Raw genomic sequence first — 57,671 nt, 5'->3', positions numbered from 1 at the left:
CCCGTACCCGAGCGCCGACGACCCGCATGGATTCTCCTTCGACTGGGACGGTGAACTTGCGTGGCACAACAACCCGGACTTCTACACACCGGCCTCGGCGGGCAGCTACACGTGGCGCATCGACGTCAAGCCGCGCAACGGCATCGGCCCCGACCTGTCCGCCTCCGGATCGTTCACGGTCAAACGCAAGTCCGGCGCGCACGACTACGACAGTGACGGCCAGCCCGACATCCTCGAGCGGGACACGGCCGGACGGCTGTGGCTCTCCGACACCACCTACGAGTCCTACGACGAGCTTTACCAGAACCCCCAGACGCTCGTCGGAGGGGGCTGGAACGTCTACGACCGCATCGAGGCATCCGGCAACCTCGGCGGCGCTCCCGTGGACGATGTGGTGGCCCGCGACCGCAACGGCGTGCTGTACCTCTACCTGGGCACGGGCGACAGCAAGGCCCCCTTCGCCTCCCGCGTCAGGATCGGAGGCGGCTGGAACACCTACGTCCAGCTGACCGGCGGCAGCGATCTGAACGGCGACGGCCGGGCCGACCTCGTCGCCGCCGACAAGTCCGGTGCTCTGTGGCTGTACCGCGGCACCGGAAACTACAAAGCTCCCTTCGCGAAGCGGGTGAAGATCGGCACCGGCGGATGGGGTACGTACAACCAGATCCTGGCAGTCGGCGACATCGCCGGCGCCCCCGCAGGAGACCTCGTCGCCCGCGACCGCTCCGGCGTCCTCTGGCTCTACCTCGGTTACGGCAACGGCCGCTTCGCCCCGCGAACCCGTATCGGCGGCGGCTGGAACACCTACAGCCACCTGGTCAACATCGGCGACGCCAACCTCGACGACCGGCCCGACCTGTACGGAATCCATCGGGACGTGCCGACCTCCCCCTTCCTCCACCGGGCCACAGGGTCCTGGCGTACGCCGTTCGCCGTGCGCTCCAACGTGCCGACGGTCTTCTACGGGCACCAGACGTACGACCTCTTCGCCTGACAGCGATTGCCGCCCCCGACGCCTGGTCTCCGTACTCCGTTGGCGAGACCAGGCGTCGGGGGCGGCACCGGGGGCCCGATCCACCTCAAGGGCCGACTGGTGCTTGACGATCCGGACACCGCACCACAGTCGGCCCTCGACGACGTGCTGTGCCATCCGCTGGGGCGATCGACAGCTCGGTGAGGTCGGGAGGACGAGCGGCGGTCAGGGTCAAGCCGACGATTATCACGGCGTGATAATCCAGGCCGGACAGCCCTCAGGAAACGGATCCAGTAGGAGCGGCTTCCCCTCCCCTGGTACAGGCAAGGACAGTCCTGCTGCTCAGCACGACCAGAGTCCGAGCACCAGCCACCGAAAGCCCGCCACAGCGATACGTGCAGACTCCGGAGCTGGCGCGCGTATGCCTCCGGACCCACATCCCAGCTTCCGCCACGTTGTGTAACTGCCGAGGTCGGTAAGTGTCACAAGTCGAGGTGAACGACAGGCCTGAGGGGCACCCCGAGGAACGGAGCGCTTGCGCGAGTACCGCAGGGCCTCCCGTACGGAGGGTTCCTTTGGCAGTTCCTTCGGATGTACAGAGAGTGCGTAGCCCCCGCAAGGCTCTGACCTGCGAAAACAGTTGCTTGATCGGCACCCAGGGATGCCGATATCGGCATCCTGCGATGCTCATATCGGCACTCTGAGATGCCGATATGAGCACCCTAGGATGCCGATACATGTCGTCAGTAGTCATGTCGTCAGTGGTCATCGAAGGAACTGGGCAGTTCCTTCGATGACTGTTGGCGGCATGGCACAGTGCGTCACCGAAGGAATCTCAGGGTTCCTTCGGTAACCTTTGGCGACATGTCGGTAGGGGTATGTGAAGGAAACGCCACGTTCCCTCGGTTACCCCACACGACATGTCGCCAGTGGTAATGTCGCGGTCGTCAGAGACAAGCCCAGGTCAGGGGTCGCAAGTGCCAAATCAGGGGCGCAGTGGACGCAGCCGTGCGCTGGTCAACACCGCGACTGGTGAGGTCCACGAGCTGCTGGAACAAGAGGACGAGGGCGCCCCACGCCGGTCCTACGCCTTCGGTGGTCGGCACGGGCAGTTCAGCTTCGAACGAGTCCTCGCCATGCTCGCGGCTGATTCGGGGATCACCGGTAACGAGTTTCGGCTGTTCTTCTACTGCGGGATCATGACGTACAACGGGAAGGGTGGCGCCACAGCGGTGGAGGCCGCCGACTTCCTCGGACTCACCCCGCAAGCGACGAGGAGGATGGCGAAGAAGCTCGCCGAGCACAAGATGCTCCTGGTGGCCGATGTGATCGGCCGGACCATCAAGTACCGGGTGACTCCGCACATCGTCTCCAGTCTCTCCGGACGGGAACAATCCGAAGAGGCAGCCGCCTACCATCTGCCGACCCTGCCGGGCCGTCCGGCGCAGCGACGAAGGGCCTGACCATGGCACGCAACAGTCCATACCCAGAGCTCGAAGCCCTGCAGGCACGTATAAGCGATCTCTCTCACCTCAAGCAGAACGTGCTGATGACCTACGCGATCCTGGGCGGCTTGGACAGCAGCGTCGAGCGCACCGCGGCCGAGCTGGCTGAGCTGATCGGCGTACCGGCACCGCACTTTTCCCGGGCACGACGCGAGCTTGAAGCAGCCGGCTACCTGGAGTGCACGCACACCATGGGCCAGGTGAAGTTCTTCCGTCTGGGCGAAGCCGCAACCGCGCGTCAAGTCGTGGTCCCCCTGCTGAACCGACCGACCGGCTGAGCAAGCACACCAGTCGAGAGAGGCGCGAGAGACTCAACGGTCTCTCGCGCCTCTCTCGTCATCCGGACCGTGTGTCGCCTGCCTGAGCGCAGTGCCAGGACAAGGCGTGAAGCGATCCGACTCCAGGGTCGGATCGTTTCTCCTTGAGAGAACCAGCGGGAGCACCACGGATCTGCCGAGGCAGGCAATTATCACGCCGTGATAATTGCGACGAGACGCTGACCGGCCTCCCAGCCCGCTCCTACTGCTGGAGCTCCATGACGTTGGCGACCACGCAGCTGACGTTGTCGGGGCCGCCGACGCCGTTGGCGAGGGCGATGAGTTTGCGTACCGCCTGCTCGGGTTCGCCAACACCGGTGAGCACTCGGCGAATTTCCTCGGTCGGTACGACGGTGGACAGGCCGTCGGAACAGAGCAGGTAGCGGTCTCCCTGCTGGGCGTCGTGCAGACGCGTGTCGGATGTGGAGTCGGCTCCTTGGCCCACAGCACGTATCAGTAGGGAGCGCTGGTGGTGGGAGGCGGCTTCCTCCGGGCTGAGGCGCCCTTCGTCGACCATCGACTGCACCATGGTGTGGTCGTGGGTGATCTGGAGCAGCTCTCCATCCCGCAGGAGGTAGACGCGACAGTCGCCGATGTGGACGAGGGCCAGCTGCGATCCCGTCCAGAGCATCGCGGTGAGCGTGGTTCCGGCGCCTTCGGAAGAGGGCCCGACTCCGGAGATGCTGTGCACGGCCCGCTTGGCCTGGTCGATCGCGTCTTCGAGGACGTTGAGCAGATTGCCCGCCGGGATGCTGTCGGCCTCGAGGCTCTTGAACGCGTCGACAGCGGCGGCGCTTGCCGGGGCACCTCCGCTGCCGAATCCGTCCGCGACGGCAAGCAGGTGGGGCCCTGCGTAGGCGGTGTCCTGGTTGCTCTCGCGGACAAGGCCGGTGTCGGAAAGGGCGGCGTAACGGATACTCAGGGGCTTGGCGGTCGCGGGCACGGCGGGGTCCTTCCAAGAGAGGTGGTCGATGAGGAAGGTGGCCAAGTCCCGCCGTGCGGCGGTGTCAGCTTCGACCTGAGCCCAGAACGCACGGACCTCCTCGGCCTCCGGCCCTGCCGCCAGGCTGCAGACCTGCAGAATGCGGGCGAGAGGCATCCCGAGCCGTCGCAGCCAGGCAACCAGCCGGGCCTGATCCAGTTGCTCCGGTGCATAGAGGCGGTAGCCGGTCACCGGGTCGACGCGAGCGGGAGTCAGCAGGCCGAGCTCGTCGTACAGACGCAGCGCCTTCGGCGACAGCCGGGACGCCTTCGCGAATGTCCCGGTCAGCAACTCCATGCTCGTCTCCTCCTCATGCCAGGCCCGTCGCCCGGCCCTGCTGACGCTGTGGGCTCCCCCAAGGTGAAGGTCAACCAAGTGCTCTGGTCGGCCCGTCCGAAGGGCTGACCAGGACCGAGCCGTACACGCCCACCGACGAGAACGCCCGCACGTCGCAGAGACGGGACAGCCGGGTCGACGCGTTCCTGCGCTCTCGACGGAGCTGACAACTATCACGGCGTGATAATTGACCCGTCTCAGTGGCGTAGGTCGTCGTGAGCCGTGACCCGGGGTGGTTCAGGACGAGCGAGACGGCGATGGCTGGTCTGTCAGGTGATTCGTATGCCAGTTGTCACCGCGCCTCCCCGGCGAGGAAGTGCCGGACGTCGGTCGCCAGGGAAGCCATCTGCTCACCGGCCTCCAGCCAGGTGGTCACCGAGGCGGACCAGCCGCCGGCGGCCTTCGGCCATGGCCGCAAGGTCCAGGTCAGCCCGACGTGGCCGCCGGACCGGAAGACGGCTGACACTGCGAAGTCACCGTCGTTGGTCTGCCAACTCCGTTCGCCGTCCCACCCCCGGTAGTCAGCGGCGAGCTCTTCCAAGAACGGGGCCAGATCGCTGTCCCAGATCCAGGCGACGACCTCGTGGGCTCGGGCGGCCAAGCCCGGAGCCTGTAGTTCGACGGCGTAGTGCACGGAGTCCGCGTCGAAGCTGAACCGATCGGCGAACCGCACACCGACAGACAAGTTGTCCTGGCAGTGGATCGCCACGCCGACCTCATCGGCAGCGCCGACGTCTGGGGTGCTCATGGGCGGAACGCTAGGCCAGCAGCCGTTCGACGTCACTCGGATTCGCTGTCGGTGGGGTGGTGGAGAACGGCTTCGGCGATTGGGCACCGGCAGTGGCTCAGAAAGGCAAGACGGGCCGATAGACAGCCCAGACCGAAGGCCGTTGGGACGCCCATCGGGTGAAAGCGCGTCAGAACTTGCAAAGCGGTTGTCATCACGCCGACAGAAGTCAGTATGCTGACGTCATGGCTTCCCCCTATCCCGACGGAGACCGGGAAAAGGTAGCGTCCAAGCTGCCCTCGGCGCTCCAGCAAGCACTCAAGGTCCGCGCCGCCGAACTCAGCCTGGACATCCAGGACGCCGTCGAGGCGGCCATCAACGACTGGCGGGACAGTACGAGCGGCGGAGCCGAGGTGGACACCGCCGGCGCCAGGTCGTTCTCCACGTGGCTTCCGGCCGGGCTGTACGAGCAGTTCAAGGAGACCTGCACCGATCGCGGCGTCTCCTACACCCAGGGCCTCGCGCAGTCGATCCGCAGCTGGCTCGACGCCAACCCCTCCCCCCAGCAGGGCGCCCGCGGGACCGACCCCGAACGGAAGATCGTCGGCAACCAGAAGGGCGGGGTCGGCAAGACCGCCATCTCCGCCGGCATCGGCGAGGCCTACGCCGAGGCCGGCAAACGGGTCCTCATCGTCGACTTCGACCCGCAGGGGCACCTCAGTGAACAACTGGGAGTCCCCCAGATCGAACCCGACCACGACAGCCTGGTCTCGCACATGTGCGGCGACGGCGGAGGAGATCTGCGCGATCTCGTCGTGGTGATAGAGGATCCGCGGTTCGAGAAGCGCCTGCACGTACTGCCCGCCTGCTTCGACGGGTTCCTCCTTGACGCGAAGATCGCCGTCGTGGCGATGCAGAAGCGCGGCTTCCAGAAGGAGGCCGCGCTGGAGCTGGCCCTGCGCCCGCTGGAGGCCGACTACGACGTGATCATCGTCGACTGTCCGCCCAGCCTCGGCATCGCCATGGACGCCGCCCTCTACTACGGGCGCCGGCGCCGTGGCGAAGCCGCCGGTGGCTCCGGGGTCGTCATCCCCGTACTCGCCGAGGACTCCTCCGCCACCGCCTACGGCATGCTCGCCCAGCAGATCGGAGACCTCTGCGATGACCTCTCCCTCGATATCGACTACCTCGGCCTCGTCGTCAACCTGTATGACTCCCGCCGCGGTTACGTGGCCACCTCCTCCCTGGACAACTGGAAGTCGCTCGGCGACCCGAAGGTCCTCGCCGTCATCGGCGACCTGAAGGAGCAGCGGGAAGCGGTCCGCAAACGGATGCCGCTGCTGAGTTACGCGCCACGGAGTGATCAGGCGGAAGCGATGCGACAGGTAGCGAGGGGAGCCACCCGGTGAGCAAGGCCGACACCCTGGGATCGGCACCCGCGTTCGGCGCAGCCCGCGGCGCCCGGTCCTCCCGACGCAACCTCATCGACCAGACCATCGCTGGAGAGGAGTCGACCACGGCGGCCATCACGGAGCTGCCGGTCACCCGCATCAGCGACAACCCCGACAACCCTCGCAACCACCTGCGCAACCTCGACGAGACGGTGCAGAGCGTCCGCGAGGTCGGCATCATCATCCCCATCGCCGTTGCCATGGTCGATGCCTACCTGCGCAACCGGCCGGACCGCGCCGGCGACCTCGACGACGGAGCGCAGTACATCGTCGTCGACGGCCACCGGCGTCTCGAGGCCGCTCGCCGTGTCGGCCTGGCCACCATCCCCGTCCGTGTCGACAACGGACGAGTCGCCACTGACGAAGCGCTCCTCGAGGCCGCGTTCGTCGCGAACTACCACCGCGACGACATGACGGATCTGGAGGAGGCCCACGCCCTCAAGACCCTCGTCGACTACTACGGTTCCCAGACCAGGGCGGCCAAGCGGCTGGGCATCCCGCAGAACACGATCTCCAGCAAGCTGTCCCTGCTGAAGCTCACTCCCGAGCTCCAGAAGGATCTGGTGACCGGGGTGCGGAAGGTGGAGCACGTCCGCAACCTCGGAAGGCTGTCCGCCGAGGAGCAGAGGGCCAAAGCGGATGAACGGGCGGAAGCCGCCAGGATCAAGGCCGAGGCTCAGCCGCTGGAGGCCGTCGAGCGCTCAGCCGGCCCCGCCGATTATCACGGCGTGATAATCCCGGAGGCGTCAGCCGACCCGGCGACTTCACCGGCCACGCCACCGGCTCCCGCGCCGGCTCCCGCGCCGACTCCCGCGCTTCGGCCCGGCGTCGTCGCAGCGCCCGACGAGCGCGAGCAGGTTCCCGAGTCCGTTCCGGAGCCGCGTACCAGCGTCATGGGCGAACCTCGGACGGCGAACGCGGAGCCGGTGCAGCCGAAGCAGCCGAAGCGGCTCCCCTACGACGACGCCTTCTACTGCGTTCGCCATCTCCATCAGAAGATGGATGCCGAGACCTTCGTCCAAGGCGCCCGGGTGTGGATGGACGTCCTGCGGGAGCAGCATCCGGATGCGTACAAGACTCTCCTGGCCGAGCTGGGAGCGCGGTAACGGACCACCAGTCGCCCCGCGGCCCTGTTCGCCTTCCTCCGTGACGGCGAGCGGGGCCGTGTTCGTTGCCGTGAAGCGGCGAAGTCGGTACGGCGGTACACCCGAAGAGCGGAGCCACTACCGGGGGCCGCAGTACCATGTCGGGCCGAGGTGATCCACACAACTCACTGGACCCACAAGTGACTTGTGGGCCCAGCAGAAGGGTAGCCGCGTGTACCTGAGTGTCCCTTTCGAGGACGGCGAGGTCTTCGTCGTCGAGCTGTCCGACGAGCAGGGTTCCGGGGTGATCCGGGCCAGCCGCGGCGACGAGCTCTTCGAGACGTCCGCCGACACGTTCGAGTCAGGCATGGCACGGGTGCAGCGGGTGGCCGCGACCATGCTGGAGCGGCTGGCGGATCTGCCACGCAGCCCCGACCACGTCCGTGCGGAGTTCGGACTGCGGGTGACAGCTGAGGCGGGTCTTGTCGTGGCGAAGGGATCCGGGGAGGCACACATCAAGCTGGAACTGGAGTGGGGCCGGACCGAGGGCGGTACGTGACACCGGAGGCCGTGCCGGGCATCGCGTGGGAGCGCGGGACGGCCCGTGTGCTGCACGAGGGCCGTCCGGTCGGGGGGGGCGTTCCTGATCCCCGACGGGTTGCTGCTCACGTGCGCCCACGTCGTCGCCTCCACCGCGGGCCTTCCGGAGGACGAACCGCTGCCGGAACTCCTTCCGGTCACCGTCGACTTCCCGCTGCTGCCAGGGCGGCCCGAGGCTGCGGCCACCGTGCACTTCAGTGTGCCGGTGGCCGGCGACAGCAGCGGTGACGTCGCCGTTCTGCAGCTGACCGGTGAGCCCCCGCCGGGTGCCGTACCGCTGCGGATCGTGGAGGCGGACGATTTGGCCGGGCACCGCTGGCGGGCCTTCGGGTTCCCGAGGTATCCGGGACGGGGCGGCAGCAAGGACGCCGGGATCTGGACCCGCGGCACCGTCGAGGGCCGCGAGGGCACTGGCTGGTGGCAGCTGACCTGCGACGAGGAGACACCGTTCCTGCTGGCCGACGGCTTCAGCGGAGCACCGGTGTGGGACGAGGAGTACGGCGGCGTCATCGGCGTCGTCGTCGCCGTCGAGGGGGACCAGCGGCGCCGGACCGGCTACGCGCTCACCGTGGAGTCCCTCACTCGGGAATGGCCCCAACTGCGCAGGAGGCTGCTGGCGGACAGCCCGTACCGCGAACTGCTGTCGTTCACCGAGCGTGACCGCGCCGTCTTCCACGGCCGTACGAACGAGACGCAGCGGCTGATCGAACTTCTCGAGCAGCAGCAGGTACCCGTCCTCCCCGTGCTCGGCCCCTCCGGCGTCGGCAAGTCCTCGCTGGTCGGCGCCGGCCTGCTCGGACACCTCGACAGCGACCGGTACGTGATCGCTCGCTTGCCCCTCGGGCTGCGCCTCACCGCCGAAGAGCTGCTGGCCTGGGCCCTGGCCTCGGCGGGGGACGCGGACACCATGCAGTCGGACTGGCACGACCGCTGGTCGGCGCTGGCCCGGCAGCTCACCGACGAGCAGGGCATCCGTGCCGCCGTCGAGCAGACACTGGCCCGCCACGGCGTACGCTCCCGCCTGGTGCTCGTGGCCGACCAGTTCGAAACGCTGCTCGCGGACGCGCCCGACACCGCACGCCGGCTGGGACGAGGCCGCCAACATCTGCCGCATCGCCGATCTGCCCGACCTGTACTCCCACCTCGGCTCCCGCGGCATCACTCCGTACGTCATCCTGCAGAGCTACCGACAGGGCGTGAAGGCGTGGGGCGAGGTCGGCATGGACGCCATGTGGTCCGCCGCCACGAAGAAGCTCATCGGCGTCGGCCTGGACGACGCGAAGTTCTCGCAGGACGTCTCCACCCTCACCGGCGCCCACTTCATCGACCGCGGCTCCTACACCAAGTCCAAGGAGGGCTACTCCTACAGCGTCGGCGAGCAGCGCGAGCAGGTCATGGACCCCGCCGAGATCCGTGCGATGAAGAAGGGCACCGCCCTGCTGATGTCCACCGGCATGCCCGTCGCCCAGATCGCCCTGCGCCCCTGGTACGCAGAGAAGGCCCTCGCCCACATCGGTCCTCAGATGCAGGCCGAGGAGAAGGCCATCACCGGCCGCGCCGTCCTCGCCCACGAGGAGAAGAAGGCGGCCCGCCGTGGCCGATGACGACGCCCCCGACTTCGGGGTCCCCGTCGGCCTCTTCCAGGACCTCGAAGACCTCAAGGCCCAAGTGACCGCCCTGACCGCCCAGGTCAGGACGCTCACCAGCGCCGCCGACACCGGCCTGGACGAGGCCTCGGCCGAGCAGGAACCGGATGCCGCCGACGAGGAGGAGGAGGCGGGGGAGGAGTGGCGGTTCCCGCCGTTCATCCTCCTGCTCGACCCGCCGGTGTACGACGACGAACTCCGGGCCCTGATCGAGTGGGTCGAAGGCCTCCTCGTGCCCGGCTACCTTGCCGAGCCCAGCGCGGACGCTCGATGGTGCCATCTGTGGTTCGAACACCCCGTCGCCGTCGCCCGCCTCCACGCCTGCTGGCTGGCCTGGCAGGAACTCACGAACCCTGCCACCTGCGGATACACCGGCCCCAGCGTCTGGCACCGCGATCATCTGGACCCTGCCCTGCGGGAACTGCGTGGCTCCACCGGCCCGTTCGCAGGCTGCACCAAGAGTGAGCACCAGATCGACCATCGTCTGCCCGGTCTGGTGCCGAGCGCCTGGGCGATGGAGGAGCGCTGAGGGTCTGCGGTGGGCCGGGCACCGCCACGAACGCCACGACGAGGGCCGCCTGGTCAGATGCCGTCTTGGTGCAGCGCTTTCAGAAAGCTGATCCAGGCGCGGGCGGAGACGGAGAACGGGCGACGATCGTGGTCCTTGGTGTCCCGGACGAGTACGCCGGCGCCGACCGCGGCGACGCGGGCCTCCACGCAGGCTTCCTCGAAGTCGGTGCTGTAGCTGCTCTTGTGCCAGCCCGTGGGCGGGAGCGGCATGAGGTCCCCCTGACAACGGTTGGGATCGGGCGGGCACCCGCGCCCGCCCGGCGGAGTCTACGGATCAGCAGGCCCATCCACGAGGGCACGACGTTGTGCAGGAACCCGAAGGAGAACAGGGGAGACCTCCCAGGCGCTGCGAGCTGAACGCGCCCCACTCGCCTTCGTCGCAGCCGTCCACTGCTCTGGTGTGCGGCGCGGTGGCACTTGCGCGTCCCTCTGAGTGCGCCCGCGCTCGGTCTTCACAAGCGCCGCTCGTCCGGAGCGGGCGGAAACGGCCGGTTGCCGCTCCCCTTCTTGACCACCCTGGACGGGCAGCTGGCCGCCTGGAGCGGGCCGGCAGCGCGAGCCCGGTTGGGCATGCGAGCCGACGTCCCACATGACTGCAAGATGGCTCGGCCGACCACGAGGTCATGGACGGCGGCCTCGGCTCCGCTGGGGTTGCTGCTGCGCCGGCGATTCGCGTAGCCGTGATGGGGAGGGCCCTTCTGCGGCCGGCCGCTGGGAGGTTTTGGCCACTGTGGTCGACCGTGACCGAGCCGCCTGTGCCGAGGGCTGCCTTGTCTCCGACTGCTGTTTTGCCGCCATCTCGACTGGCAGCCACGGTTGACCCGACCGGATCCGCCTGTGGGCGGCCGCGTCCAGTTGGGCGCGCGCGGTGTCCATGCCCGTGCGCGGAGCCGTACGCAGGATGCCGGCGGCGGCCGCCTGCTCGGCCTCCATGACGTGCTCGTAGCGCTCTGCCAGGCGTCCTGCCTGATGGCTGGGCAGGGGGTAGAAGCGATGCACGGCCTCCGAGGGGCGGTGGTCGATGTTGTCGGTCACCAAGGTGGATTCGATGTGCCGGATGACGGCGGGCATGGCCGCGGCGAGCTGCCACCCGGTCGCCGCCACCCGGTACAGCGTCTGCGTCAGCCCCGTCAGGCCTCCGGCGTCGGCAAGGACCTCGCGGGCGTCCCGCTGGACCGGCCGGCCCGGCGTCTCCGGGCTCCAGGCCATGCCGTACAGCAGCTGCCCGATGCGTGTCGCATGCGCATGCGCGGTGACCAGAGCGGGATGCGGAGGTGTCCTGGGCATCCGCGTGAACTGGCCGCTGCGCGCGAGGTCGTAACTGGGCAGCGGAAGCTTCGGGTGGACTCGGGGATCGGAGAGGTCGACAACCCGGTGCCATCGCGACGCGGTCTGCTGCCAGGCCTGCGCCGCCGTCCGCAGCCGGCCGGCGGCCTCGCGTAGTGCCTCGGCGGTGTGCGGATCGGTGTACGAGGCGGCGTGGAGCAGGGTACGGCCGGACAGCAGATCGCTCATCGCACGCCACCGGGCCAGTTGCTGGACGTCGGACCCGCTCAAGCCGGGCTCGCCGCGGCCGTGCAGGGCCTCGAAAGCGGTCCGGGACAGGCGCTCGCAGTCGTCGGCGAGGTGCGCGGAGATGGCCGCGGCGGCATCGGTGGGCAGAGCTGGGTGTGGATCGAGCGGTGGCACGAGCGGGAACGCTTCGATGGCCCGGTTCTTCTCTCCGTCGGTGGCGCGGCCGAACACCGAGGCATGGTCGAGGCTTCCGCGTGTTACGTAGAGCTGCGCCGCGGTGGCATCACTGGTGACGGTCTCTGCCAGGGCCTGGGCCACTCGGGCTGCTCCCCATGCCAGCTCGGCCGAGCGGTGTACCAGGTAGGCACGGGCGGGTCGTTCCGTGAACGCCAGGGCGTACGGCGTCACCGGGATGCCGTCCCGCCTGCGGTGGCTGGCGATGAGGTCCTGTACGGCGGCCGTGGCCTGTACGGCGCGGGCCAGCGGAGTGTCGTGGTGCAGGGCGGCGATCTCGTCATCGAGGGCGGGTAACCGTCCGGCTGCGCGGCGCAGGGCGCTCTGGGCGGTGGCCAGATGAGTGGCGGGCCCGGGGTTCGCCCGCCGGGGCCGCTCCCCGGCGCTCTCCAGTGTGGTCTGCAGGTGCCTGACCAGGTCGGCCAGCTGTCGGACCACGACGGACTGTTCTCGGGCATCGTCCGGCATGAGGGTGTGGGAGATGACCTCGCGCAGGTTGCGGCTGGCGGTCTCGCTCAGCTCTCCCAGCGTGGTGGGCATGCCTATCGCTCCCGCGTGGCGAGCAGCGCTCCGGCGGCGGTTGCGGCCTTGCCGGCGGCCTCCCGCACCGCCGCTCGACCGCCTTCTTCCGTCCCCGGCTCGGCAGCCGCATGCTCGAGGGTCGCCTGGACGTGGCGCAGCAGCTCCACGTACGGGGCGAGCCCTTCGGCACCAGGCGACAGGGGCGGTACGTCGACGGGACGACCTGACCCAGGCAGCGGCAGCAGGCTCCGGCCCGCCACACTCGCCTGCGCGGCGATCATGGCCTGGAGCTCGTCGCCGCCTTCCTCGAAAGCGACGGCGTCCGCCACCTGTTCGGCCACGGCGAAGGCTTCCCAGGCGGCTGCCATGACCTGGGCACGGTCCGTCGAATCCAGGGACGCGGCCAAGGGCTTCAACGTGTCTGGTAGTGACACTCCGATACTCCCTGTCTCGCTCAGTCAGGTAGAGATCGTCTCACTCGGTGACGGCAACGCAGGGCGCCCTGTGGATAACCACCTAGGGCTCGGTGTTGAGCCAGAAGGACAGGCCCTGCAGGTGGGAGCGGCCGCCCTGGGCGAGAAAGGGAGTAGAGGAGGTTGTCGCGTCATCACCGTTCCTTCGGGACACGGATCAGTGCGAGGTTGACGTAGGACGCAGCCCGCTCGGCCCCCAGTACACAATCGACTTCAATGCCTCATTTGCCGGAATCTCTTAAAGTCCCTGAGAACACGCTTCGGCGGCCATAAACTCGCAGGTCGAACAGTCTGCTCCCCGCACCCGCGGGGATGGTCCCGACAGCGACCCGTTGATGAGGCGCATCAGCCACTGCTCCCCGCACCCGCGGGGATGGTCCCGCTGAGCACTCAGCAGATCCCGCTGGACACCTCTGCTCCCCGCACCCGCGGGGATGGTCCTCACTCAAGTGGAGGCGACCCACAATGAGTATTCTGCTCCCCGCACCCGCGGGGATGGTCCCCCAGGACACCAACACCCGGGCCGATACGGGGACTGCTCCCCGCACCCGCGGGGATGGTCCCGATCCCGTCGCCAACACCTACACCGCCGTCGCCTGCTCCCCGCACCCGCGGGGATGATCCCAACGGCAACATGGAGGACTGCATCGAGATCGCCTGCTCCCCGCACCGGGCGGGGAGCCTCCCGCTCGGCGGCCCACTCCGGCGGCGTCCCCGGCCGTGCGGGTGACGACGCCGCCAGGACCGGCTCAGTAGGTGAGCATGATGCGGCTCTCCGGCTTGCTGATCTCGTGGCCCGGTCCCGCAGCCGGCGAGCTCTTCGCCGGGGTGATGGTCAGGCGGGGCACGGCTGTCCGTGCCTTGCCCCAGGTCTCGATGTGCGCGATGAGGTCCTGGGCGAGGGCTTGCGCGCGCGGACCGTACGCGGCCGCGCCGAGGCGGAACGGCCGCTGAGGCTCGATGCCTTCGCGACGGACGATCAGGTAGGCGAGGGAGCCGCCGTCGGCGAGGAGCGGGCTTCGGCTGGGGACGGCCGGCCTGATGATCGGCTCCTGGGCCAGTGCGTCAGGCGTGACCTCGAGACGGCACACGCGGTCGTCGCCGGCGGTGGCGCGCAGCCACACCCCGTCGAACGATTCCTTTCCGCCGACACGCTGCTCGGACAGCGCTTCGATGCCCTGCGCGTCGCGCAGACTGCCACTGAGCGCGTCGACGTCCACGGCCTGGTCAGCGTCGTAGTGGACCCGGATCGTGGCGTCCGCGTCGAGGGCCGCCGTCCTTTCACCGTCCTGCCCGATGATCGGGACGAAGCCGCACAGCGCCATGTCGTCGGAGACGAGCGTGTCGCTTCGCCGGGTCAGGGCCACGGACCGGGTCTGGCCCCGCCAGCGCAACGGGAGGACGAGGCGCCCGCCCTCGCGGAGCTGGTCCCACCACGCCGCAGGCACGTCCCACAGGCCGACGGCGGCCAGAATGCGGTCGTAGGGGGCGTTCTCCGGTGCGCCGGTCAGTCCGTCGCGTTCGATGACGTGTACGTGCTCGTACCCGGCGCGGTCGAGCATGGTGCGTGCGTGCAGGGCCACGTCGGAGTCGATGTCGATGCTGGTGACCCGTCCCGGAGCACCTGTGAGCTCTGCGAGCAGTGCGGCGTTGTAGCCGGTTCCGGCGCCGATCTCGAGGATGTTGTCACCGCGCTGGACGCCGAGCTGGACGAGCATCGTCGCGACGACGGACGGAACCGACGCGCAGGACAGGGCCAGTGGCCCGTTCGGGTTGTCCTTGATGGTCACGGCCTGGTCGGCGTAGGCGGTCCTGAGGTCGACACCGGGGATGAACGTCTCGCGGCCCACGGTGCGCAGGGCGCGTTCGACGTCGGGGGTCAGGCTCACGGTGTGCAGGATCATCTGGTCGACGAGGTTGTCGCGGAGCTCGCCGGCGGTCGGTGTCTGGTTCACGGTGGACCTTTCAGTTCAGGAGGAGACAGGTTTCCCACCCCGGCTGAACGGGGCGGGGAGCGCTGAGGGTGTGCAGGGTGAGGAGGACGCCGGCGCTGCCGGTGAGCAGGCCGACGTTCTTGGGTGTCGCGTGCCGCGCCAGATGCGTGCCGAGCCGCGCGCGGAGCCTCGGCAACCGGCGTGCGATGCCGTCGGACATGGCGTCGGCGGCGACACGGTCGCAGGTCAGCAGCAACCCGGCCCAGCCGTGGCAGACGGTGGCCTCGTCGAGCCGGTCGAGTTGCCGGGGGTCGGTGACGGAGTCGAGGACGGCGTGCTCGGCGGTCTCGCGTGCCAGGTCGTCGTGGCGGTCGAGCGCGGCCAGTTGCAGGGCCCGGCCGATGCCGGGCGTGCCGTAACACCACGACGGACGCGACGGCGGCAGGCCGGCGACAGGCCCCTGAAGGAAGGTGTCCAGCGGGAGCAGGTCGGGCCATCCGACGGCCCCGCCGTCACGTGGTCGGGCCCACTGGACGAGGAAGGCGATCCCCTCGTCGAGGGCACGCTGTTGGCCGTCGACGGTGTGCCCGGCCCGGCCTGCGAGAGCGAGGAGCGCGAGCGGGCCCGCCATGCCGTGCGCCAGGCCGAAGTTCGCGTGTCCGGCGCCGAACGGGCCGTCCTCGAGAACCCCGCTGGGCGCGTCGGCCGCCCACCATCCGGGAACTTGGTGACCGGCAGCGGTGACGGGTTCGGTGAGCAGCCGTACGAGGTAGTCCAGGACCTGCTGGAGGGCCGCGTCCTGTCCGGAACGCAGCAGGTACACGCCGAGTCCGGTCACTCCGCTGATCAGGTCGTACTCGGCCATGCGGGCGGGACGGCCGCGGTCCATGCGCCGCTGCCCGGCATCCACGCGGGCGGTGGCGATCGCGGCCGTCTCGTCGTCCAGCTCGGCGAGCGTCCGCGCATAGGCGGGGTGCCCGGCGACGCGCAGGGCGTAGCCGACAGCGGGCACCCCTCGGTACAGGCCCGCCTCGTCGGGATGGCCGGTCAGAGGCAGCGCGGTGACCGCCTGTGCCGCCGCGTGGGCCGCGCTCCAGTCGCCACGGGCGCGGGCGACAACCATCTCGTGCAGGGCGATGCCGGCCAGACCGTCGCCCAGGTCGTCGTGGATCACGCTTCCCCCTGTGGCGTCAGAGACCGGCAGGCCTGACGGGCAGCATGACGGCAGGCGGCTTCGCTGACACGGTCGGGGCCCGTCATCCGGTTGTGGTGCATGTGCAGCAGCGACTCGAGCACCTGCTCGGTGCGTCGGCCGTCGACGTGGGCCCGGTAGGCGCCCAGTGCGGCCCGGCGCTGTGCCAGGGCCGCCGCCAGCCGTGGGGAGGCGGTCAGCAGCGGATGGGACCGCACGTGGCGGACGGCGGGCCGGGTGGTGACTTCGGGGTGCCCCTCGGGCCGCGGTGCCGGGGCGACGGCCATCCACGTCCGGCCTTCGCGGGTCCCGAGGAAGCCCTCCGCCATGTCGATCATGCCGAGGGCGCACCGCACTTCCGTGGCGAGTGAGGGAACGTCGGTGAGTGCGTAGCGTGCCACGAGGCTGTCCGCGACGAACACGGCTTCGGCGGCGGCCATCGCGGGGCCGGTGCCGTAGCGGCCGGTCTCCGGCCGGTAGCCGTCGATGACGAGGTGGGAGGCGAGCCGGTCGGCGGTAAGCCGCCCGGTCCACGCGGCCACCGCCTGCAGGGTGCCGGCGTGTCCCGCACCGCCGTCGGCGGGGACACGGATGCGCAGGTGACCCGTCTCGTGCAGTGAGCGGTACCGCGCGAACCACACGTCGGCGGTCCCGAGGTCCTCGAGCAGAGCGGGCAGCCTCCCGGTGAGGATCTCGTCCATCGCCGTCGGATGGGTGAACACCTTCGCCTGCAGCCATCGTGTGCTCGTGTCCCCGGGGTGGTGCAGGCGCGTGTTCTTCAGCAGCGGCGCTCCCGCCAGGTCCGGGTGCGGCACCTGGGGACCGGTGACGGCCAGGGGCATCGTGATCTCGTGCGCGTGCCCGATCCACCCCAGGTCGCCGTCGTCGACGGTCTCGGTGAGAACGGCGTGCTCGTGGGCCTGGAGGTACCGGTGGATCAGGCGCGCGTGGAGCGGCTCGGCCAGATCGAGGCTCATGGAGCGGTCGCCGTCGTGGAGTTCGAGACGAGGCGGGCAGCGCCAGGCGGAGGTCCAGCCGGTCAGCGCGTCGTGCCACGCGGAGGTGAACGGGCCGGAGGGCAGAGAGGCAGCGGGCAGGGTCCACCGCGCCGGGGACAGGATCGTACGGCGGTGGCGGACCCGGGGAAGGAACGGCAGCGCGGCGGCGGCCGGGCCCCAGTCGAACGCGGTCCAGGCGGTGGCGAAGCCGCGTCCGAGCATGGCCAGGAACCGTGCCATGGGAGGGGCCTGCTTCTCGAGCGCGAGAGGGTGCAGGACGACGGGCTCGACGACGCGCCGCCGGGAGACGCTGACCAGATGCAGGCGTCTGCCGGTGGAGACGACCGCCAGGTCGTCCAGGCCGATGACGTTGTCGGCCGGCTCACGGTGCTCGCCGACGCTGAGGATGTGGGGCAGCAGAGCGGGGACGCGGGCGACGTTCTCCGCGTGCGGGAAGTCGGGTGCGAAGGAGAGCTGTGCGGGCAGAGCTCCCTGAGTCATGGTGGGCAGTGTCCGGTACGGGTCCGACAGCCGGGGCCCCAGTACGGCGGTGAAGCGTCCGGAGAGGACGCCGGCCGTCCAGGCCGGGCGCACGTCCAGCAGGAAGTCGCCCCGGTCCACCGCCTCTTGACTGGCGGCCCGGACGCGCAACCCCATCTCGACATGGGGCGCCACCGGTCCTGTCGTCCCGGCGTCGGCGGCGAGGTCTTCGAGGTCCTCCAGGTCCTCGATGTCCGCCTCCGTGAGCACGACCTCGTGGGTGCCGTCCATGACCGCCTGTGCCGCCTTCGCGGCGAGCTTCTCGTCACGGGGCAGCACCGCGGTCGGTGTCCGGGACCACTGCGACAGGGGGTAGTCGGCGGGGAAACCGATACCCGCGGCCAGGTCCACGGCGTCGCGGACAGGGACCAGGACCCCGGCGCCGTACCGCTCCCAGAACTGCGTGGCGTACGCCGCCCACACCGGGGCCGGGCCGCGCGTGCGGGTCAGGCGCAGGAGCGCGTGTGCCGCCTTCTCCGCCTCGTCCAGAACATGCGCCGGGACGCGTACGCGGGCGTCGAGCCCCAGGTCGAGACCGACGCGGCTCCGGCTCTCCGCGGCGGCGAACCGCATCCGGTCGTCGGCCGTCTCGCGCAGCTTGTGGGCGTCGGGGCCCGACGCGCGGTTGTGCGCGGCGAGGAGCCGGCGGACTTCTCGGAGGTGGGCGAGGACGTTCTGGGTCTCCGGCTCGAGCTCCGCCAGATGAGGTGTGAGGACGCGCAGGATGTGCCCCATGGGGTCGTCCACGGTCATGGGAGCGGCGAGGCTGCTGGTCAGGTACCCGTCGGTGAGGGCCTGAACGGTCAGCCGCCGGGCCTGCTCCGGAGTGCCGCCTGCTTCGGTCAGCCGACGCAGGAGCTCGCGGCCGGACGCCGGTGTCGTGGCCGCCCGCAGGAGGACGGACACGGGCCGGGTGATGCCGGCGCCGGCGATGCGGCCGCCCGAGCGGGGCGTGTTGACGGTGCCGCCACGGCGGAAGGCCAAGGAGCTGATGCCGAGGGTCAGGTGCGGCAGTACGTCGGCCCGGCGCTGCAGGCCCCTGCGCACCTGGTCGACCCACAGCGTGTCAGGACGGGCGACAGGCCGATGGTCCGGGCCGATCGTGGCAGACGTGGGCCCCACCCCGGCGAGGGCAACGCCTGCGAACAGGCCGAACGGTGTCGGCCGTCCCGTGGCCCGCAGTACGTACCCGGCGACCGAGCAAGTGGCCTTGCAGATCTTCTTCGGCGGAACGTCGTCGCCGTTCAGGATCCGTTCGACCTGGTCGGCCAGGCGTGGGGAGGCGGCGCGCAGCGGCACGACGAGCGTGCCGTCGGCCCAGATGCGGGCGAGCCATTGGCGGCATGCGTCGGCCGAGTCGAAGGCGGGCCAGCTCGAGGGGCGAGCCTTGGCCGGCGCCGTGGCGGCACGCAGGACGAGCACGCCTTCGTGCCGCCGGTAGATCGGTCGGGTCACGGGATCCTCCGTCCGTGATCGCTGGTGCGGGCGGCGCACGCTGCCCCGCCCGCACCAGCGGACTGCCGGGTCAGCTCGACGTGCAGGACGAGGCGCAACTCGGGGCGCACCCGTCGTTGGTGCCGCAGGCCTCGACGATCGGGGTCGGGGTCCGCGTGATAGTGGTGTCCAGCACCCACTCGTCGGAGAGCGGGACCTTGAGCGTGCCGGTCGTGTCGGTAGTGAGTGGCGTAGTGGCAGTGGTCATGGCTGAGCTCCTTGAAGAGTCGGCCGCCCGTGGAGGGGGCGGGGGAGTCCGCGGGACCCCCGTTGTGCGCTGCCGATGACACGTGCAGCGCACAACGCGGGCACCGCGCGCGGGCCTGTCCGGTGACTGTCCGACGGACCAGTCGGGCCACCGGGCCACCGGGCCGCCGGGCCGCCGGAGAGGGGTCAGGGTGCGGGGGCGAGGAAGGCGGACACGGTGGTGCGGCGCAGTTCGCGCACGGCCTGACGGGCGATGACGAACGGTGTCTCGGGGGAGTCGTGGCGGACCAGAGCGTCGGAGTCCGGGGGACCAGGGGCGCCAGGGCGGGGGTGGAGCGTCCCGCGGACGCCGATCAGCTCGGCCTCGCGCACCCGGAGCCGCACATGCCCTTTGCGCAGGCGCGGGCACAGCATCGGCGCGGCCTCGGCGCAGGGTTCGCACATGGGCGGAGTCACGGAGCGCACGTCCTCCCAGGGCCCGTCCACGATGCCGTCGAGGAGCGGCAGGACCCACAGCATGCCGCGGTCGTCACGGGCGGCCGGTTTCCCGCAGCCCGCGCACAGGAGGCCCTCCATCGCGATCCGCTGCCGGCCGGGGTGCAGCTCGGCCGCATACTCGGGCCGCCCGGTTGCCGTGCCGGCGCACAGAGCCCACAGCACGCCGTCCAGGTCACGCGCGTGAGCGTCCAGGGCGGGGTCGGCGTAGGCGACACCGGACGCGGTGACCGTCACGGACGCGGCAAGAACGCTTTCGCCCGTCCACGGCGTCACATACGGCGCCATCGGCCTGCCCGCGGCGTTCCCCGGCGCGTCGGCCGCGGTCACAGGGGCACCCGGCCGGCGTTCATCGTGGCGCGTACCGTCTTGCCCGCGCTGTCGGAGGCGATGAACCAGGAGAGCCGGGCTCCGAGCTGCCGGGCGTTCCACAGGCTGCGCCCCACGGCGCCGTCCACGGCATCGGTGAAGTCCGGGAACGTCGGGTCGGGGTCCGTGACGTCGATGAGCAGTTCGTGGGCCTCGGTGACACTGAGCCGGACGGAGAGTCCCTGCCCGGTCTCACCGGCGGCGGCCGAGCCGTGTTCGGCCACGTTGTCGACGAGGCAGCCGAGAACGTCGGTCGCGGCGTGGACGTTCCCGGGCCAGTTCAGCACCGTGAGCCGGGTCCGGCCGGAGATGCGGGCGATCGTCGAGGCGCTGGAGTCCGGGGGCAGGTCGAGCTGTACCTCGCGCAAGACCGGCGCGGTCGCCGCGATGGGGTCCGTCTCACAGGGCCCGTCGGTCAGGGGGACGGTGCACCAGGTCGTCGTGCCGTCCGCGCTGACGCCCCACGCGCCGGCGAGCGCCTCGACAAGGAGCAACCCGCGCCCGTTCTCGTCGTCGGGACCGGCGCAGCGCGGCACGGGGACGAGAGGGGAGCCGTCGTTCACCTCGATCACGAGGTGGTCGTCCTGGAGCTGCACCCGGACACCGATGTCCGGGCCGTGTGCGTGGCGCAGGGCGTTGGTCGCGAGTTCCGTGAGCAGCAGTTCCGCCGTCTCCACCAGGTCGGGGCGTCGCCAGTGGGTGAGACTCGCGCGGACGAGCCGACGCAGTCGTCGCGGCCAGGCGGCGTCCGCCTCCGCCATGCCGCCGCCACCGTCAGAGGCGGGGCGGCGCGCGAGGGAGACCTCGAGCCATGGCGGGGGGCCTGCGTGGCTTCTCGGTCCATCGGCGGGGGCGGGGGCGCGTCGACGGTTGTGCCCCTGTTCCGCAAGGTTCGTCGTCATGGTCGGCTCCATGTCGCAATCGGCCAGTGACGACATGGTGCTGACACAACAAGGCCCCAACTATCACGAGTTGGTGATAGCCGGGGCCAATGGTTGACCGTACGTGACGCCGTTGATCAGTGTGCTGCCGTGGAGCCGAGCCAGGAGCCGTACGACAGGAAGCTCTCCGGCAGACGACGGTGCGCGGCCTCCAGGCCGGCGTACGTCTCCCGCACCGTCGGGTGGTACTTGGCCTGCTGCGGGGCTGCCTTGCGGGCCCGCAGCAGACTCTGGAACGACGCATCGAGCTTCCCGGTCCACATCTGGGCGCGGGCGACCTCGGCGAAGTGGTGGCTGGTCCTCGACTTCGGCCAGTCCTGGGGGATGGTCAGACCGTCCGTGGCGTCGACGGCCTTGCCGTACTCGTCCAGCTCGGCCAGGACGGACACGCGGTGTACCTTCACATTGGTCGGCCCGAAGGCGAGCCAGTGCACCTTGACGGACTCGCCGGTCCCGTCGGCGATCCGCTTGGCCTCACCCAGGTGGGTGAGGGCCTGGTCCCGGTTGTGTGCCCGGCCGGCCATCACCGCCCCACCGAGGTGCAACTGCCCAGTGACGACCCTGCGTTCACGGGTGGTCTCCGCCTGCTCGAGCGTGGACAGTCCGAGCGTGACGAGGCGCTGGCCCGTGCGGTACTTGCCCTCACGCAGGTACGTCAGCGCACGGAGGTACTGGTACATGCCGCCGAGGACGGCGTCGGAGCCGCGTTGAGCGGCCCAGTCCATGCGGGCCAGGGAGAGCTGGGCCAGGTCGGGGAAGCCGAGCTTGGCCGCGACGTCGTACGCCGTCCGGTAGAACGACGCGAGCGTCAGCCAGCCCTCGGTGGTGCCGTTCGCGTGAGCCGCGGTCGTGGCCTCCTCGATGAGGCCGGCGACGTTGCCGGCGGTCTGCTTGATCTCTCCGGCGCGGACGGCCGCGCACAGCTTCTCCGCCTCGTCCCGCAACTCCTCGGGACGCCGGGGCCGGATGTCGGGGTCGGGGCCGAGGTCGTAGACGTCCAGGGCCTCCCGGATGGGCCTTATCAGGACGTCGAGTTCGTCGGCGCGCAGGTCGCTCGCGTAGGGCTGACCGACGATCGTGGCGACCTCCACGCGCAGCGCTCGGGCGCACGCGCCGATCACATGTGGGGTGGCGGGGAGGATGCCCTGTTCGGTCTTCGTCAACGTGCTGTACGGCACGTTCGACAGGTCGGCGAGGGCCCTCTGGGTGAGGTGTCGTTCCCGGCGCAGACGCGCGATCCGCATCCCGGTGTGGTCTTCAGGCAGAGCGTGCATACTGGCTCCTGTTCTGCTTCGACACCAGAACAGTACCCGCGCTCGGCTCCGCGGGGCACGGACGGACCCCGCTCCTCCCCCGTGGGGCGGGGTTCTTCGTCGCCGGTCGGTTCTCTGTCAGCCCCGCCCACCTTCTCCGGGCCGGGGCGGGGCACCACCCGGCACCGCCGGGAACGGATCGTGCTCGGCGGCTTCAACGGGCCCCACGTACACGACTTCCGGGACGGGGAGTCCTCAGCGTCGTCCACTTGTCGACGTCGACGTCCGCGGCGGGCCGCGCCGGCGAGCCTTTGCGGACCCTCTTGGTGGTGCGGTGCGACAACCGTGTACGGGCTCCACGCAGGGCGCGTTCATGCCGTACCGGTCGCGGTGACGTTCCGCAGGAGGCTGGTCGGTCAATCCTGCTTGCCTCTGGAGTCAATCGCCGCCGGATGTCTCATTTGCCGGAATCATTGAAAGTCATTGGAAGCACGCCTCTGCAACCGTAAGCTCGCAGATCAAGCAGTCTTCTCCCCGCACCCGCGGGGATGGCCCCTGTGGGGCCCGCCCTCGGACGAGACCCTAGTCCTGCTCCCCGCACCCGCGGGGATGGTCCCATGACCGGCCGGTGGGCCCAGCGGACCGCCGCTTGCTCCCCGCACCCGCAGGGATGGCGAACCAGTCTCCGTCTGTAGACCCACAGCGACCACGGCACACCCCACCCGCACCGGACTGATCCACCGTCACCCCGGCTCCCAAGTATTCGGCCACGCCTGCCCGCACGACACCGCCATGCTGATCGGCCCTTCCGGACATGGCCTCTGCGAGGCGGTGGCTCCGGATGCGAGGAGCCCCTTCTCCTCGAACTTCTGTGCCTAGTAAGTTCACGTGTGCACATGAGTTGTTGATGTCACCGGCAGGTTTCGACGGGGGTTGCGTGATGGTGGGCCACAGGCCGACGGATTGGCATGTCCTGGACCTGGACAAGGACCCGACCCCCGGCGACCCGCAACGGGTACGCACGCTCGCCAAGACCCTGCACGACTTCGCGGACGACGTGTCGGACGCGTTGCGTCTGGTGAAGGGCATGGCGGGGGAGTCCACGCTCGCGGAGTGGGCGGGCAAGTCGGCCACCGTCTTCAAGGAGGAGTTCTCGGGCGTACCGAAGAACCTGAAGAAGCTCGAGAAGTCCTACGGCATGTGCGGCGACGCCCTCGCCGACTTCTGGCCGAAGCTGGAGCGGGCGCAGGCCCTGGCGGACAAGGCCCTGGTGAAGGCGCGGGAGGCCCGCGAGGACCTGTCGTCGGCGCAGTCGAAACTGTCCTCGGCCGATTCCTGGGTGACGCGGGCGTCGAAGGAGGCCGACAAGTACAAGGACGACCCGACCGGCGGCAAGTCGGACGCCGACAAGCCGGACGAGGCCAAGGTCCGCGCCGCCACCCGTGACGTCCAGCACGCCGAGACCGCGCAGACCAAAGCCCAGTCGGCCGTCGACTCCGCACAGAGCGCGCTGGACGCGGCGAAGAAGATGGCCGCGGACGCGCGCAAGATGCGCGAGGACGCCGCCCGCGACGCCAAGAACAAGATCGACGAGGCGTCCGACGCCGGTATTCAGAACCGGTCGTGGTGGGAGGACATCGGCGACTGGTTCACTGACAACTGGGACTCGATCGTCGCGGTCTGCAAGGTCGTCGTCGCGGTCGTCGGCATCGTCGCGATGATCATCGGCGGGCCGATCCTCGCCGCGATCGTCGTCGTGGCCGCACTGGTCGTCCTTGCAGACACCCTCAACAAATATCGCAAAGGACAGGCGTCCCTGTGGGACGTGGGGTTGGCGGCCCTGGACTGCATACCCGGAGTCAAGGGCCTCACCTCCCTCGGCGCCATCGCCAAGGGCATGAAGGGGATGGCCACCGCCGTGCGGGGCGGCCTGAAGACGTTGCGCTCGGGCGCCAAGGATCTTCTCGCGAAAGCCAAGCCCTACAAGGGCCGGTGCCGGGGCGGCGACCCGATCGACATGGTGTCCGGCGAGATGCTCATGGAACAGATGGACCTGGAACTCGGCGGGCTCCTGCCGCTGATCATCCGGCGTACCCACGTCTCCACCTACCGCTGGGGACGCTGCTTCGGGGCGAGTTGGGCCTCGACACTGGACCAGCGCCTGGAGATAGACGATCAGGGGGTGGTGTTCGCCACCGAGGACGGCATGCTCCTTGCCTATCCGATTCCGGGGCCCCGCACCGCGACCCTGCCTCTGGAGGGACCTCGCCGCCCTCTGACATGGAACGGTGACGACGCAGGCACGATCACCGTCCACGACGACGAGACCGGACGGACGCACCACTTCACTCCCGGCACACGGCCCGACGCTGACGCCCCCGCCTACACCCTGCCCCTCACCGCGATCACCGACCGTAACGGGCACCGCATCGACTTCCTCTACGACGAGGCGGGCCACCTCGCCGAAATGCGCCACTCGGGCGGATACCGGGTGGCCATCGCCACAGAACAGGGCCGGGTCACGTCCCTGAGCGTTCTCAGTGCCCCAGAAGACGGCTACGGCGCGGAAGCCCACTCACCGTGGGCGGTGGTGCGACGCTACGGCTACGACGCGGAGGGTGATCTCCGCACCGTCTCCGACGGGCAGGGACGGGACTTCCAGCTCACCTACGACGCCGAGTCCCGCATCACCAGCTGGACCGACCGCAACGGCGGCTGGTACCGCTACACCTACGACGAGCGGCACCGGGTCACGGCCGGCAGGGGAGCGGACGGCTTCCTGGACTGCTCCCTCACCTACGACGACGCGGCGCGCGTCAACACGTACCGAAACTCCCTGGGCCGGGCCACCACTTACCGGTTCGACGAGCGTCTGCAACTCGTCCAGGTCACCGATCCCCTTGGGGCCTCGACCCGCCGGGAGTGGGACGAGAACGGCCGCCTGGTCTCCTGGACCGACCCGCTGGGCCGCTCCACTCGCCAGGTCTTCGACGCGGCCGGTCACCTGGTCGAGGTGGTCAGGCCCGACCTCAGCTCGATCCGGGCCGAGTACGACGAGGCAGGCCGCACCCGCCGGCTCACGGACCCCGACGGGTCGTTCTGGAGCTACACCTACGACGAGCGAGGCAATCGCCTGTCCGTCACCGACCCGTCCGGCGCGACCACCCGCTACGGCTATGACGCCATGGGGCGGCCCGTCTCGGTCACCGACGCGCTCGGCCACACCCGGCACATCCAGACCGACCCGGCCGGCCTGCCGCTGGCCCTCACCGACCCGGAGGGCCGGACGACCAGAGCGCGGTGCGACTCCTTCGGACGCGTGACCGCGGTGACCGACGCCGCCGGCGCCACCGACCGATTCGGCTGGACCGTCGAAGGACTGGCCTCGTGGCGCACCTTCCCGGACGGCGCGACGGAGGCCTGGAGCTGGGACGGCGAAGGCAACCTCGCCTCCCACACGGCCCGCAACGACGCGGTCACCACGTACGGGTTCACCCACTTCCACCAGCCGACCTCCCGCACCACACCGGACGGCCGCCGCTACACGTTCGCCTACGACACAGAACTGAATCTGACCGGTGTTCACGACCCGGACGGCCGTACTTGGGAGTACGCCTACAACGAGGCCAACCGCCTGATCCGGGAGACGGACTTCAACGGCCGCACGCTCACCTACACCCACGACGCGGCCGGGCAGCGTACGTCGTGGACCAATGGCGCCGGACAGACCACGGACGTGACCGTGGACCTGCTCGGCCGGCCACGCCAGTACCGCACGGCGGACGAGGTCACCACCTACGCGTACGACAGCGCCGGCTCACTGCTCCGCGCGGCCAACCGCGACACCACGGTCGAACGCACCTACGACTCCATGGGCCGCACCCTGACCGAGACGGTCAACGGCCGGACCACCACCTACACCTACGACGCCCTCGGCCGCCGCATCAGCCGACGCACTCCCTCAGGCATCACCTCGACCTGGACCTACGAGGCGACGGGCCACCCGCAGACCTTGAGCGGCGCCGGCAGCCAACTGCGCTTCGACTACGACACCGCCCAGCGTGAGGTCCGCAGGACTCTCGGTACAGCAGCCGTGCTCCACCAGAACTGGGACGGCTCCGGCCGGCTGACCGCGCAGTCGGTGACCACCCCGGGCCGCGGCAGCGGCGACGTGGGCGGTGAGCTGCTCCAGCACCGCACCTACGAGTACGACCTCGACGGAGCGCTCAGGGAGATCGACGAGCTGCTCGGCGAGAGCCGCCGGTTCGACGTGGATCCGGTCGGCCGGTTGACCGCAGTCAGGACCGCCGACCGTGAGGAGAGGTACGGGTACGACCGTGCGGGCAACCTCGTTGCCGCCTCCCCGCACGCAGGCACCGCGGACCCGGAGCCGCGCGAGTTCGACGGAACCAGACTGCACCGTGCCGGACGCACCACCTTCACCTACGACGGCCAGGGACGTCTGATCCGCAAGACCGTCCGTCTCCTCAGTGGGGGACGGCGCACCTCCCACTACGGGTGGAGCCCGGAGGACCGCTTGGTCCGGACCGTCACGCCGGACGGATCCGAGTGGCGCTACACCTACGATCCGGACGGCCGGCGGGTCGGCAAACAGCGCCTCGGCACCGGCGGGGACGTGCTGGAGGAGACGACGTTCAGCTGGGACGGAACGCGCCTCGCCGAACAGATCGAGACCGACGGCATCGTCACCACCTGGGACTACGCGCCGGGTTCCTACCGGCCCGTCGCCCAGACAGTGACCGGCGGCCGGGAACGGCCGGCAGCGGACGCCACCGGCAGCGGAAACGGAAGCGACCCGGGCGACATCGACGCCCGCTTCTACGCCATCGTCACCGACCTCGTCGGAACGCCGACCGAACTCGTCTCACCGGACGGCCGCATCGTCTGGCACCGCAGATTCACGGCCTGGGGCCGACCGGCCGGCGTACCGTCCCCCGCCCCGGAGGCCGACTGCCCCCTGCGCTTCCCCGGCCAGTACGCGGACGCCGAGACCGGCTGGAACTACAACTACTTCCGCTACTACGACCCGGAGACCGCGCGCTACATCAGCGCCGATCCGCTGGGCCTGGCCCCGGACCCGAACGACTACGCCTACGTCACCAACCCGCTCCTCCTCCTCGACCCGCTGGGCCTCATCCGCATCCGCGGCCAGCGCGGCCGGTGGGAGAGCGACCCGAACTCGCCCGCACAGACCCACAACCGTGACAGCGAGTACCCCGGCAGCTATCGCCAGTCCACCCATGACGCCATGGCCGCCGCATGGACCGACGAGGGCATCGCCCAGGGCGGCACACCGATGCGGCCCACCGGACGGCTCGACTCCCAGGGCCGTCAGATCATGGAACGCACTCCCAGGTCCGATCTGACCTGGCGCAACTCAGCGGGCGAGATCATCCCGTTCAACCAGCTCACGTACGAGCACCTGACACCGGTGGTCGATCACTGGAACCAGACGGGCTACCGTTCCGACCGGGCCACCCGCAACGACTTCTACAACCACCCCGACAACATGGAGCCCATGACGAGAAGCGAAAACTCCCGCGGCGGTGCGCTCATGGACGCCACCTACCGCCAGGATGTCCACCCCACCCTCTACTCATGCAGCTAGGGCCCCCGCCCCGAGCACAGGAGCCACCCTCATGAACCCTGAATCCGTCCTCTCCGCCATGCCCGGCGCCGCTCCCGTTCCCGGTCTGGCATCCGCGTGGCGGTGGTCGCCGAACCCGATGTTCACCTTCACCGCCGCACTCTCCACCGACGGCCGGCACAACCTGCAGGTCAACGTACGTGGCCGCTACGACGAGGCGCTCGTCACGGCACTGCTCGCCCACGCGCGCGCCCATGACGACACCTTCGTGGAACAGAGGCGACCCCTGGTGGCCATCGGCGGCTTCCACCACGACGGGACGGAGTTCGACACCGTGGGGGTGGTGACAGCCGAGGTGCACGGCTACCACGCCACCGAGAACCCGGAGCTGTCCGCGGTCACCTACGCCGTCTTCCCCGCCTACGCCAGTGAGATCTCCGGCAGCGAGAACGAGGAAGAGGCCTGGGGCAGGTTCCGCAAAATGCTCCAGCCGAACAAGCTCGACCGTACCGAGGTGCCGTTCGTCAAGATGCGCTACGACAACACCCGTACCCAGAGCATGAGCAAGGGCGACGCCCGCGGCTTCGCTCCCCTGGACACGCTGGTGCGGGAGCTGGAGCTGCTCGACGGCGCTCCCGGCAGCTTCGTCGAGTGGGAGAACCGGCACGGCGCCGTCTGGCGGGTGGACAGCACCGGCGACGGACTCGAGCTGACCCACGACGCAACGCAGGAACCGGTGAGCCCCGGCCAACTGCAGGACGTGGCCCGCACCAGCGTTCAGTAACGCACCCGTCCGTTCTCCGCGGCCCCCGGCATCCGGCAGACCGTGCCGGGGCCTGCGCCGAGGCGTGGGGCCAGGGACTCCGGGCGCCACGGGCACTGGCGAAGAAGAACACCAGAGCATGCGGCGTCAGCGCGGAACGCGCTACAGGCCGGCCAATCTCCCGCGTCCCGAAGCCGGAAACCGCGAAAACCGTCGAAAGCGCGCCCTTACACCCATAAACTCGCAGGCCAGACAGCATGCGCCCCGCACCCGCGGGGATGGTCCCGACGTGAAGGTGCTGGCCACGACGGACGGCGTCTGCTTCCCGCACCCGCGGGGACGGTCCCTTCAAGGGCGACCTTGGCGGCCTGGTCACCGCCTGCTCCCCGTATCCGCGGGGGATGGTCCGTGCCCGCGGCGGAAACACGCCCCGGCTCTCGCCTCTACCCTGGCCTCTGCCTCTGACCACCCGCGGAAAGCCCGGAAGTGGGGGAGGGCGACAGCGAGGTCAGGCCGCCGGCAGGCGCAGTGAGCGCAGGCGTTCGGCGACGGCGAACGAGTCGAGACGCAGGGCGGTGATGTCGGCGATCAGGTCCCGCCAGGCCTCGAACTTGGTGTTCACCCGCTCCCCGTGGATCCCGAGGTAGGCCACGGCCACGCCGAAGCCGTACAACTCGTTACGAGCGGGCAGTGGCCGGAGCAGGACGCATTCTTCCAGCATCACGGCCGCACGCCAGAAGGCGTCCGGGTGGTGCTGGTCGTGCCGGGGCGGGTCGACCTTGTGCCGTGCGGCCAGGGCGACGAAGACGGAGTAGTCGTTGACCGCGAGATCGTCCAGCAGCTCAGCCTGGCGTTCCAGGAACCACCGGTAGTCGACGTAGTACTCGGCAGGCACAGGTCAGGCCGCCCGCGGGGCGGTCCGGGCCGGCGCGGGGCCACCGTACTCAGCGTCGAACGCGGCGGCCGTTTCGGGGTCGCTGGTGACCTGCCGGAAGATCTCCGCGCCGTCGGCCAGCGCGCGCTCGCGCCGCTTCTCCTCGGCGACCTGCGCGAGGTAGGCGTCCAGGGGCAGCCCCGCCGCGTCGGCCAGGGCCCGCAGGGCGTCCGCGGTGGTGTCGTCGATCTCGATGCCAGCCATGCGTCGAGTATGCCGCGCGAGACCACGCCTAGGCCAGCCACCTGGGAAGAACGCCCTGAGCTGCGGGTTTCAGGGCACTTCCGTCAGTTTGATCAACTGGGTACTTCTCGGCGCTCGAGTGCAACGGTGACGGAGAAGGACTGGAGCGGCGAAGTGGCCTCCTGGGCGAAGGTCTGGACGGTCTCCCACCCCCACACGGCCGCACAACACACCGAATTCCGGCCTGCCTTCGTCTTCGTCTTGATGGCCGTGCTGGAGGAGCCCAGCACGGCCATCAAGACGAAGACACCGCCGCCTCGCCCGGGAACACACGCCAAACGTCAGGAAGCCGAACGCGGACCCTGGAGCGTGACCAGCGGTCCGCCGAAGTACCGGCACGGCCCGCCACCGTCTCCGCCGAAGCTTCCAGACGCCACGCAGCCGCCTGCCGGACCAGTATCGGCGGCCCCTGAACACCCACCGGTGCCGATGTGCCCCCTCCCGCCGCCTCAGGTATCCCACTCGCGTCCGTTCCGTAGGCCGTCGGTTCAGCTGGTGTGGCCTGTTGCCGCGCCGCTGGTGGCGCTGGCTGTCGCAGTCGGCCTCTTGGCGGTCGGGATGGTGGTCGCCGGTTCACCAGTGGGCCGGCAACCGGATGACGACGACGGCCCCGCCAGGGCGCTTGTTCGGTCAGCGATCTTGTTGATCTTGGTGTGTCTGTACGGATGTGGAGATGTGATCTTCTTCCGTACAACCCTGAGTAAACGTCGGCTTCTTCACATGACCTTCCGGAACTTGGCGTGTTGATGTCCGTTTCCTGCCCGTTGACCTGGCCTTCTGTTAAGGCGTTAGTTACCCCTGGCTACTTTGTGAATCTTGTAGGTGGGGTGTGGCGGGAATGTGGACCCGATTGCGGGGCGGGCGGAAAGCGCGGCCCGGGCTGAAGGGCCGTGCGGGAGAACCTCGCGGAAGACGTGGTCTCAGCACCGCCGCGGGTATGACCGCGGCGGTGTGCGCGGCGGTGATTGCGACGCTTGTACCTGGTCCGGTGGTCCACGCGGCCGGCGATGAGCCCGCCGCCCCGCCGCTGTCGGAGGGGCAGAAGGCTCTCGAGGCGGCGCGGGAGTCCGGTCGGCGTGTGGAGGTGACCGGGGAGCGCACAGCCCGGACGACGGTGTTCGCCAACCCGGACGGTTCCACGTTCACGCTCGAGGAATCGGCGGTGCCGGTTCGTGTTCCGGCCTCCGGCGGCGGCTGGAAGGCACCCGACCCCACACTGGAGAAGCGGGCGGACGGCACCGTCGCCCCGAAGGGCGCCGCCGTGCAGATGACGTTCTCCGGCGGTGGTGACGCCGGCCCGCTGGCGCGGATCGAGGACGAGGGGCGGTCCCTGGCCCTGGACTGGCCGGGAACGCTTCCTGCCCCACGCCTGGACGGCTCCAGTGCGGTCTACCCGGACGTGCTTCCGGACGTTGACCTGCAGGTCACTGCCACCTCGGAGAGCTTCAAGTACCTCCTCGCGGTGAAGAGCCCGGAGGCGGCGGCGAGCGAGGAACTGGAAAAGCTGACCTTCGCCCTGGATACGGAGAACCTGACAGTCACCAAGGGCGCGGCGGGCAACCTTGCCGCGGTGGACGGCAACGGCACCACGGTGTTCAGGTCTCCGCCGGCCCGGATGTGGGACTCCGCGGGCCAGAACAGCACCGCCGGCACGCAGCCGCAGCTGGTCACGGTGCAGGCGGCTGACAGCCCAGGGGCAGCTCAGGGTCTTCCGTCAGACCCGGCGGAGAGCGCGCCCTCCGGCTCCGGCCTGGAACCGGGACAGGGCGACACGGTGGCCCGCCTGGACGTCGAGGTTGACGAGGACTCCTTGTCGGTCATCCCGGACACCGGCATGCTGACCTCGACCGACGAGGCGGACTTTCCGGTCTTCATCGACCCTCCGGTGAGTTGGGACGAGTCGGAACGAACGCTGCTGCGCAGCGACGGCTACGAGTCGTACGGCTGGGGCAACGGCAGCGACGGGATGGGCAAGGGCGCGGGCAAGTGCGGTTCCTGGGCCGGCTACTACTGCGGCCCCGGCTATGTGCAGAAGCTGTACTTCGAGTTCTCCCCGGCCCAGCTGAAGGGGAAGAAGGTCCTCGACGCCACCTTCCGGGTCACGGAGCCGTGGGCGTTCCAATGCGATCCGCGCTGGGTGGACTTGGTCCGCACCAACAACATCTCGTCCTCCACCACCTGGTCGTCGCGGCCGAAGGAGCTGGACTGGATGGGGGACCGGTGGGTGTCGGCCGGCCGCGGCTCGCTGTGTGATCCGGACTCGCCGGACGCGCCGATCGAGTTCAACGACAACCCCGAGGAAACGAACGAGAACCTCACCTCGACCGTGCGGGATTTCGCCGCGGGCAGGTTCTCCCGGCTGACTCTGGAGATCCGGGCGCACGACGAGTCGGACACCTCGGCGTGGAAGCGGTTCAAGAACGACGCCGTGCTCGCCGTCGACTTCGTCGGGCTGCCGGGCAAGCCCACCGGTGTGGGCTTGCAGGGAGGCGGGACCAGCACGGCCCCGGTCTGTGAAGAGACCGAGAGCGACCCAGCGATCGTGTCGGACCCCACGCCCCTGCTGAAGGCCACCGCGCAGACGGAGTCGGGCGGGGAGAGGGGCGCCCAGCTGCGGGTCTACTTCGACGTCGACGTGCAGAACTCCGACAAGACCTGGACGGACGTCAGCCCGGGCAACGGCTCGCTGAGCCCTTCCACCGGCTACGTCGGCGACGGGCGGGCCCTGTCACTGACCTGGTCGAAACTGGCTGACGGCAAGCTCTACCGCTACCACGCGTGGACCTGGTCGTACTACGGCTCCAACCACTTGAGCAGCGCCGCCTCCAAGGGCTACTGCTACTTCCGAGTCGACTCGATGCCGCCGAAGGCCCCACAGGTCACCATCGCCAGCCCGTACACCGCGTGCACCAGCAGCGCCTGCGTGGCCGGCGGTGGGCCGGGAACCGAGGCCTCCCTCACCTTCAAGCCCGCCACAGGTGATGCAAGCACGGCTTACCAGTACAAACTGTCCTCCAACGCCGCATGGTCGGCCGAGCTGAAGGGCGCGACCGCCACGGCGAAGGTCACACCCTCTCGCGGAGGGCTGTACCGCGTGTACGTGCGGGCCAAGGACAGCCTCGGCTGGGGCGAGCAGTCCGTGACCGACTTCCTCGTGGATTCCGGCGAGGATGCGGTCGGCCGGTACCACTTCAAGGAGACATCCGGGACGGCCGTCGACTCCGCCACTGTCGACGGCCGCGACGATGCGACCCTCCACGGGGAGGCCGCACGCGACGACCGCGGCCGCCGCGGTCTCATCACCCACGATGACCAGGACAACGCGTTCGAGTCCCCGGTCATGGACAGGGGTCTGGCCTTGAACGGGACCACTGGCTACGCCGCCACCAGCACTTCGGTGGTGGACACACGTGCCTCCTACACGGTCTCCGCCTGGGCCATGCTCAAGCCCGGCGAGGCACGCAACCAGACCGTCGTGGGCCAGGACGGCGGCTTCTACAGCGGCTTCTACCTCACCTACCGGGAGGCGGACGAGACGTGGACGCTGAGCACGTCGCCCAAGGACGCCACCGATGGCAACATCAGCGCGCAGAAGGTGACGGCCAAGCAACCGGCCGCACGGGGTGTGTGGACGCATCTTGCGGCCGTGCACGATGCCTCGAAGAAGCAGATCCGCCTGTACGTGAACGGCCGCCTGCAGGGCAGTGACTCGGTGTCCGCGGCATGGGCGGCAGAGGGACCGCTGCAGATCGGCCGAGTGCTGTGGCGTGACGTCTACACCGACTACTTCGCCGGCTCCATCGACGAGGTCACCGTCTGGCAGCAGGCGCTGACCGACGATCTGGTCGCCGACGAGGCCCGGCTGATGAACTCGCCGGACCGCGCGGCGGTGGAACTGGTCGCCGACTGGTCGGCCGAACGCGGCAGCGGGACCAGCGTCCCGGACACCATATCCGGCTACGGCCGGACGCTGACCCTGACGGGGGGTGCGGCCCTGGACGGCGGGGCAATCGTGTTCGACGGTACGAACGACGCGGCCGCGACCTCGGGACCGGTCGTCGACGACACGGGATCATTCACGGTCACCACCCTGACGGCCCTCGACTCGACCAGGCTGGCTGCCAAGCCTGTCGGCTACACCGGCCAGGTCCTGGGCCAGCGTGCCGCCGACGGCTCGGCCTGGGGCATCTGGTTCGAGCGGGGCAAGGACAAGACCGCCTGGGATCCAGAGGAGATGGTGGAGAAGACCGTACCGACGGGCCACTGGCGCTTCGGCCGGCTGAACGCCGACGGTACGTTCAGCGCGGTTTCCTCCACCGAGGAAGCAGTGATGGACAGCAGGGTCCGCCTGACCGGTGTCTTCGACGCCCCGGCGGGAACCATCAGCCTCTATCTGAGCCGCACCGTCAACGGGGACCCGCAGGCATTCACGGCGAAGGCCGGCTCGGGCGACTTCACCCTCGGCAAGGGCTTCTCCAAGGACGCCTGGCAGCACTTCCTGCCCGCCGGCGTGGCCGAGGCACGCGTCTGGGCCGGCGCGATGGCCGGCCCAGAGCAGGTCGGCGAAACCGTGGGCGACTGACGAGGCGAGCGGTGGGGACAGCCGCCTACGCGGCTGTCCCCACCGGACGAAGAGGTGGCAGACCCAGTGGCGGGCTGCGATCGGCGTGCGGAACTTCTTCAAGAATCAGGAACTGGGTGGGGCGAGAATCATGGTCTTTGGCATAGGCACCTCAAGGCGATGCAAGGAGGGGGGAGGGCGCAGAGCCGGCCGGCTGCTGGCACAGTCGCTCGCTCTGGCGCTCGTCGTGCCCACCGGCCTGGCGCAGGTGGCGCAGGCCGTTGAGAAGGACGGTCTGGGGAGACCCGATGTCCCCAAGACACAGGCGACCAAGGTCAAGGCGTTCGACGGGCCCGGCGCGAAGAAGGCACGCGCCAAGGTCGCCAAGGAGCGCAAGGCCAACGCCGCACAGGCCAAGCAGGCGACCGGGGACCAGAAAGCCGCCTGGCCCAAGAGCGGTGCCGCAACCCTCGCCCTCAAGCCCGGCACACAGCGCGCCGCGGCACCGGCCGGTCTCCCCGTCACGCTGGAACCGAAGACCGTCGCCAAGCAACGCTCCTCGGCGGCCACTACGACGGCGGCCGGCGAAGCGCAGATCACCGTCCTGGACCAGAAGGCAGCCCGCAAGGCTGGCGTCACCGGCATTCTCCTGACGGCGGCGGCGCAGAACCCCGGCACGGCCGACCTGAGCGTCGACTACTCCACGTTCGCCTCGGCCATCGGCGGAGGCTGGTCCCAGCGCCTGCGGATCACACAGCTGCCGGCCTGCGCGCTGACAACGCCGCACAAGGCGGAATGCCGCAAGCAGACACCGCTGCTGTCGGACAATGACCTCAAGAACCAGACCGTCTCAGCGAAAGTCCCCCTCGCCCAGGCCGCAGAAGACGGCACGTCCACCCAGCTCCTGAATGCTGGGAGCGCTGCTTCCAGCGCGACGGTACTTGCGGTCACCGCCGCCTCCGCGGGTTCGGGACAGTCCCCCAAGGGCGCGGGCGACTACTCGGCGACGAAGCTGTCCGAGTCCTCGTCCTGGCAGGCCGGCGGCAGCTCCGGCTCCTTCACGTGGTCCCACGACTTCACGATGCCCCCCGCAGCCGCGGGCCCCGTGCCGCCCCTGTCCCTGTCCTACGACTCGGGCAGCGTCGACGGCCGCACCGCCACCACCAACAACCAGACCACGACGGTGGGCGAGGGCTTCACCCTCACCGAGTCCTACATCACCCGCACCTACGGACCCTGCGACGAGGACGGACACGACGACGTCTTCGACCAGTGCTGGAAGTACGACAACGCGAGCCTGGTCCTCAACGGCAAGTCGACCCGCCTGCTCAAGGACGACGACAGCGGCAAGTGGCACCTCGCCGATGACGACGCCTCCACCGTGACCCGCTCCACCGGCGCCGACAACGGCGACGACAACGGCGAGTACTGGACCGTCATCACCGGCGACGGCACCAAGTACGTCTTCGGCAAGAACAAGCTCGACGGCGCCGGCACCCAGCGCACCAACTCCACCTGGACCGCCCCCGTCTTCGGCGACGACTCCGGCGAACCCGGCTACAGCGCCGGCGACGCCTTCGCCGACCGCGCCCTGACCCAGGCATGGCGCTGGAACCTCGACTACATCGACGACACCCGCGGCAACGCCTCCACGTACTGGTACACCAAGGAATCGAACTACTACAAGAAGAACAAGGCCACCAAGGCCAGCACCTCCTACACCCGCGGCGGCTACCTCAACCGCATCGAGTACGGACTGCGCCACGACGCCCTGTTCACCGACAAGGCCGACGCCAAGGTCACCCTCACCTACGCCGAACGCTGCACCGCATCCGACTGCGACAGCCTGACCAAGGACACCGCGGAGAACTGGCCCGACGTACCGTTCGACGCGATCTGCTCCAAAGACGACGACGAATGCAACGCCGCCGGCACCTCCTTCTTCACCCGCAAGCGCCTGACCGGCATCAACACCTTCTCCTACGACGCCGCCAACACCGCCTACGATCCGGTGGACTCCTGGACTCTGACCGAGGAGTACCTGGACGGCGGTGACATCGGCGACAGCTCCGACCAGGTACTCACCCTCAAGTCGCTCAAGCGGACCGCGAAGGCCGGCGACACCAGCATCACGGTCGACCCGATCTCGTTCACGTACCGCCTGCGGCCCAACCGGGTCGACGCCACCGACGACATCCTGCCCCTGACCCGCCCCCGCCTCTCCACCGTCACCTCCGAGACCGGAGCGATCACCGAGGCGACGCTTTCCTCGCCGGAGTGCAAGCGCAGCGAGGTCCTGGACGCGGCACCGGACACCAACACCCGCTCCTGCTACCCGCAGTACTGGCACATCAACGGCGCCGAGGACGCGGCGATCGACTGGTTCCACAAGTACCGCGTCACCGCCGTCAGCGTCCACGACCCGGCCGCCGCCAACCCCGCCGTCGAGCACGCCTACTCCTACAGCGGCGCCGCCTGGCACCACAACGACGACCCGTTCACCCCGAAGGCCGAGCGGACCTGGTCGGACTGGCGCGGCTACCGCCAGGTCACCGCCTACACAGGCGCGGCCGGCGGCACCCGCTCCAAGACCGTATCGCTGTACCTGCAGGGCATGCACGGCGACAAGAAGAAGGACGGCACCACCAAGTCCGTCACGGTGCCCCCGCTGCTCGACACGGACGTCGACTTCTCCGCTCCGTACGACAGCGACCGCTGGAAGGGCAGCCTGCGTCAGCAGGTCACCTACAACGGCAGCCAGCCCATCACCAGCGTCTTCAAGAACTACACCTACAAGAACACCGCCACCCAGACGGTGCCGGACGCCGCCGACCACACCGCCCTGTGGGTCCGCAACTCCTCCACCTACACCAGCACCTACCTCACCGGCTCCAAGACCTGGCGCACCCACACCACCGGTCAGAAATACGACGCCCTCGGCATGGTGTACGCCGCCGACGACTGGGGCCAGGCCGGCCTGGGCGGCGACGAAACCTGCACCCGCACCTGGTACGCCCGCAACGCGGACGTCGGCATCACCAGCCTGGTCTCCCGCACCCGCACCGTCGCCAAGACGTGCTCGGTCACCGACGCCAACCTGAACCTGCCCGCCACCAGTGCCACATCCGGTGACGTCCTCGCCGACACCGCGGCCGTCTACGACAAGGCCGACGCCACGACCTGGCTGGCCACCCAGAAGCCCACCAAGGGACAGGCCACCTGGACCGGCCGCGCCACCGGCTACACGGCCACCGCCGGCAGCGACGGACAGCGACTGCCGTCCGGATGGCAGACCACCGCCACCACCACCTTCGACACCCTGGGCCGCCCGCTGGCCGTCACCGACACGGCAGGGCGCACCACCTCCATCGCCTACACCCCCGCCGACTCCGGCCCGCTCACCCGAACCCTCTCGACCGACCCCAAGGGCTACCGCTCGGTCAGCTTCCTCGAACCCCGCCGCGGCCTGGAATACCGCAGCTACGACATCAACTCCAAGAAAACCGAACAGAAATACGACGCGCTGGGCCGCCTCACCGCGGTATGGCTCCCCAGCAGGGACCCGGCCAACCAGACCCCCAACGCCAAGTTCGCCTACCACGTCGAGAACACCAAGCCGTCCTGGGTGTCGGCGTCGACGCTGACGAACGACGGCGAGACCTACAACACGAGCTACACGCTCTACGACTCGCTGCTGCGGCAACTGCAGACCCAGTCGCCGACCCCTGACGGCGGGCGGCTGCTGACCGACACCCGGTACGACACCCGCGGCCTCGCCTACGAGACCTACGCGGACATCTTCGACAGCACCAGTACACCCAACGGCACCTACACCCGCGCCGAGTACGGCCGAGCGCCCCAGCAGACGGAGACCGTCTTCGACGGAGCAGGCCGGCCCACCACCAGCACGATGTACGTCAACGGCGTCAAGAAGTGGGCCACCACCACCGGCTACACCGGCGACTCCACAGCCACCACCGCCCTCGACGGCGGCTCCGCACAGCGCACCATCACCGACATCCGCGGCCGCACGACCGAAACCCGCTCCTACGCCGGCGCGAGCCCCGCTGACGCCGACTTCGGCACCGGGCCCGGAGCTGCCTTCACCTCCACCAAGTTCGCCTACGCCCTCGACGACCGGCAGAAGGACATCACGGGGCCGGACGGTGCCACCTGGTCCTACGGCTACGACCTGTTCGGCCGCCAGATCAGCGCCGACGACCCCGACAAGGGCAAGGCCAGCACCCAGTACAACGCGCTCGACCAGGTCATCAAGACCACCGACTCCCGCGGCAAGTCGATCCTGAGCGCCTACGACGAGCTGGGCCGCCCCACCGGGACCTGGGCAGGCTCGAAGACCGACGCGAACCAGCTCACCGGCTACACCTACGACACCCTCCTCAAGGGCCGGCCCACCGACTCCACCCGCTACGTCGGCGGCAAGAACGGCGCCGCCTACACGCAGGCCGTCACCGCCCACGACACCATGGGCCGCCCCACCCGCACCGAACTGCGGCTGCCGGCCAGTGACCCGTTCGTCAAGGCGGGCCAACCCGCCACGCTCAAGTACGAGACGGACTACAACATCCCGGGCGCGGTGCAGCGGACCAGGGAACCCGCGCTCGGCGGTCTGCCCGACGAGGACACCGCGTACAAGTACGACGACCTGGGCAACCTGACCTCGATCGGCAGCTACCTCACCGACATCGACTACTCAGCGCTGGCCCAACCGCAAACGCTGACCCTGGGCACCGGCGCCAGCAGCCTCTTCATCGCCAATGAATTCGAGACCGGCACAGGCCGCCTGACCCACAGCTACGTCCAGGACGAGATTCACTCCTACCGGCCGCAAGACCTCGCCTACACCTACGACCAGACCGGCAACGTCACTCAGATCCGCGACAGCACGACTCTCGGCGGCACCAGCAGCGCCGACACCCAGTGCTTCACCTACGACGCCCACCAGCGCCTGACCGAAGCCTGGACCCCCACCTCCCAGAAGTGCACCGACACCCCCAGTGCTACCTCACTGACGGGCCCGGCCCCCTACTGGACCAGCTACACCTACAACACCGCAGGCCAGCGCACCACCGAAACCCAGCACACCAGCACCGCCACCACCAAAACCACCTACTGCTACACCAACAAGAACCAGCCCCACACCCTGACCGGCACCACCACCAAGACCGACTGCACCAGCCCCGAACGCACCTACACCTACGACGCCACCGGCAACACCACCCAGCGCCCCGGCGTCGCCGCCGACACCACCCAGAATCTGACCTGGTCGGACGAGGGCAAGCTCACCCGTCTCACCGAGGACGACCAGTCCACCGACTACCTGTACGGCGCCGACGGAACCCTCCTCATCCGCACCACGGAGAACGGCGAACGCGTCCTCTACGCCGGCGCCACCGAACTCCACCTCCGCGCCGACGGCACCACCTGGGCCCAGCGCTACTACGCCGCAGGCGACATCACCGCCGCCATGCGCTCCAACCAGACCGGCACCACCAAGGTCACCTACCTCGTCAGCGACCACCACGGCACCTCCCACCTGGCCGTCAACCGAGACAGCGCCCTGAGCTTCACCAAGCGCTACACCACCCCCTTCGGCGCGGACCGCGGCAAGCCCCAGTACGGCCCCTGGCCCGACGACAAGGGCTTCCTCGGCAAAACACGAGACACCACCACTGGCCTCACTCACATCGGGGCGCGCGAATACGACTCCGCCACCGGTCAATTCATCAGCGCCGACCCACTGCTGGAAACCGACAAAGTACAGACTCTTAACGGTTACAGCTACGGGGCGCAGAACCCGCTCACCCTCTCCGACCCCAGCGGAATGGGTCTCGCATGCGGACGGGGTTTCGACACCCCCTGCCCGAAGCGCCCCGACGGGTCACGTGGCAATGGACGACCTAATGAGTCGGTCGATTACTCGCAGCCGACGTATCAGGAAGAACTCGACACCGCATCGACTATTGCATACTTTACGACGGTCGGACTCGCGGAGAGCGGTGCGGCATACGTTCGAAACTCGCGCACAGTCAGTCGAGAAGAATTCCGACAGGCAAGAATTAGGTATCAAGGGTCGCTCGACGGGGCCGTGTACGACACAAAGTGGATGATGTGGCTCTACGGGATCGATGAGGAAATAATCGACAATTTCGGCCCCTGTCTCATATTTGACTGCACCAAGATGGTGACTTCAGACGACATCGAATCGATGCCCCTGAACAGGCAGAGTTTCATGGAGACTCTTGGACGAACCTACGCTGAGGGTCGGGCTGCTGGCGAAGCATACCGCGCGGCCGGAAAAGGTGCAGCGTCAAGTGGGGGAGGCTGTAAGTGTTTCCTCGCTGGGACTGATGTGCTTATGGCCGATGGCACCACCAAGGACATTGAAGATGTGCAGTTGGGTGACGATGTGCTGGCGAAGGACCCCGAGACCGGCGAAGAGGGGCCCAGAGAAGTAAGCCATCTGATTCGCACAGAAGATGACAAGCACTTCAATGAGCTGGTCATCGCTACCGACGACGGTATCGAGAAGCTAACCGCTACGCACGAGCACCCGTTCTGGTCTCCGTCGGAACAGCGATGGATCGCGGCCGCCAATCTCAAGCCGGGATTGACGCTGCTTACCGACGACAATCGCACTGTTATCATCACAGGCAATCAAGCCTTCAGTGACCATGCGATTACCTATAACCTGACCGTGGACGACTTGCACACGTATTACGTGCTAGCGGGTGAAACGCCGGTTCTCGTACACAATTCCGACCGCTGCCTCTCACCGCTTGGCGCTCAGGTCAATAAGGTAATCAACTACTGGGAGAAGACTGGAAAAACGCCGCCCGGCGTCGTCAAGGGCGGGAGGAAGGGTTTCCAGCGCGGCGTGTTCACCAACGATGCCGGCTTGCTGCCCAAGCGGCGAACTGGCTACTATCGTGAATCCGATGTATGGCCAACCGGTGGCAGGAGCAGAGGGGCGGAGCGTCTCATCTTTGGCGCGAAAGGCGAGGTGTACTACACGGGTGACCACTACAAGACGTTTTACCAAGTCAAGTGAGTGACATGACAGATTTCCAGGAATCCTGGGTCGACCCTGAAGAAGTAGTTTCCGGAATCTCCCTGGAGCCCTATTTCCTCAATGAAGGCCGACGCGAAGATGTGGTGCATGAACTGAGTCGTGCCGGGTTTGACGTGCTAGAAGTCGACCTTGCGCGGGTGCGGAGTGAAGCTGAACTGCTGATCTCGCTCGGAGAAACCCTTTCGGCTCCCAGCTACTATGGAGCCAACTGGGACGCCCTTCGGGACATAATTCGCGGTCGAGGAGCAGTGGAGCCTTTCAGGGTCGCGCTCGTCCTTTCGTCGAGCGCTGCATTTCTTGGTGCGAATGTTCACGAGTTTATTCGATCCGTGATGCTGCTGCAGATGCTGGCGAGAGACATCTCGGACCTGAACGAAGGCTGTGGCCAGTTGGAGATCTTCTATCTGGCGGATTGGGCGTAGAGGCGAGTCTCGCTGGCGAGGGCGACGGTCCTGATGGAACAGAGGGCCGTCGTCCTCGGTACGTGGCGAGGCTCTGGGTTCACTCGCAGGGCCGCTCGCGCGCAACCACGTGTCGGGTCCGGAGCCCAGCGATCTCCTGGCAAGACCAGGAAGGAATAGCAGGGGGCAGGCGCATGGGTGGCTCACTGGGCGCGTCGAAGAAATGAAGCGTGATCACGCTGGGTCGTGCACGACCAAGCGCGACTGACGTCCCGCGAAGGCTCGTCGCAGAGCCCGGGCTTCACGGTGACGGGCAGCGAAGATCCCCTGGTTATCAACGTGGACGACCAAAGCATCGTAACTGTCGATGACCTCAGAGATGCCTCGCGTCTGAATTGCATCCGCCCATGCATCAGTGTTTCGGCCAAACCACTTCGGCAAACCACAGGGCACGATGACAGCGTCCCAGAATTCATCAAGCGTATTGATCGACCGTCCTCGCAGGTCAACCACCAACTCGGACTGAAGGTTCTTCGTCATCGCAGTAGAGTAGCCGTCTGGAGGCGAAAGGGCTGACCGACCACCGCGTCTGCAGCTGGCCATCTCGCCTGAGCGACAGCCGTGCAAAGGACCTGAGACCCCTTCAGGGCGGTCACCTCCCGAGGGTGACCGCCGCTGCGAACTCCCGCCGTACCAGCGTGCGCTCTTGCACTCCCGCCGTTGATCATCCTGCTCGTCGGCCGTGCACCGGGCGTACAGGGCGAAACACCGTGGCAGAGCCTGCTCGCCCGACTGGTGGAGATGGTGCAGGAGGTGAGAGCCTGTGCCGCGCACGGGGCGGGGTTCACCAGCAACTTTCCCTGAGCAGGACGGCCGCTGCAGCGTGCTCTCCCTGTTCGTCATTGGCGGACTGTACCCAGTTCAGACGGTGCTGGCGAAGATCCGCGTTCCGCAGGTCGGTCCAGGCCGGCCGCGCACAAAGCCCGACAGCCTCGCGGCCGACACGGGCCACAGTGACGGCCCCTGCCGCGAGTGCTTTCGACGCCGTGGTGTCCGGCATTCGATCCCGGAGAAGACCGGCAGCCAAGCCACCCGCCTGCGCAAAGGCTCATGCGGTGGACGGCCGCCCGGCTTCGACGAAGAGCGGTACAAGAAGCGCAACGCCGTCGAACGAGCGAAGCAGCCCTGGGCCGTGTGAAGTTCCCCCCGCGAACTGGGCAGCGGGTGTTTACGCTGCCGGGGCGAGGTTCTGCCTGAGCAGGGATCTCGTTTCGAGCGGGGTGACGTACCCGTAGTCGGGGTGCCGGCGGAGCCGGCTGCGGTTGTACTCGACTTCGACGTAGCGGAAAACGTCGGCCCGGGCGGCCTCGCGGGTCTCCCACATGGTCGTCCCGATCTCCGCTTTGAGGATGGCGAACCAGCTCTCCGCGGCGGCATTATCGTAACAAGAGCCGACGCGCCCCATCGACTGCCTCATGCGCAACTTGCGTATTTCGCTGCGGAATTCGCCACTTGTGTACTCGCTGCCGCGATCCGTATGCATGACGCAACCCTGCTCCAAGCCGCCACGCCCGGCCGCCATCCGCAAGGCGGCGACCGGCAACTCGGCGCGGTGGTGGTCGGCCATCGCCCAGCCGACCACCTCCCGCGTCGCGAGATCGATACAGGTCGCCAGATACAACTTCCCTTCCAGCGTGCTGAGTTCAGTCATGTCGCCGACGTGCCGTATCCCGGGCCGGGGTGCGGTGAAGTCCCGTCCGATCAGGTCGAGCGCGAACACCGCCCGCCTCGCCTGCCGGGTCAGGCCCCGCCGCCGGCGGCGGGTGATCCCGACGATCCGGTGCTTGCGCATCAGCCGCTCGATCTTCTTGGAGTTCACCGTCCGCCCGGCCCGCCGCAGGGCAGCGTGGATCCGCGGAGCCCCGTAGGCGCCGCGAGATCCGGCGTGGAGCCCCCGGATCTCGCCCACCAGCACCTCCTCAGCCTGCTCCCGCACCGTCCGGGCCGGCCGTGACGCCCTGTGCGCGTAGTAGGTGGAACGGGGCACTCTCAGCACACGGCACAGAAACGCAACGCTGTGACCTGCAGGATTACCCTCCGATGCCTTCTCCGCATCGATGAAAAGACACCGTGCCACGGTGTCTACCTCATCTTGTCCTGAGCGAAGAAGGCGGTCGCTTTTCCCAGAACCTCGATCGTGGCCTCCTGCTCGCGGACCTTCCGCCGCAGCCGGACCAGCTCCTCGCGCTCCGCAGTGGTCAAAGCCCCGGCGGGTCCCTCACCGCGGTCGGCCTTCGCCTGCTTCACCCACCCGCGCAGCCCTTCCGGACTCACGCCCAGATCCCTGGCGACCTCGGTGACCGACTTCTCCGAGGACAACGCCAAGGCGACCGCGTCCCGCTTGAACTCGGCCGTGTACCGCTTACTCATGTTGCTCTTGCCACTCATTACCTGTGACTGCTTCCTCCGGGACCATCCGTCCCAGTATCAAGCTGTCCAGCCAGCAGGGGGAACCTCATCCTCGGCACCGCAACTACTGCAGCTTTGCTCATCTGGCTTCGCAGTTGAGCCCCGACTTCACAAAGCGACTGTTCGATAGGCCAGGGACGCCAGGGCCTGGTCGACTACCTCATCAGCCGAAAGCTCCCGCTCCGGCGGCCAGAAGATCAAGTAACTGACATGTCCGGACTGGCATGCCAGGGCCCTGCCCAGTCTGTCCAGCCAGCCGGCCACCTCGTCGTCCGAGGCGTAGTCCGCGTCATGATCCGCTGCACGAGCACGACTGCTTCCGCGCGACTCATCTCCCCAGTGCTCATCAGATCCCTTTGCCAAGGCCGAAGGGATACGTCGCTGACCCCAAACTCATCAGCAGTTGGAGTCCGTCGGCCACTGCGGCCAGAGATATTCGTCCGGCCGACCTTCGGCCAACTTCGGACAGCTATCGGCCGTCGTCACACGGCTGATGCTCGCTGCTGGCGCCCTGAGTCGATGCCGCCCTCGTTGAGTCTAATCACCGGCACGTCGACGCCGCTCCAGCAGGGTGGCACAGCGTGGGCGAACGGCGCCTCCTCGCTTCAAGGCGCGGGTGACTCAGGTGACGTGGAGGCCCCTCGGCCGGCGGTCAGGGCGGCGATGGCGGAACGGAAGACGGGCACGTTTTCGCTGGTCATCTCGTAGGCGATGTTCTTGTGCCAGCTCGGGTTGTCCGGATCGTACACCGGGGTGATGGGTGCGCTGACGCCCTCGGGCCACCAGCCCTCGCGCACGCCGCGCGGGATGGCGCGGGACAGGGCGACGGTCGGACCGTTGAGTTTCCCGACGGTGGCGCGCAGTCGGTCCGCGTCGACGTAGCCGTCGCCGTCGACGATGACCATCTCGGCGAACTGGCGGGCGCCTGCGGGCAGCGAGCGCAGGTAGCGCGTGGCGCGCTCGACGGTCCAGTTGGTGTCGACGGCCGCAACAGTCAGCTCCGCGTGATGCGCTGCGGCGAGCGCGACGAGCTTCTCGGCGAAATCCTTGTCTGCGCCCTCGATCGTGATCTTCATACGGCCTTCCGTCAGATTCTCACCTGGTTCTCCGGGTTCTCCATGGAGGGTATGGGGTCGCCTGCCCGGCCCGCATGCAGACTCCGGAGAATCTGGTCGGAATTCTCCACGGAAACGGATGATCTGTCTGATGGCATACCGCACGTGGCATCGGATAACCTCTCCTTATCCGACGTCAGAAGCAATCGGAGGAGTGCCCGTTGGCCACCGCCACCGAAACCCAGGCAGAAGGGCCCGGCGCGGCCCCGGTTCCGGCAGAGCGGGCACCCCTTGTCGTCCAGTGGGCGGAACGCCACGGCGTGGAAGTTGCCCAACGCCTCGCGGACGCGGAGGACTTCGCGGACGAGGTGCAGCGGCGACTGCGGCCGGCCAATACGACGGACACGTACGCGAAGGCATGGAAGGTCTGGACGCGCTTCTGCGCGGCGCAGGGGTTCCCCGAACTGGAGGCCACGCGCGGCGCCTTGGTGGCGTTCGCTGTGTGGCTGCTGGACCGGGGCCAAGCGAACGGCAAGGGCTACGCCCCGTCGTCGGCGAGCACGATTCTCGCCGGGGCCGTCGTGGAGCTGCGCCGCCGTGGCGCGAAAGTGAATCGGGACGACCAGGCACAGGCGAGGGCGACACTGGAGGCGGCAGCCGTGCAGCTGCTCAAGGCGGGGGAGCGGCGCGGCCGGGGCCAGGCCGCCGCGGCTGAAGTCCCCGACCTGTACCGGATGGCGAGGGCCTGCCCCGACACCCTCGCCGGGGCCCGGGACAAGGCGCTCGTCCTGACCGGATTCCACTACGCCTCGCGTGCTCAGGACCCCGCCGGTCTCCTCGCCGGGGACGTCGCCCTGACGCCGCGCGGCCTGGTCGTGTCGGTGCTCACCGGCAAGACCAAGCACAGCGTCCGTGACGCGAAGATCAACTATCAGCAGGACCCGGAGGTCTGCCCGGTGGAGGCGTGGAAGGCATACCGGGCCCGCCTCGCCACCGAGGCTGAGCCGCGCTGGTCGCAGCCCGACGCGCCCGCGTTCGTCGGCGTCGACCGGCACGGCAACGTCACCGGCGGCATGGTCCCCGACTCCGTCACCCGGGCCGTGAAGCGGATCAGCGCCCGCGCCGGCATCCCGCTCGCCTGGACCGGCCACTCCCTCCGCATCGGCCTGGCCACGACCGCCCGCAAGCGCGGCAAGGACGCCGTGGCCATCGCCGACCAGGGCGGATGGGCCCGCCACTCCCGCTCCATGAACGGCTACTTCCAGCGGGTCGACGGCTGGGAGGACAACGCCACCGTCGGCCTCACCTGACCTACCGGACGGCGAGGTTCGGGCCTTCACGAAGCGGACTGTCCGACAGGCGGTCAGCTAGAGAGAGTGCCTCTGCCCAGCAAGAAAGTTGCCTGCCGTGACTCTCCCATGTCGGGCGCTCCCATGCCTGGGAGAACAGCCTAAAGGTCGTGGACGCTTTCCCAGCCCCCAACGCCGAGGTCCTCGGCTTCCTGGTCGAGGGTGCGAGCTGCCAAGCCGACGTCCGCCAAAGCCAGAGTGCCCGTGTCCTTGCCGGCCTGATCGAGAATGGCCGTGCGGGAGGTCAGAACCGCCTCGGCCCATGCGTGTGCTGCGTTCGCGAAGGCACGCGTTTCCGAGGGAGAGTCTTCTGCAAGACCGGCCAGCTTGGGAGTCACGTACTCGGCCGTCATCTTGACGCTTTCGATGTGGTCCTTCGCATCCGTAGCGTGCGTGTCGACAGCCTCAGACTCCATCTTGATCTCAACACGTAGGCTGTCGATCTCGTGCACGATCGGCTTGATCGACTCAGTATCGTCGGCGCCGCACCCTGTCACCATGGCCAATACCGCGGCGCCAGTAGCTACCGCGGCAACGAGTCGCTTCATCACTATGCCCCCGCCTCTGGAACATCACTGTGATGCCTAAAGCGTGTGGATCTTGCTACGCGGCTCGAGCGATGTCAAAGCATCGATGACGTGCTGCAAGCCGCTGAGGCATCGCGGTGCGCTCCCCACGTGCCCTCGTGATCGGGATGGACCGCCCAGTCGCGTAGTACTCCACTGCGGCGGTCGGCACCTCCTGAGCCGACTCGGGGCGGCGGGCTTCTGCCTCAGAACTTGAGCAGCAGCGCGAACCCGAGCCGAGCCACCCCGGACTTCTTCCGCAACCGGTCCATGTCGTCTTCCAACGGTTTCCCGGTCCTGCCGCACCCTCGTACTCCTCACCCCGCGCCCCTCAGACCGGCAAGTACGGGCTCGGCCTGTCGTACCAGCTGATGCGGAGCGCGTCGCGGGCGCGGGTCGCGGCGACGAAGAGGAGGGAGCGGGCCCTGAGTTCCTCGCGGGCGTAGCGGCGGGGGTCGGTGGTTCGGTAGCGCTCGAGGATGTCCGTGCGGGGGATGATGCCGTCGCGGGCGCCGACGATAGCGAGCTTCTGGTACTCGAGGCCCTTGAAACGGTGCATCGTGCCGACGTGCACCTCGCCGTCTCCCTTTGGGCCGTCCTTGGTGAGCTCGGCGACGGTGATGCCCGCCTTGGTGGCCAGGTGGAACATCACCTGGCTGACCATGTCCCGTTCCGCGACGCACACGGCGATGCTGCCGCGCGGGTCGCGGCGCGGGCCGGCGCCGCCGTTGCCGGTGGCGATCTCCTCGCGCCAGGCGGTCAGCGTGGTGGCCAGCCGGTCGAGTTCGTCTTCCCAGGAGTCGCAGCGGACCAGGTCGGGCACGGGGCCGCGCAGGACGGAGCGGTAGCCGTCGAGGGTGTCGGTGCTGTCGTCGAGGTCGTCGTACGCGAGGTCCTTGCCGGTGAGGTCCACCACCCGCAGGGCCCGGGAGAGGATCTCCCTGGTGGTGCGGTAGCTGAGGGTGAGCCGGGAGGAGCGGCCCCGGATGTTGATGCCGACGGTGGAGAGGGTGACCTGCTGGTCGTAGATGCGCTGGTGGGTGTCGCCGGCGATGAACAGGTCGTCGGGGCCGGAGGCGACCATGGCGCGCAGCATCTTCCAGTGGGCGGCGCGCAGGTCCTGGGCCTCGTCGACGACGATGTGCCGGTAGCGGTGGTGAAGGAAGCGCATGCCGGAGCCGTCGTCGCGGTGGATGAGGTCCTTGCCGCCGACGGCTTCCTTGTGTTCCTGCCGGGCCCTGATCTTCGCGTCGCGTTCCGTCTCGAGGCGGGCGGCGCGCTCGGCGGCCTGCCCCCAGGTCTCCAGGCCCTCCTTGTCCAGGCGGGCCGTGAACTGCTCCAGGATCTTCCAGATCTGCGCGCGTTCGGGGCGGGTGACGGAACGGCCGCGGCCGGCGCGACGGGCGTCGAAGTACGCCTTGCGGGTGCCGATGGACTGGCCGAGGACCACCTGGTCCCACTCCTCGTAGAGGAACTCGGCGTCCCAGCGGCGCTCGTCGAGCTCCAGCAGGAGCTGGCGCAGCACGGTGAGCGCGGTGCTGTCGTACACGCGCTGCCTGGCGGTGCCCTTGACGGAGTTCTCGCTGAGGACTCGCGCGGCGAGCTGGTCGATGTGGGCGATCTCCACGCGGGCGAGCAGCTCGGGTTCCATCAGCGAGGCGAGGCGGGCGCGCAGGTCGGTGGTGAGGTTCTTGGTGAACGTCGTCAGCAGGATGGGCTTGCTGTGTCCGGGCGGCAGCTGCTGCGCCAGGTGCTTGACCCGGTGCAGGGCGACGATCGTCTTGCCGGTGCCGGGGCCGCCCGAGACGCGGGCCGGACCGTTGTAGGCGTGGTGGACGAGCTTGGCCTGGGTGGGGTGCAGGAAGACCTTCCAGGCGCGGAAGTCGCCCTCCTCCAGGGCGGCCTGGATGTCGGCGTCGATGGTGGTGACGGTGGTGCGGGCGAGCGCGGCGCCGAGGTCCTGCGCGTAGTCCTGGCCGAGGTCGACCTTGACCGGGGCGGTGATCTCCTTGCGGACCTCGTCCAGGGGCATGCCGGCGGCGAGCCCGTACAGGATGTCCTTGGACAGCAGGGGCGCGCCCTCGACCAGCTGGTCGAGTTCGTCGCTGCCGGTTACGGCGAGCGCGAGGTCGATGAGCTGGTCGGCGACGCCGAGGTCCCGCAGGTCCTCCGCGGTGACGCCGGTGAGCAGGGGCTCGGCGGCGGGCGGGGCGGCCTCTGGTGCGGGCTGCGGGGCGGGCTCGGGCTCGGGTTCGGTGGGGGTGAGGGTGACGCCCGCGCGCCGCAGCACGCTCTCGCCCACCACCGAGAGGTCCACGAACTCGATCTCGCCGGTGATCCGGTTGATCGCGACCGAGAGTTCCTCGTACACGTGCTTGCGGTGGCGCACTGCGATGACGAGCCAGTTCTCCCGGCCCTTGTCGTCGACGCCGGCCCTGGCCAGCAGGGCGCGGTACGACTGGTCGATCTTGGCGCGGAAGACGCGGCCGTCGCCCTTGAGGGGCTTGAGGTCCAGGCCGGGGTGGTCCGGGTCTTCGCGGAAGCGGTGGCAGAAGTCGTAGAACCTGCCCTTGACCGAGCGGTCGAGCTTGTACAGCTCCTGTTCGGCCTTCTGGTACAGGCTGAGCCGGGCGGTCATGGGATCTGTGCTGCCTTCCGTCGCCGGGGAGTCGCAGGAGTGGTAGAGGCCGTGGGAGTGGCGGAGGTCGTAGGAGTGGCGGAGGTCGTCACGCCGGGGGAGTCGTCCGTGCCGTGTGCTCACGAGGCATCGGGGAGTCTCTCGGTGAGTGAGTCGAGGTCGTCGAGCCAGTCGGCCGCCGTACGGGCCGTCCACCCGGCGTCGGCGTAGGCCTTGTCGCGGCGGAGGGCTTCCTCGTCGTCCTCGCCGTGCGGTACGGCGACGACGGCCACCCGTACGCCGGAGTCCTTCCAGGCGAAGTCGGCCGGCCAGCCGCGTTCGCCGAGTTCGAAGCCGAAGACGGGGGCCTGCTTGCCGTGTTCGGCGAGCGCGCGGGCGAGCCGGGTGAGCGCCGAGTCCGGCTCGTCCTCCTCGAGGAGGGGCAGGATCTCCTCGTCCCAGGCGGCATCGCGCAGCAGCCGGGCGACGGCCCGCTCGGCCGCCGAACCATCGGCCTCCGCCTCGGCGACCGCGCTCGCGCCGGTGGGCGTCGCCTCCCGCGCCACCGCCGCCTCGGCCAGTGGTGTCTCCCGCGGCCGGTGCACGGCGATGAGGGAGTCGAGTTCGCCGATGCCGCCGGTGACGGCCAGTACGTCGACCGGGAAGGCGGCCGCGCGGCTGCCGGCCAGTTGGACGCCGTCCCCGCCGGCGAACGCGAGGAACTGCAGCAGGTTCGACCAGTAGAGCCAGGCCCGCCAGCGCTGCTTGTGCGCGTCGGTTCCCAGGGCCTCGTCGCGGTCGTCCAGCACGGCCAGCGCGCTCCACCGCACCGCGTGCGGTTCCTCGCCGTCGCTCATGTCGACGGTGAAGAGGAGCGGGAGTCCGTACGCGTCGCTCGCCCGGAGCACCAGAAGGGGCCCGTCGCCCGTGACCGGTTCCCCGGACGGCTCGAGGCCCGCGCCGTATGCGTCGAGCGCCGACCGCAGTGCCTGCCGCGCCTGGGCACGATCCGCCTGCATGGCCAGGGATGCGGGCTCGGCCATGAGGCCGGCCACCAGGGCCCTGGCGCGGCGTCCCCACCGCTCCTTGGCCGGGTCGCGCAAGTAGGCGAGGAGCGCCTCGACGGGGTTGGCGAACACGGCCTGTGCGAAGTCGGCGCGCGCGCCGCCCATCTCCTCGTACCAGTCCTTGGCCGCGTCCTGCGCGCTGCGCGGGTACGGCGGCCAGACCGGCTCGGCCCTTGCCGCCTCGCCCTTCTCGAACAGTTCCAGGTCGTCCCAGGTGAGCTGGAAGACGACGTGGTTCCTGTCCCGCAGCCGGTTGCGCTTCTCGCAGTCCGCGGCGATGCGGTTGTGCGCGCGGGTGGCGTGGTAGCGGTGGCCGTCGAGGTAGACGGTGACGTACTCCTTGGGGCCGTCCGTGGACTCGAAGGTGAAGTCGGTCCGGGTGTACTCCATGTCCCGCTGCGCGGTGAGCCGCCAGTTGGTGCCCTGGCCGAAGCGCAGGTAGCCGCTGGCCGTGCTGCTTTCCTCCAGGACGGCGTCCCGCTCCTGGCCGGTCCAGGTGCGCAGGGCGGCCAGGAACCGGGCCTCCAGGTCGGACTCGACCTGCTTGTCCAGGCCGATCAGGTCCGTGCTGGGCAGCTGGGCGACCTTCCACAGGTCGACGGGCCGCCCGTCCTCGTCGAGCACCGGCCCGCCGTCCTGGTCGACCGGGCCCAGCAGGTCATTGATGATGCCCAGGGCCTCGAGGCGGGAGACGGTGTCCTGGTGCCGCTCCTCGGTGTAGCGGTGCAGGCAGCGGTGGCAGGCGAGCCGTCCCTCGTCGCGGCACAGGCAGGTCAGCAGCGCGCGCCGGGCGTCGGAGAGCGCCGCCCGGAAGTGCGCCGGGTCGGTGAGCCGGTGCAGGTAGCCGGTGCCGCCCGGCAGACGGTCGAAGAGCACCAGGAAGTGCCGGGTCTCACCGGTGCCGTGGTCGGGCATGCGCGCCAGGGTCGAGTCCAGGTGCTGCGGGTCACCGCCGAAGTGCTGATCTACGCCCAGCCGCAGGGCCGCCCGGAAGGAGTGGATCTTCTCGTCGACCAGGACGGTGGCGGCGGGCAGCAGCACCCGCAGCGCCTCGGTGCGCAGCTGGTGCGCCAGCAGCACCGGTTCCTGCGCCACCTCCTGCGGGTTCTTCCCCCGGCGCAGCGGGCACCACGGCTGGTGGTGCTTCAGCTTCGGGTTGCGCGCCGCCGCGGAGTCCAGGGCGTCGGTGTCGTGGTCGAAGACGGGCCGCCCGTCGGCGGTCGCCGCGCCGCAGCCCGTGCACACGTGGAACGGCGCCATCCGCACGCTGTGCCCGGCGAAGTCGTCCTCGGCCTTGGCGTCGAACCGCATCGGGCCGACGTTCACCCGCCGGACGACGGCCGTGCGGCAGAAGTCGACGCCGAACGTCTGGGTCTCGTGCCGCCAGGAGGTCTTCGGCTCGATGTCCTCCTTCGCGATGTCGACCGCGTCGATCACCGTGTAGTACCGCTGCTCCCGGTCGTCCTTGTCGTCGCTGATCCGGGCGTCCTCGCGTTTGTCCCGTGAGGTGACGACGGCGGGCTCGACGACCTTGTGCAGGCAGGAGCCGTCGTCCGCGATCCGGGCGCTGCCACAGCGCGGGCACGGCGAGCGGTCGGCCTCGGCGTCTTCCGTGCGCACGTGTCCGCACTCCTGGCAGAACCGCCACAGCCGCCAGTCGGGATCGGTGGCGGTCCCGATCTCCAGGCCGGTGACCTGGTGCTTGTAGCCGTTGACGTAAAACGTGTTGCCCGGCGCGAACTCGGACAGCGCGTAGCGGCGGGGCCGCTCGTAGGCGCGCGGCTTGGACTTGTACGTCTCCCGGCCGGTCTTCTCGTCGACGCCCTCCGGCCAGTAGAGCGTGGCGTTCAGTGTGGTCACCGCGTCGATGAGCGCGTAGTTCGGCAGCAGCCCGAGGTCGCACAGGGCCTGCTGGGCCGTGGTGAGCCCGAGGGACAGCAGCCGTTTGCCGACCGACCGGTGCTCGGCGTCCAGCTCGGCCTTCTGCCGGGCCTGCTCGTCGTCGCTGTCGTGCAGTTCGTCGCGCGCCTCGCCGATCAGCTTCAGCCGGCGGCGCAGCACCTCCTCGCCGCGCCGCGGTCAGCACAGCGTTGCTCGGCGACCGGGTCGAGCCTCTGCTCGCCGGCGAACGCCTCGATAGGACCGCTTTCCGACCCCGAACACATCTCGCTGGGGTCCTCCGACCACAAGATCAAGTTCACCGATAACCGCTGTACCGATGTTCCCCAAGAGCGGATCAATGGCTGCGGCTGACCTGATGAGGCCTTCCGCGACGCCCCACAGAACCTGTCGATCACTCGTCCCGCATGAGGGATCACTCGTCCCGCATGAGGGCGGATCAGGTGATCTTGCGGGCGGACAGCGGACTGGAGTGGAGAACGGCCCGGATGCCGGGAACATTGTCGCTGTTGAGTCGCGCGGTCACCGCGCCGGCGCTGATCTCACCGGCTCCGTACTGACTGGTGCGAGCCGCCACGATCTGTGCGACCGTCAGAACGCTCCCGACCGGGAGACCCTCGAAGGCCTCACGCATGTGGAGGGCCACGTCACGGCGGGGCTGGGGTACCTTGACCGCCGCCGACCTGTCGACGGGTGTGTTCGTCCGTGCCGCCGCTACGGAGGCCGAGAGAGGTACGACCGGGAGAGGGGATGCGCCACCCTCCGGGCGCTGCCAGCGCCTGCAGAACGCCTCCGCCAGATGGTCCGCCCGGGCCGTGATGGTGCCCTCGTCCCACCGCTCGGCCAGGGAACGGTTCAGGGACAGCGCGCTGTGCTGCAGGATCTCGGCGCGCTTGCGCTCCCAGGGGCCGTTGGAGACCGCCGGATTGAGCTTGCCGGTGAGCAGGGTCAGGTTCCCCAGCGTATGGACGAGTGCCTCCCGGCGCTGATGAGCCTCCACGCTCCCGTGGCCCGCGTCGTCGGAAAGCGGCCAGTGTGCCTCCCAGGACTGGGGCAGCAGGTGCTCGATCGTCAGTTCCCCGTCGTGGACGATCCGCTCGGTCTTGCCCGAGTACAGCGTGGCCTCCAGCTCGGCCAGCACCAGTCGTAGCCGGGCGCGGGTGAGGTGCTTGTACAACGGTTGGGAGCGGAAGACGTACCGGATGTCGTGATCGCGGGGCCAGTAGCCGGAGTCGGCGTCCTGCCGAAGCAGGAAGTCGGCCACCACTGCCGGGTCGTCCTTGGCCTTCAGCTCCTTGAGCAGTTCCAGGAAGAGCCGGTTGTAGTTCTTCGTCGTCAGACGACAGACTGTGCGGCGCACCAGGTAGGAGTCCAGGTCCCTCATCGCATCGGCACGGTCGTCCTCTTCGAAGCGGGTGACCAGCCACAGCAGGACGGGCAGGACGGTGTTGGCGTCCAGGACGCCGACGGAGCGCAGGACTCGCCCCTCCGGGGTGGCTGGCTGTTCCGCGGCCGTCAGCTGCCGGTAGGCACCTGCCCGTTCCACCATGCGCCGCATCAGGTCGGCCAGGGGCATCTCGGAGTCCGCGACATACCTGCGGAAGGTCAGGAAAAGCTCGGGAGTCAGGACCTCCTCGGCGAGCTCGCAGGTCAGGTACTGCGTGAGGAAGACGTCCAGCCGAGGGCGCTTCAGTCGTCCCTGCCGTACCTCCTTGCGCCAGTCGGGCGTCTCGAGCCGGGCCCACACGTCCCGGTAGAGCTCCTCCACCGGAAGTCCCTGTTCCTCCGCCTTCTGGAACACGAGGTTCTTGACGAGGTCGGAGGCCTGCAGGGGGGTGCCGCGGTCGTTGAGCGCTTCGAAGATGACCTGGGCGTTGTCCTCGGGCTTGAGGTCGATGACAACGAGCTCGAACTTGTCGCGCACCACGCGCACCAGGGCGTCGAAGCCCTCGTCCGCCGTGCTCTCGTACCTCAACTCCTGTGCCCACTCGACGGTGCGGTCACGGAAGAACCAGTACGCCTGGACGATCGCCGGCGCGCCGGGAGCGGCGGGGGCCGCCACGTCGGCGGCCCGCCGCAGCCGACCGCCCACGATGTCGCGGAAGGACGCCCGGTCGATGTGGGTGGGCCACACCTTGTAGAGCGCGTGCGGGTCGTCGGCCATGTCGTCGTCGTTGGCGGTGAGCTTGGCGAGCGCGCGCACATACTTGTCGTGGACGTCGAGTTCCCTCGCCACATCGCGGATCGCCGCGAGGAGTACTTGCAGTGTCGTCAGCCGTTGCTGGCCGTCGACGACTTGCCGGGCGGGCATGGCCCCCGTGGGGGTCGGCAGCTGATCCAGTACCACGGCGCCGAGGAAATGCGGATGGACCTCGTCCCCCGCCAGCCTCCGGCGGACCAGAGCGGTGATGTCCTCCCACAACGGTCGCCAGTTCCTGTCCTCGGTCCAGACGTACGGTCTCTGGAAGACCGGTACGACAAGACGCCGGTCCGGTCCGAATAGTTCTCGCAGCGTCATCGATGCGGCATCCACCGCTGCCCCCGTCTCTCGTCTCCCCTTGTCCCGCGGACCGGGACAAGCACTCTCGAGGCAGCAGCCGGATGCCTCATCCCTGCCCGAATCCTGCTGTCCCGTCTGCTGTGCCTGAAAGGCCGTCAAAATCCTACCGAGCAGCGCTCTTCCTCGTCATCCTCGCGCGAGGAATGCCCGAGCCGCCTTTCCTCCTGCCGCCCTGCCTCGGCGTCTCTCCTGGTGCATGACGCCCACACCGTCTTGCCGCCCGGGTGGTGGGGTTCGCAGTCACGGGCGTCGGCCAGGGTGGTGACCAGAAGCAGGCCCTGGCCGGACTCACCGTCGGCATCGGCGTCCGGCGTGCGTACGGGCAGACGGGCGCGTCGGTGACCTCGATGCGCAGGGCGGTCGGTGTCAGGGTGTGGGCGAGGCGTGCGTTCCTGCCCTGTACCCGGCCGTGCAGCGCGGCGTTGGCGGTCAGTTCCGCGACGAGCAGGGATGCCGAGGCCGTGTCATCGTCAGCGGCGGCGGCCTCCGGCCGGCCCCTGCTGCGCGGATCCAGCGCTCAACGGCGTGGCGGGCGCCGTGCGCGCCCTTCACTGTGGTGGGTAACACGGCCTGAAATACGCGGCACCTCAACATGTGAGCTCACCAGTCTCAGGCCCGGGTTCGACTCCGCACTGGCAGCCGTTCCCCTCATGATCTCCGCGTCCATGGTGTCGCCGACGTCGGGTGAGCAGGTTCGTCATGGGCGGGGCGGTGGCGCCGTCAGGAGCGGGGAAGGAGCGCGTAAGGGCGCAGGGGGACGCCGACGACCTGCAGGACGAGGTTGCGGTGTGCGGCGTGCAGGGTGCGCACGGCGGCTCTGGTCAGACCGGGCTTCGGCGGCTGGACGCCGGCGCGTTCGCGGCCGGGCTTCGTGGGGATCCACAGGAAGCCCGGGTCGCTGCCCTCCAGGGCCTTGGTGATGCTGGCGCGGACGTCGAGCCAGCGGCGCAGGATCTCCACGGTGTGTTTGTCGAGCAGGTGCTCGAAGTCGTTGACCGTGGCGACGGGGACGGGGCGGCGCTCCAGGTCGACGTCAGTGACGTTCAGCTTGTGGAGCTGTGGGACGGTGCGGCCGGTGGCGGCGACGAGGGCGGCCACCGCGGCGGTGCGGATCGCGGTGGCGGCGTTGGCGCCGGTGGGCCGCTTCACGGCGAGGGTGCGCAGGAGCGTGTGGGTCTGCTCGGGCTCCAGCCGGTCGCCGTACCCGGACGCCGGGTAGGGCAGGGTCAGCGACAGTCCGAGGTGACTGGCGAAGGCGTTGTACGTCTGGATGCGGGCGCGCTGGGAGTCGTGCGCGGCGGCGGCGGCCGGGCCGGTGAGGGTGTTGCGCCGGCGGGTTGCGCCGGCGCCTGCTGCCTCGAGCCAGGAGGCCGCCCGCTCGGGCTGGACAAGTTCTTCGGCGGTGATGGCCGCGGTCTTCTCCTCGTTGAGGACGTGTTCCAGGTACTCGGTGAGGAGGGTGCCGCGCAGCCGTGCGGTATCGAGGGCGTACCCGGCGTCCTGCTGGGCCTTGATGAAGGTGCCGATGGCGGTGAGGGCGTCGGTGGTGCACGGGTTCGGCATATCCGACAGCGTACGGAATCCAGTCCTGTCGTTCTAGATAACAGCAAGAAGCAAGAGCCAGTCGCCCACCCCGGCCAGCTGCGGGTCTCGTCTCGGTCCGTGTCGGACCAAATCGTTCCGTGCAGGCCCGGTACGGTCCTTGTACGACCCTCGGCATCCCGGGAGACGGGAGCCTCAGCCCCGCAGGGCCTCACTGGCTTCTTGCTGTTATCTGCGCCAGTCGCCAGCATGGAATCATTGATCGGCGTGAACGCCAGGATGCTCATAGAGCTTCTTCAGCGTTGCCGCTCCAGGGTGAGGACGGCTTTGGCGATTGACGTCATGTAGTTGGGGCTGCTCGCGCTCTGCGGAAGATCCGCCAGGCCTTCAAGCGGGCGGCGCCACGCTCGACCGGTGCCCGTGCCGCGGCCAGGGCCGGTTGACGGCCTTCTCGCGGTAAAGGTGAGCTCCTACAAGGGCCTGCGTTGATGTCCGTGGTCAGCCAGGGGCCGCCGCCCTGCCGGGGCTGGGCGCGGTTCGGTGGGTCAGCTCTGTCCCGACTGGGACGCCCGGTTCCCCGTCGCT

At 69.0% G+C, this 57,671-nt stretch carries 39 protein-coding genes, 3 pseudogenes and 1 CRISPR repeat array (1 of these 43 running past the window's edge); of the genes and pseudogenes, 17 read left to right on the top strand and 25 right to left on the bottom strand.

Going from position 1 to position 57,671, the window contains the following annotated elements; genetic code table 11:
* The 3 genes from ACIQ1J_RS33870 to ACIQ1J_RS33860 form a co-directional block, all read left to right on the top strand.
* Positions 1-994 carry the 3' end of an FG-GAP repeat domain-containing protein gene (locus ACIQ1J_RS33870; protein WP_403562991.1) on the top strand. The gene continues 1,079 nt to the left of window position 1, outside the view, so the window shows 994 of its 2,073 coding nt (coding positions 1,080-2,073); the start codon falls outside the window, past its left edge; its stop codon occupies positions 992-994.
* A gap of 956 nt (positions 995-1,950) precedes the next feature.
* Positions 1,951-2,436, top strand: a complete 486-nt coding sequence (locus ACIQ1J_RS33865) for a helix-turn-helix domain-containing protein (RefSeq protein WP_337307958.1) — start codon at positions 1,951-1,953, stop codon at positions 2,434-2,436.
* Between the two features lie 2 nt (positions 2,437-2,438).
* Positions 2,439-2,756 carry a hypothetical protein gene (locus tag ACIQ1J_RS33860; RefSeq protein WP_179342378.1) on the top strand — a complete coding sequence of 106 codons (318 nt, stop codon included), beginning with the start codon at positions 2,439-2,441 and terminating at the stop codon, positions 2,754-2,756.
* 241 nt (positions 2,757-2,997) lie between these two features.
* Here the strand turns inward: ACIQ1J_RS33860 and ACIQ1J_RS33855 are convergent, their stop codons facing one another.
* The gene (locus ACIQ1J_RS33855) at positions 2,998-4,074 is read right to left on the bottom strand and encodes a protein phosphatase 2C domain-containing protein (protein ID WP_403562988.1); all 1,077 of its coding nucleotides are present in this window, start codon (positions 4,072-4,074) and stop codon (positions 2,998-3,000) included.
* Positions 4,075-4,405: 331 nt separating this feature from the next.
* Positions 4,406-4,861, bottom strand: coding sequence for a DUF6228 family protein (locus tag ACIQ1J_RS33850; RefSeq protein ID WP_403562986.1), 456 nt, complete (start codon positions 4,859-4,861; stop codon positions 4,406-4,408).
* A gap of 224 nt (positions 4,862-5,085) precedes the next feature.
* On the opposite strand from ACIQ1J_RS33850, the gene ACIQ1J_RS33845 reads away from it, so the two are divergent.
* From ACIQ1J_RS33845 to ACIQ1J_RS33820, 6 genes and pseudogenes are all read left to right on the top strand, one after another.
* On the top strand, positions 5,086-6,249 hold the full coding sequence (locus tag ACIQ1J_RS33845; RefSeq protein ID WP_403562984.1) for a ParA family protein: 1,164 nt from the start codon (positions 5,086-5,088) through the stop codon (positions 6,247-6,249).
* The gene (locus ACIQ1J_RS33840) at positions 6,246-7,397 is read left to right on the top strand and encodes a ParB/RepB/Spo0J family partition protein (RefSeq protein WP_403562982.1); all 1,152 of its coding nucleotides are present in this window, start codon (positions 6,246-6,248) and stop codon (positions 7,395-7,397) included. Before ACIQ1J_RS33845 ends, ACIQ1J_RS33840 begins: the two co-directional genes overlap by 4 nt.
* A gap of 211 nt (positions 7,398-7,608) precedes the next feature.
* Positions 7,609-7,935: a CU044_2847 family protein gene (locus ACIQ1J_RS33835; RefSeq protein ID WP_073732237.1), complete on the top strand. Its 327-nt coding sequence runs from the start codon at positions 7,609-7,611 to the stop codon at positions 7,933-7,935.
* Positions 7,936-7,980: 45 nt separating this feature from the next.
* Positions 7,981-8,997 (top strand): annotated as a pseudogene (locus tag ACIQ1J_RS33830) (trypsin-like peptidase domain-containing protein); the annotation flags it as partial.
* Positions 8,951-9,580: a TraG/TraD/VirD4 family protein gene (locus ACIQ1J_RS33825; RefSeq protein ID WP_403562980.1), complete on the top strand. Its 630-nt coding sequence runs from the start codon at positions 8,951-8,953 to the stop codon at positions 9,578-9,580. The pseudogene ACIQ1J_RS33830 and the gene ACIQ1J_RS33825, both read left to right, overlap by 47 nt.
* Positions 9,570-10,151 (top strand): DUF4913 domain-containing protein, encoded by a 582-nt coding sequence (locus ACIQ1J_RS33820; protein ID WP_403562978.1) that lies wholly within the window; start codon positions 9,570-9,572, stop codon positions 10,149-10,151. Before ACIQ1J_RS33825 ends, ACIQ1J_RS33820 begins: the two co-directional genes overlap by 11 nt.
* A gap of 53 nt (positions 10,152-10,204) precedes the next feature.
* Here the strand turns inward: ACIQ1J_RS33820 and ACIQ1J_RS33815 are convergent, their stop codons facing one another.
* The 10 genes from ACIQ1J_RS33815 to ACIQ1J_RS33770 form a co-directional block, all read right to left on the bottom strand.
* Positions 10,205-10,402: a DUF397 domain-containing protein gene (locus tag ACIQ1J_RS33815; RefSeq protein WP_403562976.1), complete on the bottom strand. Its 198-nt coding sequence runs from the start codon at positions 10,400-10,402 to the stop codon at positions 10,205-10,207.
* A 411-nt stretch (positions 10,403-10,813) separates the two neighbouring features.
* Entirely contained in the window at positions 10,814-12,481 is a 1,668-nt protein-coding gene (locus ACIQ1J_RS33810) for a hypothetical protein (RefSeq protein ID WP_403562974.1), read from the bottom strand.
* Between the two features lie 2 nt (positions 12,482-12,483).
* Entirely contained in the window at positions 12,484-12,831 is a 348-nt protein-coding gene (locus tag ACIQ1J_RS33805) for a hypothetical protein (protein WP_403562972.1), read from the bottom strand.
* A 396-nt stretch (positions 12,832-13,227) separates the two neighbouring features.
* A CRISPR array of direct repeats spans positions 13,228-13,666; the repeat unit is 24 nt; unit sequence CTGCTCCCCGCACCCGCGGGGATG.
* 19 nt (positions 13,667-13,685) lie between these two features.
* Entirely contained in the window at positions 13,686-14,891 is a 1,206-nt protein-coding gene (gene fxlM / locus ACIQ1J_RS33800) for a methyltransferase, FxLD system (RefSeq protein ID WP_403562970.1), read from the bottom strand.
* A 10-nt stretch (positions 14,892-14,901) separates the two neighbouring features.
* Entirely contained in the window at positions 14,902-16,044 is a 1,143-nt protein-coding gene (locus ACIQ1J_RS33795) for a lanthionine synthetase C family protein (RefSeq protein ID WP_403562968.1), read from the bottom strand.
* Positions 16,041-19,055, bottom strand: coding sequence for a lantibiotic dehydratase (locus ACIQ1J_RS33790; protein ID WP_403562966.1), 3,015 nt, complete (start codon positions 19,053-19,055; stop codon positions 16,041-16,043). The genes ACIQ1J_RS33795 and ACIQ1J_RS33790 overlap by 4 nt, the downstream gene beginning before the upstream one ends.
* Before the next feature lie 70 nt (positions 19,056-19,125).
* On the bottom strand, positions 19,126-19,302 hold the full coding sequence (locus ACIQ1J_RS33785) for an FxLD family lantipeptide (protein WP_403562964.1): 177 nt from the start codon (positions 19,300-19,302) through the stop codon (positions 19,126-19,128).
* Positions 19,303-19,487: 185 nt separating this feature from the next.
* On the bottom strand, positions 19,488-20,126 hold the full coding sequence (locus ACIQ1J_RS33780; RefSeq protein WP_403562962.1) for a hypothetical protein: 639 nt from the start codon (positions 20,124-20,126) through the stop codon (positions 19,488-19,490).
* A complete protein-coding gene (locus ACIQ1J_RS33775) occupies positions 20,123-20,926 on the bottom strand; it encodes an ATP-binding protein (protein WP_403562960.1) in 804 nt (267 codons plus the stop codon). The genes ACIQ1J_RS33780 and ACIQ1J_RS33775 overlap by 4 nt, the downstream gene beginning before the upstream one ends.
* 257 nt (positions 20,927-21,183) lie before the next feature.
* Entirely contained in the window at positions 21,184-22,380 is a 1,197-nt protein-coding gene (locus ACIQ1J_RS33770) for a helix-turn-helix domain-containing protein (protein WP_403562958.1), read from the bottom strand.
* A 919-nt stretch (positions 22,381-23,299) separates the two neighbouring features.
* Here ACIQ1J_RS33770 and ACIQ1J_RS33765 point away from each other — a divergent pair.
* Together ACIQ1J_RS33765 and ACIQ1J_RS33760 are read left to right on the top strand one after the other, a co-directional pair.
* Positions 23,300-27,988 carry an RHS repeat-associated core domain-containing protein gene (locus tag ACIQ1J_RS33765; protein WP_403562956.1) on the top strand — a complete coding sequence of 1,563 codons (4,689 nt, stop codon included), beginning with the start codon at positions 23,300-23,302 and terminating at the stop codon, positions 27,986-27,988.
* Between the two features lie 31 nt (positions 27,989-28,019).
* A complete protein-coding gene (locus tag ACIQ1J_RS33760; RefSeq protein WP_403562954.1) occupies positions 28,020-28,751 on the top strand; it encodes a hypothetical protein in 732 nt (243 codons plus the stop codon).
* Between the two features lie 487 nt (positions 28,752-29,238).
* Here the strand turns inward: ACIQ1J_RS33760 and ACIQ1J_RS33755 are convergent, their stop codons facing one another.
* Positions 29,239-29,625, bottom strand: a complete 387-nt coding sequence (locus ACIQ1J_RS33755) for a toxin Doc (RefSeq protein ID WP_403562952.1) — start codon at positions 29,623-29,625, stop codon at positions 29,239-29,241.
* 3 nt (positions 29,626-29,628) lie between these two features.
* Positions 29,629-29,868, bottom strand: a complete 240-nt coding sequence (locus ACIQ1J_RS33750; protein WP_376675340.1) for an antitoxin MazE7 — start codon at positions 29,866-29,868, stop codon at positions 29,629-29,631.
* Between the two features lie 976 nt (positions 29,869-30,844).
* Between ACIQ1J_RS33750 and ACIQ1J_RS33745 the strand changes: the two genes are divergently transcribed.
* The 3 genes from ACIQ1J_RS33745 to ACIQ1J_RS33735 all read left to right on the top strand — a co-directional run bounded on the left by ACIQ1J_RS33745 (position 30,845) and on the right by ACIQ1J_RS33735 (position 41,983).
* The gene (locus ACIQ1J_RS33745; protein ID WP_403562950.1) at positions 30,845-34,489 is read left to right on the top strand and encodes a LamG domain-containing protein; all 3,645 of its coding nucleotides are present in this window, start codon (positions 30,845-30,847) and stop codon (positions 34,487-34,489) included.
* Positions 34,490-34,619: 130 nt separating this feature from the next.
* On the top strand, positions 34,620-41,540 hold the full coding sequence (locus ACIQ1J_RS33740; protein WP_403562948.1) for a polymorphic toxin-type HINT domain-containing protein: 6,921 nt from the start codon (positions 34,620-34,622) through the stop codon (positions 41,538-41,540).
* 5 nt (positions 41,541-41,545) lie between these two features.
* A complete protein-coding gene (locus tag ACIQ1J_RS33735; protein ID WP_403562946.1) occupies positions 41,546-41,983 on the top strand; it encodes a barstar family protein in 438 nt (145 codons plus the stop codon).
* A gap of 213 nt (positions 41,984-42,196) precedes the next feature.
* Here the strand turns inward: ACIQ1J_RS33735 and ACIQ1J_RS33730 are convergent, their stop codons facing one another.
* On the bottom strand, positions 42,197-42,502 hold the full coding sequence (locus tag ACIQ1J_RS33730; RefSeq protein ID WP_403562944.1) for a barstar family protein: 306 nt from the start codon (positions 42,500-42,502) through the stop codon (positions 42,197-42,199).
* 180 nt (positions 42,503-42,682) lie between these two features.
* Here ACIQ1J_RS33730 and ACIQ1J_RS33725 point away from each other — a divergent pair, with 180 nt between their 5' ends.
* Positions 42,683-42,826, top strand: a complete 144-nt coding sequence (locus ACIQ1J_RS33725) for a hypothetical protein (RefSeq protein WP_403562942.1) — start codon at positions 42,683-42,685, stop codon at positions 42,824-42,826.
* 19 nt (positions 42,827-42,845) lie between these two features.
* A complete protein-coding gene (locus ACIQ1J_RS33720; protein WP_403562940.1) occupies positions 42,846-43,160 on the top strand; it encodes a hypothetical protein in 315 nt (104 codons plus the stop codon).
* Positions 43,161-43,190: 30 nt separating this feature from the next.
* Here ACIQ1J_RS33720 and ACIQ1J_RS33715 read toward each other — a convergent pair whose 3' ends face one another.
* The 4 genes and pseudogenes from ACIQ1J_RS33715 to ACIQ1J_RS33700 all read right to left on the bottom strand — a co-directional run bounded on the left by ACIQ1J_RS33715 (position 43,191) and on the right by ACIQ1J_RS33700 (position 45,507).
* Positions 43,191-44,099 (bottom strand): IS3 family transposase, encoded by a 909-nt coding sequence (locus tag ACIQ1J_RS33715; RefSeq protein ID WP_403562938.1) that lies wholly within the window; start codon positions 44,097-44,099, stop codon positions 43,191-43,193.
* 5 nt (positions 44,100-44,104) lie between these two features.
* Positions 44,105-44,392, bottom strand: a complete 288-nt coding sequence (locus tag ACIQ1J_RS33710; protein WP_403562936.1) for a transposase — start codon at positions 44,390-44,392, stop codon at positions 44,105-44,107.
* 147 nt (positions 44,393-44,539) lie between these two features.
* Positions 44,540-44,778 (bottom strand): annotated as a pseudogene (locus ACIQ1J_RS33705) (e9imm peptide).
* 258 nt (positions 44,779-45,036) lie between these two features.
* Positions 45,037-45,507, bottom strand: a complete 471-nt coding sequence (locus tag ACIQ1J_RS33700) for a hypothetical protein (RefSeq protein WP_403562934.1) — start codon at positions 45,505-45,507, stop codon at positions 45,037-45,039.
* A gap of 200 nt (positions 45,508-45,707) precedes the next feature.
* Here ACIQ1J_RS33700 and ACIQ1J_RS33695 point away from each other — a divergent pair, with 200 nt between their 5' ends.
* Complete coding sequence (locus tag ACIQ1J_RS33695; RefSeq protein ID WP_403562932.1) at positions 45,708-46,796, top strand: integrase; 1,089 nt, start codon at positions 45,708-45,710, stop codon at positions 46,794-46,796.
* A 140-nt stretch (positions 46,797-46,936) separates the two neighbouring features.
* On the opposite strand, the gene ACIQ1J_RS33690 is transcribed toward ACIQ1J_RS33695, so the two are convergent.
* The 6 genes and pseudogenes from ACIQ1J_RS33690 to ACIQ1J_RS33665 all read right to left on the bottom strand — a co-directional run.
* A complete protein-coding gene (locus ACIQ1J_RS33690; protein ID WP_403562930.1) occupies positions 46,937-47,383 on the bottom strand; it encodes a hypothetical protein in 447 nt (148 codons plus the stop codon).
* Between the two features lie 349 nt (positions 47,384-47,732).
* Positions 47,733-50,039 carry a UvrD-helicase domain-containing protein gene (locus ACIQ1J_RS33685; RefSeq protein WP_403563010.1) on the bottom strand — a complete coding sequence of 769 codons (2,307 nt, stop codon included), beginning with the start codon at positions 50,037-50,039 and terminating at the stop codon, positions 47,733-47,735.
* A gap of 119 nt (positions 50,040-50,158) precedes the next feature.
* Positions 50,159-53,146: a Zn-binding domain-containing protein gene (locus ACIQ1J_RS33680; protein WP_403562928.1), complete on the bottom strand. Its 2,988-nt coding sequence runs from the start codon at positions 53,144-53,146 to the stop codon at positions 50,159-50,161.
* A 277-nt stretch (positions 53,147-53,423) separates the two neighbouring features.
* On the bottom strand, positions 53,424-55,502 hold the full coding sequence (locus ACIQ1J_RS33675) for a DUF262 domain-containing protein (RefSeq protein WP_403562926.1): 2,079 nt from the start codon (positions 55,500-55,502) through the stop codon (positions 53,424-53,426).
* A 762-nt stretch (positions 55,503-56,264) separates the two neighbouring features.
* Complete coding sequence (locus ACIQ1J_RS33670; RefSeq protein ID WP_403562925.1) at positions 56,265-57,107, bottom strand: hypothetical protein; 843 nt, start codon at positions 57,105-57,107, stop codon at positions 56,265-56,267.
* A 275-nt stretch (positions 57,108-57,382) separates the two neighbouring features.
* Positions 57,383-57,606: pseudogene (locus ACIQ1J_RS33665) on the bottom strand (IS5/IS1182 family transposase); the annotation flags it as partial.
* Positions 57,607-57,671 lie beyond the last annotated feature (65 nt).

Origin of the sequence: Streptomyces sp. NPDC097107 (assembly GCF_044762405.1) — a bacterium.
Lineage (GTDB): Bacteria > Actinomycetota > Actinomycetes > Streptomycetales > Streptomycetaceae > Streptomyces > Streptomyces thinghirensis.
The sequence above is the reverse complement of the archived record's forward strand: the minus strand, read 5'-3'. Positions and strand labels throughout refer to the sequence as shown.

Excerpts from the sequence above, each read along its gene's own strand:
- ACIQ1J_RS33675 (WP_403562926.1), bottom strand. The coding sequence starts at position 55,502 with ATGACGCTGCGAGAACTATTCGGACCGGACCGGCGTCTTGTCGTACCG.
- ACIQ1J_RS33805 (WP_403562972.1), bottom strand. The coding sequence starts at position 12,831 with ATGGCAGCCGCCTGGGAAGCCTTCGCCGTGGCCGAACAGGTGGCGGAC.
- ACIQ1J_RS33785 (WP_403562964.1), bottom strand. The coding sequence starts at position 19,302 with ATGACCACTGCCACTACGCCACTCACTACCGACACGACCGGCACGCTC.
- ACIQ1J_RS33750 (WP_376675340.1), bottom strand. The coding sequence starts at position 29,868 with ATGGCTGGCATCGAGATCGACGACACCACCGCGGACGCCCTGCGGGCC.
- ACIQ1J_RS33765 (WP_403562956.1), top strand. The coding sequence starts at position 23,300 with ATGGTGGGCCACAGGCCGACGGATTGGCATGTCCTGGACCTGGACAAG.
- ACIQ1J_RS33685 (WP_403563010.1), bottom strand. The coding sequence starts at position 50,039 with ATGACCGCCCGGCTCAGCCTGTACCAGAAGGCCGAACAGGAGCTGTAC.
- ACIQ1J_RS33670 (WP_403562925.1), bottom strand. The coding sequence starts at position 57,107 with ATGCCGAACCCGTGCACCACCGACGCCCTCACCGCCATCGGCACCTTC.
- ACIQ1J_RS33700 (WP_403562934.1), bottom strand. The coding sequence starts at position 45,507 with ATGAAGATCACGATCGAGGGCGCAGACAAGGATTTCGCCGAGAAGCTC.
- ACIQ1J_RS33730 (WP_403562944.1), bottom strand. The coding sequence starts at position 42,502 with ATGACGAAGAACCTTCAGTCCGAGTTGGTGGTTGACCTGCGAGGACGG.
- ACIQ1J_RS33745 (WP_403562950.1), top strand. The coding sequence starts at position 30,845 with ATGACCGCGGCGGTGTGCGCGGCGGTGATTGCGACGCTTGTACCTGGT.
- ACIQ1J_RS33850 (WP_403562986.1), bottom strand. The coding sequence starts at position 4,861 with ATGAGCACCCCAGACGTCGGCGCTGCCGATGAGGTCGGCGTGGCGATC.
- ACIQ1J_RS33760 (WP_403562954.1), top strand. The coding sequence starts at position 28,020 with ATGAACCCTGAATCCGTCCTCTCCGCCATGCCCGGCGCCGCTCCCGTT.
- ACIQ1J_RS33735 (WP_403562946.1), top strand. The coding sequence starts at position 41,546 with ATGACAGATTTCCAGGAATCCTGGGTCGACCCTGAAGAAGTAGTTTCC.
- ACIQ1J_RS33740 (WP_403562948.1), top strand. The coding sequence starts at position 34,620 with ATGGTCTTTGGCATAGGCACCTCAAGGCGATGCAAGGAGGGGGGAGGG.
- ACIQ1J_RS33810 (WP_403562974.1), bottom strand. The coding sequence starts at position 12,481 with ATGCCCACCACGCTGGGAGAGCTGAGCGAGACCGCCAGCCGCAACCTG.
- ACIQ1J_RS33860 (WP_179342378.1), top strand. The coding sequence starts at position 2,439 with ATGGCACGCAACAGTCCATACCCAGAGCTCGAAGCCCTGCAGGCACGT.
- ACIQ1J_RS33845 (WP_403562984.1), top strand. The coding sequence starts at position 5,086 with ATGGCTTCCCCCTATCCCGACGGAGACCGGGAAAAGGTAGCGTCCAAG.
- ACIQ1J_RS33855 (WP_403562988.1), bottom strand. The coding sequence starts at position 4,074 with ATGGAGTTGCTGACCGGGACATTCGCGAAGGCGTCCCGGCTGTCGCCG.
- ACIQ1J_RS33775 (WP_403562960.1), bottom strand. The coding sequence starts at position 20,926 with ATGGCGGAGGCGGACGCCGCCTGGCCGCGACGACTGCGTCGGCTCGTC.
- ACIQ1J_RS33815 (WP_403562976.1), bottom strand. The coding sequence starts at position 10,402 with ATGCCGCTCCCGCCCACGGGCTGGCACAAGAGCAGCTACAGCACCGAC.
- ACIQ1J_RS33710 (WP_403562936.1), bottom strand. The coding sequence starts at position 44,392 with ATGAGTAAGCGGTACACGGCCGAGTTCAAGCGGGACGCGGTCGCCTTG.
- ACIQ1J_RS33770 (WP_403562958.1), bottom strand. The coding sequence starts at position 22,380 with ATGCACGCTCTGCCTGAAGACCACACCGGGATGCGGATCGCGCGTCTG.
- ACIQ1J_RS33690 (WP_403562930.1), bottom strand. The coding sequence starts at position 47,383 with ATGAAGCGACTCGTTGCCGCGGTAGCTACTGGCGCCGCGGTATTGGCC.